Genomic DNA, 55300 nt, shown 5'->3' with positions numbered 1-55300 from the left:
CTTGACGCCGTGAAAGATATAGAAGACGGGGAATGGCTAAAAGCGGCAGCGTATTTAAGTGCAACGTTGATCAGTGGGATCCTGTTGTTCAGTTTAGGATATTTAGTTTTATAAGAAAAAGGTCTTTCCGAAAACCGGAAAGACCTTTTTTTATTTCACAATGATTACAGGTGCCTGTACGCGTTTCGCTACTTTGTGGCTGACGCTGCCAAGCACCATTTCCTGCAAGGCGTTTAAGCCTCGGCTACCGATGAAAACGGCATCGTAGCCGGTTTCATTGGCATGCTTTACAATGGTCGGCCCGGGGGCTCCATGCAGAATTTTGGTTTCAAAGTGGACACCGGCAGAACGGCAAATCTCTTCAAGCGGCTGGAGGTGCTTGCGCCGCTCGAGATGAAGCCCATCCGGCCCTTGGCTTTGAAGGATTTCATTGCGTGCTTTTTCATAGTCGATGACGTAAAGAAGCGTCACATTTGCTCCTGGGTTGGCTTTTGCCATTTTCACCGCTTCTTGCACGGCGCGTTTTGAATGGTCCGAGCCATCAGCGGCTACGAGAATTTTCTTATACATCTAAGAATCCCCCTTTAATGCTGGCCTGCTTTTTTTCCTGAATCTGCATAGGCGGCCAAGGTGTTGACCAATTTTTCGCTGGATGGGTTTAAGCCTGTAATTTCAATCGAACCCACTTTCGGTTGAAGCCGGCCCATGACGCGGTCAATGGCGCCGACGCCGGAATCATCCCAAACGGTCGCATCCGAGAAGTCGATGATGATGCGGTCGGCAGGTTCGATGGCATCGAAGGCTGAAACGAAATCTTGCGAAGAAGCAAAGAATAATTGGCCGTGTACTGTATAAACATTCGATGCTTCGGCATTCAATCCTTTATTCCGGACTTCGACTTTTGAAATTTTAGCCGCAAATAAAATCGCGCTCAGCAGAACGCCGGCGAGTACGCCTTTGGATAAATCGTGTGTATAGACGACCACCACGACGGTCAGCAGCATGACAACTGCATCTGATTTCGGAGCGGTCGCCATGTACTTGAACGAACCCCAATTAAAAGTGCCGATGCACACCATCACCATGATGCCGGCAAGGACGGGCATCGGAATCTGGACGACCCAATTGCCGAGGACGATGATCAGGAAAATCAGGACGACGCCTGCAGTAAAGGTGGAAAGGCGTCCGCGTCCGCCAGATTGGACGTTGATGCCCGACTGGCCGATCATTGCACAGCCCGCCATTCCGCCGAAAAAGCCGGTGACGAAGTTGGCGATGCCTTGCCCACGGGCTTCCTGATTCTTATCGGAATCCGTTTCTGTTGCATCATCCAAAATGGATGCCGTCAATAAGGATTCGAGCAAACCAATGATGGATAAGGCAAGCGCAGTGGGAAAAATGATCTGCAAAGTTTCAAAATTAAACGGAACATCCGGGATGAAGAAAGTGGGCAGGGATTGGTTGATCGTCCCTAAACTGCCGACATTCTGCATATCGATGCCGGTATACATGACGATGGCGGACAATACGAATATGGCGATAAGCGGTGCCGGAATCGCGGTAAAGAAACGCGGCAGGATGTAAACAATGGCCAAAGTGACACCGACAAAAACATACGTAATCAGATTGATGCCGAAAATGAACGGCACTTGCGCCATGAAAATCAAGATAGCGAGCGAATTGACGAAACCGATCATCACAGCACGCGGGATGAACTTCATGAAACGGGCAATTTTCAAAAATCCGAAGATCACTTGCAGCACCCCGGTTAGAATGGTCGCAGCGAGCAGATAGTCAAGGCCGTGGTCCCGGACGAGCGTCACCATCGCAAGGGCCATCGCGCCCGTAGCGGCCGAAATCATCGCGGGGCGCCCGCCGACAAAAGAAATGATGACAGCTATGGAGAACGAAGCATAGAGGCCGACCATCGGATCCACTCCTGCAATAATAGAAAAGGCAATGGCTTCGGGAATTAACGCGAGCGCCACGACAATGCCGGAAAGAATGTCCGCGCGGATATTGCCGAACCATTGCTCTTTATAAGACATAGTTTTCAACTTTCCACTTCCTTTAACGAAATTCGATTAACTTCTGAAAACAATAGCATTCTTTTTAAAACCCGTAAATAGAACTCATTCAAATCCCTGTTTGATTATTATTATCAGAAGATTTATACTGCAAGTAACAAACATAGGAACATTTGAATGAAGGTGGGATCGCGATGAAAGAAATTTGTGAAGTGACAAAAGTCCATCCGGAAGTGGTGGATAATGTTCAGCAATATATGCCCGATTTATCCGAAGTCGTCCATTTGTTTAAAGCACTGGCTGATGAAACCCGTTTGAACATTGCCTATGCTTTAACCATCGAAGAAGAAATGTGCGTCTGCGATATCGCGGCCGTCATCGGTTCTTCGACCGCGACTGCCTCCCATCATCTACGGTATCTGAAGGAACGTGGATTGGCAAAATCCCTCCGCAAAGGGAAACAAGTCTATTATTCATTGTCCGACCGCCATGTTCACCAACTCGTGACCATTGCCCATGAACATGCGAAAGAAGGTGGCGAGCTTGCAAAAGACATACCGTCTTGAAAATTTATCATGCACGAGCTGTGCCGCGAAATTTGAAAAGAATGTTCGGGAGCTTCCCGATATTAAAAATGTCAGTTTGAACTTCGGTGCTTCCAAGCTGACGGTCGATGGCAACGTCTCCATCGAAGCCTTGCAAAAAGCGGGAGCATTTGACCATATCCGGGTTTTTCCGGAAAAAGAAAAAGTGGTGCATATCCCTTTTTATAAACGGCGCCAAACCATTGAAGCGGCCATTTCATTTTTATTGCTGATCATCGGAGCGGTAATTTCTTTCCAGGCTTCTGAAGCACATCCGGCAGCCATCGGATTATTCGGCGCTTCCATTTTAGTCGGAGGCTATCAGCTGTTCTGGACAGGACTTCAAAATTTAACGAAACTGCAATTTGACATGAAGACATTGATGACCATTGCAATTATTGGCGCAGTGATTATCGGCGAATGGCGTGAAGGCGCAGTTGTGGTCTTTTTGTTTGCAGTCAGCGAAGCGCTGGAAGCCTTTTCGATGAACAAAGCCCGCCAGTCGATCCGTGGATTGATGGATTTAGCACCGGCCAGGGCGCTGATCCAGCGGCAAGGCGAAGTTATCGAGCTGGATACGGAAGATGTCCGCATTGGCGATGTGCTCATCGTTAAACCCGGACAAAAAATTGCGATGGACGGAACTGTGCTCCGCGGCACAAGTTCCGTTAATCAGGCAGCGATTACAGGCGAATCCATGCCAGCGAGTAAGAATCCGGGAGACGAAGTGTTTGCCGGGACGTTAAACGGCGAAGGCGCACTGGAAGTCACAGTGACCAAGCGGGTGGAAGACACCACCATCGCCAAAATCATTCATTTAGTCGAAGAAGCGCAGGCGGAAAAAGCGCCTTCCCAAAAATTCGTCGACCGTTTTGCGAAATATTACACGCCGGCTATTATAGCCGTCGCTTTTTTAGTGGCCATCCTCCCAGGGTTCCTGACCGGCAACTGGGAGTTGTGGGTTTACCAAGGGCTTGCCGTGCTTGTAGTTGGCTGTCCTTGTGCTTTAGTTGTGTCGACGCCAGTCGCTATTGTGACAGCTATCGGGAATGCTGCGCGGCAAGGCGTTTTGGTGAAAGGCGGCATCCATTTAGAGGAAACAGGGCATATTAAAGCCATTGCATTTGATAAAACCGGCACGCTGACGAAAGGCTATCCGGAAGTGACGGATGTCTTTGCCCAAGAAATGTATTCCCAGGAAGAAGTCCTGAAAATTGCAGCAGCAGTCGAAACCATGTCGCAGCATCCTTTGGCGCGCGCCATTTTGGACAAAGCGGGCGAACCCTATGGTTCCGAAGGGTTTGGGTCGGTTACCGGAAAAGGCGCCCACGCAGTTGTGAACGGCGTACAGGTCTACGTCGGCAGCTTTAGCTGGGCAGAAGAATACGGCTTTGCCATTCCGCGGGATTACCGTGAGCTTCAGGAATCCGGAAAATCTGTCGTAGCGGTCTTTTCGGAAAAAGAATTAATCGGTGCAGTGGCAATGGCGGATGCCATCCGAAATGAAAGTTCGGAAATCATTCGCGGATTGAAGGCGATGGGCATTGAAAAAACGATTATGCTGACAGGCGACCACCCTGCAACTGCCCGGGCGATTGCAGCCCAAATCGGTGTCACGGACGTCCGTGCTGGATTGATGCCGGAAGACAAGTTAGCTGCCATCAAAGAACTCCAGCAGATCCATGGCCGGGTCGCCATGGTCGGAGACGGAGTCAATGATGCGCCTGCCTTGGCAGCTTCGACGATCGGCATTGCCATGGGCGGCGCCGGAACCGATGCGGCTTTGGAAACAGCGGATATCGCCTTGATGGCTGATGATTTAGAAAAACTTCCCTATACAATTCGACTCAGCCGAAAGACTTTGCGTATAATAAAGGAAAATATTCTTTTTGCATTAGGGTTAAAAATCATTGCTTTGCTTTTAATCATTCCAGGATGGCTGACATTATGGATTGCCATATTCGCAGACATGGGGGCAACGCTTCTCGTAATCCTCAACGCGCTGCGCTTAGTCAAGATTCAAAAGTAAACAAACATGGAGGACAAAGTGTTGAAGCTGACAGAATGGACGATGGAAGAACAGGAACAATTAATCGAATTTATGACAACTAACTCATGGCCGTTTCACGGCATTGAACATCCTGTCCGGGAATTGATCGAGAAGACGATTGAAGAAGGCGGATATAAATCAGACCAAGTGAGAACGTTTTGGATCGAAAACGATGAAGGGCAGCAAGTGGGCGTCGTGAAAATTTTTGACTTGCAGGATGACATCCCGCTGTTTGACTTGCGGATTGCAGATCCATATCGAGGAAAAGGCTATGGCCCGAAGGCGTTGAAGTTGATTGCTGATTTCGTCTTCTCTTTGCCCGAAAAGAAAATACGCCTAGAAGGCAACACGCGGCACGACAATTTCGCGATGCGAAAAGCATTTGAGCGGACCGGTTTTGTCAAAGAAGCCCATATCCGCCAAACATGGTTCTCGCCGCGAGAAAACCGCTATTATGATGCAGTGACTTACGGCATGACACGGGAAGACTGGGAAGCGGGCATTACGACGCCTGTCCACTGGGATGATGCATTGATAGAAGAAAAGAAATCGCAATTCAATCCGGTTCTATTTCAATTTCCGGATGAATTCGAGTCGGAGCGCTTGATCATCCGCAAACCGAAAAGGGAAGATGCGGCGCTCAGCTATGAGGCGGTCATGCGCTCACTTGCTTCATTGCGGCCGTGGATGCCGTTTGCCCAGAAAAAACCGGTGCTTTCGGAAATGGAAGCAAACTTGGTGGAAGCTGAAGCGGATTTTATGCTGCGCAAAGATTTGCGGCTGCATTTCTTCTCGAAAGAAACCGGAGAATTTATTGGCTCTTCAGGCCTTCACCGCATTGATTGGGATGTGCGGAAGTTTGAGATCGGCTATTGGGTCGATAATCGCTTTGAAGGAAAAGGCTATGTAACAGAGGCAGTAGAACGCATTACCCGTTTTGCGTTTGAAGAATTGGAAGCAAACCGGGTTGAGATCCGCTGCGATCCGGACAATGTGCGAAGCCGGGCAGTGGCTGAGCGTTTGAACTTCGAGCTCGAAGGCATTCTCCGCAATGATACGATTTCAAGAGTGAGCAATAAATTGCGCGATACATGCGTTTATGCAAAAATCCGGAAACAATAAAAAAGCTGAGGACATTTGTCCTCAGCTTTTTTTATGGCTTGCATTCCGGCTATAAGCCTTTTCTGCCAGAGATCAAATTAATAACTAAAATGATAGCTGCGATGATAAGAAGGATGTGGATTAATCCACCAGCGACGTCCATTAAAAATCCAACTAACCAAATAACAATAATAACTGCTAAAATAATCCAAAGAATACGTCCCATGTTCCTCACCTAACCTTTCGTTGTCGATAGTAATAACTACCCCGGATTTTCACAGGCCAAACATGCAGAAAATTGAATTACTGCCGGAATGCCGTAAGCTCAGTTGTTTAGCGGGTTGGGGTATAGTAAACTGAAGAGAGTCATGTTAGGGAGGAACGAATCGTGCCTACTCCAAGTATGGAAGACCACATTGAAATCATTTATTCATTAATTGAACAAAAAGGATATGCCCGAGTGTCGGATATTGCAGAAGCGTTGTCAGTTTTGCCGTCATCGGTCACCAAAATGGTGCAAAAACTTGATAAAGATGGGTACTTAATTTATGAGCGCTACCGCGGGCTGATGTTGACGCCGCGCGGGCAAAAACTTGGAAAACGCCTTGTAAAGCGCCATGACCTGCTGGAACAGTTTCTTCGGTTGATCGGTGTGGAAGAAGAACGGATCTACGGCGACGTGGAAGGGATCGAGCATCACTTAAGCTGGAATTCCATTGAGCGGATCGCTGATTTGGTTCAAGTGCTGGAAGAAGATCCGGCGCTGCTCCAAAAACTTGAAAAACTAAAAAATGACCAAAAAGAAAATTAAGTTGAATTGAAGGAGGCTGCATAATGGCATTGCATCCAGGAGAAAAAACCACATTGCGCATCATTGACCGATCAAGTTCCCAGTGGATCTTGACGAATAGTTCAGGTGATGAAGTGTTAATGAACGCATCAGAAATTGAAGAGGGACAAGAAATCGGTGAGGAAATTGAAGTATTCCTTTTCCGCAACCGTCAAGGCGGGGTTTCTGCTACTCCGATGATTCCCCACATTTTGCCGAGCGTATACGGCTGGGCGAAAGTATTGAAAGTATCGAGACGAGAAGGGCTGGTCGTTGACATCGGGACTTCCCGCGAAGTTTACGTACTTCCCGAAGACCTTCCGCAAATCGAAGAACTGTGGCCGCAGCAAGGCGACCATATCTTCATGACCTTGCGTACGGACCGCTATGGCGATTTATACGGACGCCTGGCGACCGAAGAGAAAATCGGCGAATTGTATGTACCGGCTCCAACTTCTGTGTTCAATGAAAACATTCAAGCACGTGCTTACCGTTTGTTGCCAGTCGGCACATTCATGCTTTCTGTGCCTGAAATGTATCGGATTTTCGTCCATGAATCGGAAAGAGAAGAAGAACCGCGTTTAGGCGAAGAAAAAACCGTGCGCATCATCGGCGTAAAAGACGATGCGACATTGAACGGTTCGTTGCTTCCCCGTAAACAGGAACGCCTATCGGATGATGCACAGAAAATTATGGATTTCCTGGATGAGTCCGGCGGGCAAATGCCGTTCACAGATAAATCGACTCCGGATGAAATCCAGGAAATCTTCGGCATGAGCAAAGCGGCATTCAAACGTGCGCTCGGCAGACTGTACAAAGAACGCAAAATCATCCAAGAAGACGGATGGACCAAATTAGTACGTTGACGCAACCTTTTCACACAAAAAGCGTATTAATTTGTGGAAGGGGGCAATAAATAATGAAAAAAATAATTCCTGTACTGTCATCTATATTAGCGTTGTCACTTATGCTGCCAAGCATCAGTTCTGCGAACGTCGGCATCAATGAAAAATTCGGTTTGCCGATCGTCGTCTATGGAGGCAATCTATCCGAAGCAGAAAAAGAAAGCGTAGCGAAAAGCTTGGATGTAGCCAGTGAAGCGGACGTGGAAGAAATCGAAGTGACCGGCCAAGATCTGATTACTTATATTAAAGACGGAGATTCGCGTGCGAATATGTATTCTTCTGCAAAAATCACGCGCAAAGATGCAGGAGAAGGTTTGGTTATCCAAATCGTCACGCCGGATAACATTACGCAAGTCACAACGGAAATGTACGCCAACGCCATGCTGACGGCAGGCATTGAAGATGCATCGGTCGAAGTCGCGGCTCCAAAAGCGGTGACAGGCCATTCGGCGCTTGTTGGCATCTATAAAGCTTACGAAGTGAACGGGGAAGAATTGGATCCAGAACGGACAGATGTGGCTAACGATGAATTGACCGTAGCAACAGAACTCGCTGACAGCGGAGTTGAAGACGCAAAAGTAAGCGAGCTTTTGACAGAGATCAAAAAACAGATCGCTGAACAAAATCCGGCTACCCGTGAAGAAGTGGAGAAAATAGTCGAAGATCAATTGACGAAGCTTCAAATCGAGTTAAGCCCGGAAGACCGCAAATTGTTGACGGATCTGATGGACCGCATCCGTAAACTGGATATCGACTTTTCAAAATGGTCGACCCAATTGGAAGACTTAAGCAAAACCATTGAAGACAAAATCGGAACGATCGTCAATGACGAAGGTTTTTGGCAAAGCGTGAAAAGCTTTTTCCAAAAGCTGGCGGATTCTGTCCGTGGATGGTTTAACTGATTTATCGAAACAGCCAGGCAGTAAATTGCCTGGCTGTTTTTATTTGAGCCAATTCAGTTGCAGGGCAGAAGGAGCGGTGATAGAATAAAATAAATATCTCGAATTCAAGATAATTGAGGAGGAAGAAAAATGAAACTAGAAGGCATTCACCACGTTTCGGCAATTACCGCCAATGCGGATAAGAACCATGATTTCTTTACACGGATTCTAGGCATGCGTTTAGTGAAAAAGAGCGTCAATCAGGATTCAACTTCGTCTTACCATTTGTTTTACGCTGATGCAGTCGGAACGCCTGGAACCGATATGACGTATTTTGATATTCCGATGGCTGGCCGCACGTATCCGGGCGTTTCTTCCATCAGCAACACGGCATTTCGAGTGAAAAGTGAAGCGGCGATTGCCTATTGGATGGAACGTTTTGATCGCTTCGCTGTTCCGCACGGCGAAGTGGAAGAAGTTTTCGGCCGGCCATCGCTGACTTTCCAGGACTTTGAAGGATCCCGGCTAATGCTGGTAGTGGATGACGGAAAAGGAATCGAATACGGCATTCCTTGGACGAAAGCAGATGTTCCGGAAGAGTATGCGATTGTCGGACTGGGCCATGTGCGCTTGACGGTCCGCAAAAATGAAAAAACAGCTGCCGTTTTAAGCGATATACTCGGATTCGAGCAAATCGGCTCTTATCCGTCGAAAATTGAAGGAATGAAAGATATTTTAGTATTTTCAACAGGAAAAGGCGGCCCGGCTGGCGAAGTACACTTAGAAGAACGGACCGATTTGCCGCCTGAACGCCCTGGGAGAGGGAGTGTGCACCACGTTGCTTTCCGTGTAAAAACGTATGAAGAGTACAGCAAATGGAACACATACTTGCGCTCCAATGGATTCATGACTTCAGGTGAAGTGGATCGCTATTATTTTAAAGCCATCTATTTCCGTGAGCCGAACGGCATTCTTTTTGAATTGTCGACGGATGAACCGGGCTTCGCGACCGATGAACCATTGGAAACGATGGGAGAGACGCTTGCATTGCCGCCGTTTCTTGAGCCGAAGCGGGCTGAAATCGAAGCTTCGCTGCGTCCGTTGTCCATCAATCAATAATTAGGGGGAGTAAGATATGGAATTACAGCTAATAGAATTGGGTAATGATGAATTTGCTTACCGCTATGAAGAAGCGGGGATGCTTAAGGCGGAAATTACGTGGACAGAGCTTGCGAATGTCATGGTGATTGAACATACTTTTGTAGATGAATCGATGCGCAACCAAGGCATTGCGAAAAAGCTGCTCGATCGGGCGGCTGATTATGCCCGCGAACATAATTATAAAATGGAGCCGGTCTGTTCCTATGCAGTTGTAGCATTCGACCGCTATAAAGATTACGACGACGTGAAAATTTAAACACACAAAAAGCAATCCTCTTCAGTTTTGAGTGGATTGCTTTTGCTATGTCGCCAATATGTAGTTTTCCATCTTCATCCTCCAGATTATAGGCTTGTCATGAAGAAAACAATCGCAGTTAAAATAGAAGCGCCGCCGATTCCGTACATAAAGTCTGCTTGATTAAAGATTAACTTTTTTTCCATTAATTTCATCTCCTTTAAAATCTTTGTTAATAATTAATTACCCTAGCTACAAAAGCTTAAACAGGTTTTATTCATAATAATCAGGGAAACTGTCTATAAGAAGGCTTTTATTTCGAGCCGGAAGAAAAGTGAGAAAGAGGTGCATCAAATGAATAATGGAGTTGTCAGCAGAGGTGCAGAAAAAACATTAGGTATAATCGGCATTATTTTTAATCTTTTAACCATCGCCCTATTGGCAATCGGTATCCTTAGTTTCGACAATGTGCAAAACACGGCAGAATTCCAGGATTTTGAGCAGGAAGTCTTAAATGACTCCACATTTGCAAGCCCGGAAGACGCACAGCTCTTTTTGGATACTTTCATTTCCAGCTTTAGCATTATCGGATGGGTCCTTGTGGCAGTGCTTGCGATCAGCACCGTTTTAGCGATTCTTGCTATTGCGAACCTGCGGAATAACCGCAATCCGAAAGCTGCGGGAGTGCTTTTCATCATTGCAGGGCTATTCGCAGGCCTGCTTTCCTTGACGTCGATCTTATTCTACATTGCAGCAATTATGTGCTTTGTGCGAAAAGGGACGCGACGAGATGACTATCAGGCGCCGCGCGACGATTTTGGCAGCCAAAATGGCGATGCGAAGCTAAAAGAAGAACAGCGAATCCGTGAAGAAGAACGAATTCGCCAAGAAGAGCGCCTTCGTGAGGAAGAGCAGCGGAGACAAAATGATAATTCGCTTCACAAAGATGACGATACGTATCGTCCGTTATAAACAAAAACACCCGTCCTTTTAAAGGACGGGTGTTTTTAGGTAATAAATATATTTGGCAGTCTGCAGCGGGTAGCCTTCAAAAACCTCCTCGAATTCCTCTACCAATTCAAAGCCATTTCGTTCGTAGAACTTCCGGCCTTTTTCATTTTTGCTTTCCACATAAACGAATAATTGCGAGCCTTCTTTTAAATGGGAAAGTCCGCTCGACAATAATTGTTTGCCGTAGCCATTGCGCTGGAATTCCGGCTTCAAATAAAGTGCAATCAGTTCCGCGTCGCCATCTTCATCCACGCGGGTAAAGTTGGCAAATCCAACAGGTTCCGCATCGTGGAAAGCGAGCAGGACAATGGTTTTCTTCAATCTCATTTCCATCATTGGCGTAGAGTACGATTTATCTAAAAATTGTTTTTGGACAGTTGGAGGAATAATGCCTTCATAAGTATCAACCCAGCTCACGTGTGCGATTTCCTGGACAGATGCAATATCATCAATCGTGCCTGCACGAATCATTTGCTCACCTCTAAAATTCTTTCCGTTATCATATCAAAAAACCATCCAAATAGCCACTAATGTGAAATAATGAAAAGAGACAAGGAGGCGAAGAAATTGGAGTGGAATACCTATCATTTTGATGAACTGACTGCCCGGAAATTATACGAGTTTTTAAAATTGCGGGTGGACGTATTTGTAGTGGAGCAGAATTGCCCTTATCCTGAGCTGGATGATTTGGATCAAGAATCTATCCACCTTGCTTATAGCGAAAATGAAAAAACACTGGCTTATGCCCGGTTGGTTCCGGCAGGAGTAAAGTATGAAATTCCGTCAATCGGGCGGGTTATCGTGCGTGCTGAAGCCAGAAGCCGAGGCCTTGCCAAACAATTGATGGTGCAGGCAATGGAATATATCTTGAACGAATGGCAAGCCAATGAAATTCAATTGCAGGGGCAAGTTTACCTGCAAGAGTTTTACGAATCCTTCGGCTTTCTGCCGATTTCGGAAGCATACGATGAAGACGGGATTCCTCACGTGGATATGAAGTTTACAAACAATAAAATGTAATGCTTTTGACACGTGAATGTTGCATAAATCTAGTAGAATTGGGTAAACAAGTTTTAACAGAGAATAGGAGTGAAGTAAATGGCCAAAAGAAGAGGAATCTTACTGGCAGGTTTAGCTGCTGGAGCGTATGCATACTTCAAGAAACCAGAAAATCGTGAAAAAGCCACTGTAGCTTTTAATAATGCGAAAACGAAGGTGAATTCATTTATGGAGTCTCAAAACTTGGATAAACTAAACAAAACATCGACTGACACAGAAGAACCGGCGAATGAGGGCGGAGAATCAGGCGTCCAATATTACAATGAAGATAAAAAAGCAGATGAAAATTCAAAGCTGTCTCCAAATGATACGAGCGAAGAAAAATCAGAAAACACAAAGACGGTCTCACCCGAGCCGCGCATAGGCACTGATAACATTTAAATGATCTGCCTTGCCTCTAATGATACGCAGGGGAATTCTAGTGCCCGTGTTTCTGCATCGCTGCGCTAGCTTCGAGACATAACAAGAGTTGTTCCAAATTACTTTTGGGACAACTCTTTCCTTTGCTGTATTTTATCTTCCAGCCGCTAATCCATTAAATGCTGCTATGAGGAGCAGCAAACTTCCGCTTAATATAAACCCTTCATTGGCCGACAGTTCCAAAGCTCCGGTGACACTGGAGCCGGCAACCACACCGAATGAAAAGAAGGCATAGAAATAGCCATATGCCCGTCCGCGCGATTGCAAAGTCGTAGAATCGATCAACAGCGAATTGATGGAAGGGAAAAGAAGGGCGAAACCGATGCCGTAGCTAGCCATGACGATATACATAAAGAGCGCCAGTGAAACTGTGCTTAAAAGAAATAGGGAAAGCGCCATACATGAAAAGCCGGCGATCAATGTATAGACTGGTTGTATGCGGTCAAATAAGCGATTGACGGGCAGCAGGAACACCAAAATGGCAGCAATGCCGAAAGTGCTTAACAGCAAGCCGCTCATTTCTGCAGGCAATTGAAGCGCCTCAACTTTAAGGGGGAGCATATAAGCAAGCACCCCTTGTGAAAACATTAAGAAAAAAGCGCCAGCAAATGCCTGGAATAATCCAAGGGTGCGGACGGACTCCATAAATGGCGCTTTAGGGGCTTGGACAGATTCTTTCTTGGGAGCTTCCTTTTTCAGAAGGAAATAGGAAATGGCCCCCAGCAATAGCAGAATCGTGCCGGTAATCCCCATCATTTCCGGGACGCTTGTGCGGCTCGCGTAGATAGCGCCGAAAGCGGGACCGACGATAGCGGCTAATCCGACAAAGGCTCCCGAAACCGCTGCGCCTTTTCCTCGCCGATTCTGTTTGGTCCGATTGGCCAGAAAAGTGAAAGCGGCCGGGACTGCAAAGCCGGCAGCCAGGCCGTGGAAAAAGCGGATGGCCAGCAAACTGTACGGCCCGTCTGCTAAGTGGTAAGAAAACAAGACCACTCCAGTGGAAACCAGGCCAAAAATCAGCACCGTAAAAGGGCCGCGGCGGTCAGCAAATATTCCGGAAATCACATTGCCTGCCACATTGGACAGAGAATACATGCCCACCGCCAGCCCGGCTAAAAAAGGCGTGGCTCCTAAATCGACGGCAAACGGGCTCATGATTGGCAGCTGAGCAAACAAGTCGAAAAAAGCGAAGAAAATGATCAAATAAATGAAAATGCGCATGGCCGTCCTCACTTTCAATATTAGAAGAACAGAGGGATTAACTTCACCCTAAAAAAGGGTAAAGATGAATATGGTTATATCATACCACCGGAGGTAACTAAATGAAAAAAGCGATGTTTATCTTGAATCCATCTTCAGGAAAAGAGAAAGCGGCTCAATACCGTACCCAAGTGGAAGCAACGTTAGTGGACATGGGCTACAGCGTGGATACGAGAACGACGGAAAAGCAGCACGACGCTACGGATTTTGCCAAGGAAGCATGTGAATTGAAATACGATTTTGTCGTGGCGATGGGCGGCGACGGCACCATCAACGAAGCTGTTTCCGGTTTAGCGGAACAAGAGCACCAACCTTTATTTTCCTTAATCCCTCTCGGAACGGTGAATGATTTCGCCCGGGCGCTCGGGATTTCCTTAGATCCTCCTGAAGCCATTGAAGCATTGAAAACAGGGCATGAAAAAAGAGTGGATATTGCAAAAGTAGGCGACCATTATTTCATGAACATCTTAGCGCTCGGCCAAATTGCGGAATCCACTTATGAAGTATCGCCGGAACAAAAAACCCGATTGGGCGCTTTGGCTTACTTTATAGAAGGTGTAAAAGCAATTACTTCGGATGCGGAGCAATATTTTAACATCAAGCATGACCAAGGCGAATGGGAAGGCGAAGCGAAATTGGTGCTTGTGGCTTTGACCAATTCAGTAGGCGGGTTTGAAAAACTGGCGCCCGAAGCCTTGACGGATGATGGGCTGCTGCATGTCTACATTGTAAAAAATGCAGCTTTGCCGGCGTTCATTCGAATCGCGGGGGCTATGCTAAGAGGCAAGCTTGAAAAAGATCCTGCAGTAGAAGTGATCCATACAACGCAAGTCTCTATTGATACAAGCGAGCCGGTTTCATGCAATATTGACGGCGATGAAGGTTCTCAAACACCGTTTACAATCGAAGTTCTTCCGCGTCATATTCGCGCATTAATTCCGCCGGATAACGAATAGAAACAAGGGAGCAAAAGCCAGCCTTTCTTAGGAAAGGTTGGCTTTTAATGGTGATTTTTAAAATATTGGAAATTTATTAGTTTCCAGAGAAACCCTTTTGACAGATATTCGTCATTTGTAGTATAGTTTTAGGGAAAATATTTCCTTTAATAAGGTATTAAAGGTAAAATGGTAATAAACCATATTACATAAAAAATTTAATAAGTTCTACTTTGAGCTATGTTCATCTCGAACGTTTCAGTATATAGTTGAAGTAACTGCTTAAAATCTAGAACTTAGAAAGACGGGGAAAAAATGAATATACTAGCTGCGCCATCGATTCAAGAAACCATTTCCAAGATTTTTATGAATGAAAGTGAAAATCTGAATCAGTATGAGGGAATTGAAAAGTTTTTTGAAATCGAAACACAATTAATTTATGAAATCCACCATCTTGAAAAAGACCGGGCGAAACAAACTTTGCGCCTTTTGATCGATTTGATCGGAATTAAAGCAGGCAAAGATACCATTCGCCAAGTCCGCAATTATTACATAGTCCTTTCATCTGTAATGGCCCGTAAGCTATATGAAATGCGCGTGCCGCCTAAGAAAGCATTTGCTTTCAATACGGCGTGCATTGAATTGGTTGAAAAGCACATGAACGATTCCGAATTTCTTTACGTCGCTGATGAGTTGATCGAGTTCTTTGTGTCGGTTATTTCTGAACGCAAACAACCATCGTTCGGCCATCAAACCGTAAACAAAGTCGTGATGTTCATAAACGATGAAGTGGAACGCGATTTGTCGGTAGAAGACATTGCAAAACATTTCCACATTTCAACAAGCCATCTGTCCCGTATTTTCAGAGAGCACGCCGGCATCACCCTGGTGGAATATTTGAATGTGCGCCGTGTGGAAGAATCTCAATATTATTTGCGCCATTCAGACAAAGGAATTTCAGAGATTTCAAAGCAATTCCATTTCTGCAACCAAAGCTATTTCACTCGGATTTTCAAAAAGTACACGACTGTCACGCCAAAGCAATTCCGCGACAGCCAGCACATCCCATACTTCCGCTACAATTTGCCGAATTCAAATTAAGGAGAATTTTTCTCCTTTTTTTCTTGGAGAAAATGGGGGGGCGCATTCGCTATTCCGTCACACAATGCGATAAAATTTGCTAATTCAGAGTCACGGATTGAATTTTATCAACCATATAGGTATACTTCTTTATAGTTAAAAAAGGTGAAGGTGACTAATTTGAAAAAGAAAATGATATTGCTGTCCTTTCTGGCAATGGCGGTTCTCGTATTAAGCGGATGTTCAGCTGTAGAGAATCAAGAAGGGTTTTTCTATACGGTTTTTGTAAAACCATTTGCTAGTTCGCTGATTTACTTGGGCGACTTGTTTGGTGGAAACTACGGTTTGGCGATTGTGGCAATCACAATCGTGATTCGCTTAGTGCTAATGCCATTTATGCTGCGGACATACAAACGCCAGCAAGGCATGAAAGTCAAAATGGATAAATTGCGTCCGGAAATGGAAGATATCCAAAAACGGTTGAAACAGACAAAAGACAAAGAAGAGCAAATGAAAATCCAGCAGGAGATGATGGGCCTTTACAAAAAGCATGACGTGAACCCATTGAATATGGGCTGCTTGCCAGTCGTCATTCAAATGCCGATCATCATGGGCCTCTATTTTGCGATTCGCTACGCACCGGATTACGTGAAAGACCATGAGTTCCTTTGGTTTACCCTTGGTTCTCCGGATATTTTGATGACCTTGATCGCTGGAGCGGTTTACTTCTTCCAGGCAAGAGTTTCATTATGGACGATGCCGGAACAGCAGCAGCAGCAAATGAAAATCATGGTGTATATTTCACCAATCATGATCATGTTTGTGTCCTATTCGTCAATGGCTGCATTGCCAGTATACTGGGCAGTCGGCGGGATCTTGCTGATCATCCAAACATACATTGGACGCAAATTCTACTCGAACCACCCGGAAGTGGCACTTGAGTCTGTAGAAGATAAAAAATAACAACAAAAAGCCGGCATCTTTTGCCGGCTTTCTTTTTTAGGAGTGAAACAGATGAATTCAAAATGGATACAAGGGATTGCGATGGCGGCATTAAGTGTGGCAGCGCTCGTTTTCCTCATCATGGGCAACTTGGAAATCACCGTATTATTCATGACCTTGCTTTTTGTGCTGACCAATTCGTTCCGCTACCGCCAGATGAAAGCGCAAGGCATGGATCGTGAAGCGAAATGGATGCGCGGAATGGCCATTATTTTTGCCGTGCTTTTTGTAATCGTTTTAATTACCGTAATCGTTTAAGGAAAATGTGAAAAACAGCAGCAGCCTAATTGGCCGCTGCTGTTTTTTTATAGTGGTATTTTTCTTTTTGGCGTTCTTCAAGTAAGGTATCTAAGCGTTCCATCAAGCTCGCGATATCCTTTTGTGAAATTCGTTTCAATATACCCAGCTCCCTGTAACAGTTGATACTCATTTATTCGCAGGTAAATTCGGGATTATGGGGGTAGTTGGTAGGAAATTTAATTTAATATGAAAATCTTTTTCGAGTGAGCAGCACCAATAAGAGGGCCGGACCGGAAAATAGCACCATGCCAAGGAACGAAAGGCCGGGAGAAATTTCGTAAAGAAAACCGCCGATGATGGTCAAGGCCGCAACGCTTAGACTCATGGCAATGGCCGCGTACATTCCTTGTGCGGCGGGAATATGGAGCGGGTCGAGCTTTTGGAAAATGTAGCGGATGAATGCAAAATGCGCGACTCCGAAAGACAAGGCGTGAAAAACCTGGCTGAAGATGAAGACCCAGACTGACGGAAACAGAAAGATTAGTATCCAGCGCAGCGTGGAACCGATGCCGGCAATTAAAAACATGGACGAAACGGACCAATTGGCAAACCAGGCATCCGCTTTTGCGAAAATCAGAATTTCAAAAAGGATGGCTACATTTAAAATGAGGCCGATATAGAAGCTATTGACGCCTACATCCTGCAAATAAATAAATCCGTAATTATAGTAAGCTGCATGGGCTCCTTGCAGCAAAGTGGTGATCAGCAGCATGAGCATAAATGGTTTTGAACGCAGCAATTCTTTCATTGCGTTTCCTGAAGCTGTTTTTCTAGGTTCAGGTTTTGCCTGCAAGGGAATAGGAGAAGTAGCCGATTGGGTAAGAGCCATGAAGAGCAGCCCGGCGAGCATGACCCAGTAAATCGCGCTTTCCTGCCAAACGGCTGTAGCTCCGCCGACAATCAATAAGGCGATGGTATAGCCGACTGAACCATAGGACCGGCTTTTGCCGTAATGGATATGGTCGGTTTTCATCAATACGGTTGCGCCGCTTTCCATCGCCGGCAGCAAATTCGGATAGACGAAGCTGAAAGCGAACGTCAGAATGAATAGCCATAGGTAAGAGTTGGCGGGCATATGTAAGAGCATGAGGACAAAAGATCCGATTGCCAGTCCTTGCATGAGCTTCCCTAACGAAAAGATGCGCGTCATCAGCGGGAAGAAAATCAGGGTGGAAAGGGAACGGGCGAACATGCCGGCACCCATGATGAGGCTTGCACCTGAAACACTGATGCCTTTATCATTGGTCAGCCATCCGGTCCAATAAGGCAGGAAGACACCCCACGTAAAAAAGAAAGCGAAAAAATTAAGCGACAGCCATTTTTGATGGTTCATATTCTTCCCTCATATCTTGTAAAAACTTCTAGTTAAAGTATACCGAATGTTCATTTGTTTAGGGAGAAATTATACGAGAGTAATGGTAGAATAAAAAAGAACTTTAGAGAAAGAAGGAGAACCATGCAATCGCGGTATTCGATGAATCAGAAAAATAAAAAGCCTTTTCTAAAATGGATCCTTATTAGCCTTGGAATTGTAGTGGTTTTAGCCGGAGGGATTTCCGCTTACTGGATGTCTCTCCATAATTGGGATATAGAAGAAAGTTTAGAAGCGTTGTCGCCATCCGAAGCGGCGGTCAAAACAGTTGAACCGAAGGAAGATGTCTCATCACAAGAAGGGGAAGCGCCAATGCCAGAAGAGCCTCAATCTCCTATAGAATCAGAGAAACCGGCTGAGCCGGAATCAGCGGAAAAACCGGAAACTTCACCAGCTGAAGATCCTCCAGCAAGTGAAGAAGGCAAAGCGCCGGAGCAGGAGGAAACGCCTCCTGCGAAAGAGCAGCCGGTAAAAGACGCAACGATATATCAGGATAATTTAAAATTGCCGGCCCAACCGACAATCATCAACAATGTCGTAATTGCCAACAAACAGCACCCGTTGCCGCAATCATACGCACCGGGTGAAAGCAAAGAAGCCAGAGCCGCTTTTGAAGCGATGCGGGCGGAAGCGTTAAAAGCGAAAATCGACTTGACGGCATTCAGTACGTATCGTGATTTTGCACGCCAAAAAGTTTTATACGATGGCTATGTGGCGAAAGACGGCCAGCAAGCGGCTGACCGCTATAGTGCACGGCCTGGATATTCTGAACATCAGACAGGGCTTGCTTTTGATATCGGCGAAACCGGGCAGGAACAGCATTGGGCTTCCGCTACGTTCGGCGACACGAAAGGCGGCAAATGGCTGATGGACAACGCGCATCGCTACGGATTCATTCTCCGCTATCCGGAAGGTGCGGAAAAGATTACCGGCTACATGCATGAATCTTGGCATTATCGCTACGTCGGCAAAGAGATAGCTGCGGATGTCTATGCTAAAGGCGTTACATTGGAAGAATATTTAGGCATATATTGAAAAAGCGTTTCCCTCTTTAATTGGAGGGAAACGCTTTTTTTACTGCTGCTTTTTTTAAAGAGCAGTCTTATAAGATTGGCGATAAAAGCCGGGCAATCGACTCTTTTGTTTTGATCAATTTGGTTCTGGACAGATAGATATCCATGGTCAGTTCCGTAGACAGTTCTATGTCCTGGTGGAATAATTCCGCAAGATCCGAGGAAACTTTTTCATCATAGATGAAGGCGTTGATTTCGAAATTCAATTTAAAGCTCCGGACGTCGATATTAGCCGTTCCAACGGTGGATGCTTTGCCATCGATTACAATCATTTTCGTATGGATAAATCCATTGTCATAAATATAGACCCGCGCGCCCGCCTTCAATAGCTGGCCGGCATAAGAGTAAGTCGCCCAGTAAACGAAAGGATGGTCAGGCTTATTGGGGATCATGACGCGCACATCGATGCCGGATAAGGCAGCAATTCGAATCGCGTCATAGAAACTGGCATCCGGGATGAAATAAGGCGTTTGAATATAAATCGATTCGGTTGCCATATTAATGAGCTTCAGGTAACCGTCTTTAATCTGTTCCCATTCCTCATCGGGGCCGCTTGAGACAATCTGCATCGTGGTCACGCCTTTTTCCGGAATGGCAGGAAAGAAGACTTCATTATATTCGATGTCGTGGCGGGCAGAAGCCTGGTTCCAATCCAAGATGAAGCGGGTTTGAAGCGGGTGGACAGCACTGCCTTCTACACGAAGGTGAGTGTCCCGCCAATAGCCGAATTTCCGGCTCAGGCCGATGTACTCATCCCCGACGTTAAACCCGCCGATATAGCCGACGCGGCCATCAATGACCACAATTTTGCGGTGATTTCGATAATTCAAGCGCGGATTGATAATCGGCAAGACGGAAGGGAAGAAAGTTTCCACTTCTCCACCTGCTTGGATGAATTCTTTGAAATGCCTTTTGCTGAGGCGGCGTGATCCCATGTCGTCATAGAGCAGCCGGACTTTGACGCCTTCTTTCGCCTTCGCAGTCAACGTCTTTAAAAGGCGGGTGCCGAGGCCATCTAAACGGAAGATATAGTACTGCATATGTATATGGTCTTTTGCCTGTTCCATATCGGCAATCAATGCATCGAATTTCTGGCGGCCATCATTAAAGATTTGGACAGCGTTGTCCTGGGTCAATACGGCCCCGTTATTCCGCAAGTGAAGATAAACCAATTCTTTGTATTCGTGCACATTATCATCGCGAAAATGGAAATCGTCCTCATCTAATGCATGCAATTGATGCTTGATCAAACTGTCGATTCCGACTTTTGTCCGGCCTTCCCATTTAAAGAGCGTTTTTTTTCGGAGTTGGCGGCCTAAAAGAAGGTAGACAAAGAATCCGAATATCGGAATGAAGAAAAGAACCAATAGCCACGCCCAAGTGGAAGAAGCATCGCGCCGTTCCAGAAAAACCAGCGCTGCAGCCAGGAAAATATTGAGTATGAGAGTAGCTGCGGTCAAAACACTAATAATGGAAATTGTCATTTTTCTCCCCCGTTTACAGTTGCTTCGCTCCTTTTAGTATAGCCTATTTGGCCGAAAGGAAGAAGGAAAGTGAAGCAGGACAAAAGCATCCCATTCTGCAGTTGCAAACTAAAAAGGCGCATTTGATGAATTCTCAAATGCGCCTTTTGTTCAATTTAGTTGTTCTTCCTGCTTTAACTGTTCTACGATGCCTTCCACTTCTGACCGGGACATTTTCTCTTTTCCGGATTTCAAAGCTTTAAGCGTGCTATGCGCCAAAGCGAGCGGTACTTTACAGAACATCAAAATCCGCTTGTTTTTAATTGCTTTGACGTATTCATTGGCTTGGGCCAAATTGTTATTGGCGTAATTGAACATGTCTTCACGAGTCCAGCCGTCTGGAACAAACGTAACTCCGCGCTCTAAATCTTCATCATAATTGCGCAGCATATTCACCGCTTGGAGGCCGCGGCCAAAAGCGATGGCCAGCTCTGGATCCGTTTCGGTATTGTCGTACCACTTCCATAAATCGGAAAGCATCGTTCCAACAAGGCCGGCCACGTAATACGTATAGTCATCCAGGTCTTCCTTCGTTTCAATGATCCACTTTTTCTCCACCCATTTGGCCATTCCGCCTGCCATGATGGAAGTGGATTCTTTCACTTTTTCCACGATTTCCGGAGGACAGACGCTGATCCAATCGGCTAAGCGCTTTGTAACCGGAGGCAGAAAGTTGTCGTATGGTTTGATCAAAGCTTCGTAAGCAAACCGGTCGAATGGGGCTTTCAACAATTCGCTGGTTGCGGACAAAAGATGGATCTTTACGTCATCGGCCAATTCCGGATGGTCTTCAATTTCATCAATTGCCCGCATGCATAGATAGGCAGAGGCAACGGTCTTTTTCAAATGAGATTCTAAAAAATTGATTGGGATGAAAAAAGTCCGGCTTGTTTCCTTTAACATGACCATGGACTCTTTTTGCAAATTCGCGACTTTACTCATCTCAATTTCCTCCTGTTCATAGGCAAATCTGGTTTTTTTCGTTTTGAAAGACGAAAATATCTTTGGAAATCACGAAACTGCCTTTCCTTTAAATATAAACGAATTGGCTAAAAAAACAAATGATTGCTTAGATAAGCATAAATTATGTATAAAAATAGCCTTCCAAGGCCGTAGAAGCGGCTCGAAGGCTATTCTGAGTGGAAGTGTTTCCAACCTTCCTGAATTCCGCCGGCATACCCTTTAGTGGCGCGGAAAATTAGGGGGTGTTCTTCGCTTTCCAAAAGTTCCGGGAGGGCATTGCCGACAATGACAGAAGGAAAGCCCAAGGTCAGCATCTCCAGATCATTTCCGGAATCTCCAGCTACTAAAAGTTTGGCATCACGGATATTGTACTTATCTAAAATGTATTGCAAGGCTTGTCCCTTGCCGCTTGGCAACGGCACGATATCAACGTCGCGTCCGCCGCTGAAAATCAATTTATAGGGAATTCCCGAGCTTTCCAGCTTCCTCTGAAATTCTTCAACAGGCTCTTTTTCTTCGACGTAATAAGAGCAGCGATTTTCCAGCAAAAGAGGCTGTTTTGTCAGTCCGGAAACGGTGGAAGCAATCTCGTCGATTTCATCAGGCTTCCAATTTTCCAGCATCCGGGCTTCCCAAACTTCGTCTTTTTCAAAATTCTCGCCGATATGAATCGTCGTACCGACATCTGTAACCAAAATATCAGGCACCGGCAAATTCTCGCTTTCAATCAAAGACAAGGCGGAATCATAATACCGGCCAGTAATATAGATGAGCGAGACATCGTAAACTTGTTCTTCATAGAATTTCAGCAATTGCTGAAGGCCTTCGGAGTCACCAACCAGTGTTCCGTCCAGGTCTGTTGCCAATATATGCTTTGCTTCGTGCATTGCTAATCACCTCATACATAGAATCGATGCGGGCGGAAATTGAATCCCAGTCAAAATCTTTTTTGGCAATTCTCACGGCTTGCCGGCTCAAGCGTTCAACCAGCAGCGAATTGACGGATAAGACTTCCATGGCAATTCCCAAGTCGATTTCATTTTTTGTTTCCACAAGCAATCCGGTAATGCCATCCTGCACGACATTTTTCAATCCGCCGACGTCTGACGCAATGACCGGGCTGCCGCAGGCTTGTGCTTCTGCAGCGACCATGCCGAACGATTCGTAATAGCTTGGAACAATCGTAGCTGTTGCAATGTTAAACAACATGGCCAGCTGTTCCTGGGATTGCGGACCAAGAAATTCCACATGGCTTTCAATGCCTTTTACAGCTTCGCGCAGCTTAGGGTCGAGCGGCAAACGTGTTGCAGGGTCAATCGCATCTTGTTCTCCGCCGGCAATCAAAAGGCGAGGCTTGAATTTGGCTTCGCTCTTGTTGACCAATAGCTGAAACGCATTCAGCAGGGTGAAGATTCCCTTAGTTTCTTCCAATCTTCCGGCGAAAACGAAGAGAGGAGCTTCAAAGCCGGATTTTCTTCTGAGATGTGAACGGATTCCATGCACGGTAAATGCCTGGTCCACCCCAATGGGGATCACTCTGATAGGAGAAGGCGATTCAATATGTTCCTGAATCAATTGTTTCTCATTATTGGTAGTGGCAATGACTTGGTCTGCCGTAATTAAAATGGATTTTTCCGCTTTGATGCGACGTGCATCTTTAATGCCCGTCGCTTTCGCTTTTGCCCATCCAAGAGAATGGGAAGTGTGGATAAGCGGAAGGCCGAACTCTTCTTTTAATTTCTTCCCGATTAAACCGGACAGCCAGTAGTGGGTGTGCACCAAATCATAGGAAGAAAGGTCAAGGGCACTTTTCATATCTTTATAGAAATCCGGAAGCATGGTGTACATTTCATCTTTAGAAACGAATCCTTTATGGCCGGCTTCAACACGGATGACGCGGCAGGCAGTTCCGAATTTCTCAATTCTTGGCGCTGAAGCGTCGCACCAATGCGTAACTACATCTATTTGCCAACCTCTTTTTTCAAGAGCAAGGGCTAATTGTTTAACATAATTATTTTGTCCGCCGGCTTGTTTGCCTCCGAGTGTTGCCAAAGGATCGCCGTGGTCTGAAACAAAAAGCGCTCTTTTAATCATTGTGCTCATCTCCATTCGATGTCATATCAGTTTCAAAAAATAAACGGAACTGGACTCTTCCAATACCCGTTTTCTGAAATGTTAAAACATATTTTCATTTTATTTGGCTGAACAGTTTTATTTTCTTTGGCCAGAGAAAACCTCTTAGAAGAGGAATCTTCCAAGAGGCTGGTAGTTTTAAGGATGCAGCGTATCGGCAAACTTCCCGTATTTTGGAACGGCGACATCGGGGAAGTTTTTGGCTAACTCCACGAGCCCTTTGGCCAAAGCGGAGCCTCTCATCGGCTTGCCATGGCCTGTAGCGGCAACAGAAGGGCGGAGGTCAGCAAGCTTTGCGACGGATTCCCAAGCAGCCCGCCAGTCCGGCGTCAAGTATACCGGCGGTCCATAAACGCCTTTCTTCTGGGTCAGAACCCGGTAAAGGGAATCTTGCTTTACAGTGACAAAAGCATCTCCCGCAATCAGGATGCGCCCATGTTCCCGGAAGAGGGAAACGTGGCCTTCTGTATGGCCGGGGGTATGAATCCAGCGCCAGCCAGGCATATCAGGTACTGTGCCGTCTTCCGGCAACTCATGGAGCCGGGTTGAAATATCAATAGCTTTCACAGGGAAGGCTTTTGACATCTTGGCGATCCATCCGCCTTCTGCCTCAAAGTCCGGTTCCGGGTAATCCGTAATTCCTTTCAAATAGGAAAATTCCAAGGGATGGGCATAAACGGGTACATCGTGGGTTTCCAAAATGTCTATCAACCCGCCGACGTGGTCGAAATGGCCATGCGTTAAAATGATGGACTTTAATTTATGGCCGGGACCGAAATGGTTTTCCGCTTCTTTTAAGATGCGCTCTCCAGAAGCGGGCATTCCTGCGTCAACGAGCACCCATTCATTGCTGATTGCAGGATTTCCGATGAAATACACATTCGCCACTTGAATGGTGTAGCAATAAATATCGGGTGCCACTTCAAAACCGGATCCGCTTCTGAATGAAGTCACCGGCAACACTTTTTCCGTGGAAGAACTTTTTTCCATAACAACGCCTCCTTGATTTCTGCTTAACGATTCTTTCTTATCTCTACCCCTATCCCCAAATTTTAAATCCATCTCCAGGCAGAGGCATTTGAGTATGGCTGCCAACTCCAGTAAAATGAAGATAAGAAATTTTAGAGGCTGGGTGTTCAAATGAAGTCAGTAATTATTATCGGCTCCGGAATTTTAGGGGCGTCAACCGCATATGAAGCTGCAAAACGAGGGGCAGAAGTAACATTAATCGATCGAGAAGATCCGGGACAAGCAACTGGTGCGGCAGCAGGAATTGTTTGCCCTTGGATTTCGCAGCGAAGAAATAAAGCATGGTACGGACTTGCGAAAAATGGAGCGGCTTACTACCCTGAACTGATCCAGGCGTTGGAAGCGCTTGGCCAGCAGGAAACAGGCTATAAGCAAGTGGGCATCGTCAGCATCCATGAGGACAGCAAATTGGACAAAATGGAGGAAAAGGCACGGGAACGCCGGGAAGAAGCGCCGGAAATGGGAGAAGTGGAGCGGCTTTCGCCGGAAGAGACGCAACAGCGCTTTCCTTTCGCAACCGGGTCGTATGGTTCCCTTTATGTCAGCGGCGCAGCAAGAGTCGAAGGGCATTCTGTCCGTAATGCATTGATCGGGGCAGCAGTAAAACTGGGAGCGGAAAAAGTCCATGGCCATGCAGAATTGGTTGTAGAAGGAACGAAAGTGGTCGGGGTAAAGGCGGACGGACGTGAATTTTATGCGGACAGCATCGTTTCAACGGGCGGTGCTTGGGCGGCCGAACTTTTCGAACCGCTCGGTCTTCACATGAAAGTGGTGCCGCAAAAAGCGCAAATTCTTCAGCTGCATGCTGAAGGGGCACCGACAGAAGATTGGCCGGTGGCAATGGTGCCTTATGGATTGTACATTGTGCCGTTTTCTGATGGGCGGATCGTTGCCGGTGCGACGCACGAAAACGATGCCGGGTTTGACACGAAGCTAACGGCTGGAGGCATCCATCACATACTCGATAAAACGCTGGATGCCGCTCCGGGATTGGCGGCAGCTGAATGGACAGGAGCCGCGACCGGTTTTCGCCCATCAATCCAAAGTGCCTTGCCGGTCATTGGGCCAGTGCCGGGCCATGCCAATCTGTTTGCAGCGAATGGCTTAGGGTCATCGGGCCTGACAGCAGGGCCTTTCTTAGGCCAACAATTAGCAAAGCTGGCAATAGGGGAACCTTTGGATATTGATTTGAGTCTCTATGGAATAGAAGAGATTTTCGAACGCGAATAGGGGAGGGAATGGCTGTGTACTGGTGCAAAATTGCCCGAAGCGAGGAAGAGTTCCATGCGATTGCCCAATTGAATTATGAAACCTTCGTTGAAGAAATTCCGCAGCATGAAAGAGATGGTTCAGGGATAAGGATAGACCCTTTCCATGCACAAAATACGTATTTAATTGTGTTGGCGGATTCAACGCTTGTGGGAATGATTGCCCTGCGCTCGGAACGCCCTTTTTCATTGGATCGGAAAATCGGTAAAGTAGAGCAGTATTTGCCGGATTCTCGTAACATTTGCGAAATCCGATTGATGGCTGTCCGGAAAGAGCACCGGAATGGCCGCGTGTTTTTCCTGATGGCCCGTGCCCTCTCGGATTATTGCTACGCCGAAGGATTTGATGCGGCCGTTATTTCGGGAACGACGCGGCAATTGAAATTATACGGCCAATTGGGCTTTCAGCCGATTGCCCCTCCTGTAGGAACGGGAGAGGCCGTATTTGTGCCGATGGCGACAACGCGCCGCCGGTACGCAGCCTCTGTCGCTTCGCGGCTCCAGACGGGACGGAAACTATTTTTGCCGGGACCTGTAAAACTAACGGCGCCGCTTGCGGCTCCGTTTGCCGAAGCGCCTGTTTCCCATCGTTCTGCCGCTTTTCAGGCCGTATTTGAAGAAGTGAAAGAAAAGTTGAAAGAGGTGGCCGGCTCCCATCCGTATTTTCTATTCGGCAGCGGGACGCTTGCGAATGAAGCCATGCTTGCGCAAATAAGCCGCCTCGGAAGCCGCGGACTCATTCTGGTGAACGGGGAGTTTGGCAAGCGGCTAAAAGAGCAGGCGGACAGATGGCAACTGAATTTTGACGCCCTGGAACAGGAATGGGGAGCAGAATTTTCAACGAATACGATCGAAGAACAGCTGCAGCGGCAAAATTATGGCTGGCTGTTAATGGCACATGGGGAAACGTCGACTGGAGTGCTCAATGATTTCGAAAGCTTAGCCGCGATTTGCGAACGCCTTCAAGTCAAACTGTGCGTCGACGCCGTCAGCAGTTTTGGTGCAGTGCCGGTATCTTTTAAAAAAGCATGGCTTGCGACAGCGGTCAGCGGAAAAGCGGTCGGAACGAGCAGTGGACTGGCCATCGTTTTTGCCGGGCACAATATTCTGCCGGATCTAAAGCTGCCGGCTTACCTCGATTTGGGCCATTATGGCGATAAAGTGCCGTATACTTTTTCATATGCTTTGCTGAAAAGTTTTTCGCTTGCGCTAGATGCGTACCCGGAGCGGTATGGGCAATTAGCCGAGCGTTTAGAGAAGGTAAAGCGGGATACAGCCGATTGGCCGCTGCTCGGAAAAGGGTTTCCGACTGCTATTACATTTAAAGCGGAGCATCCTTATGAACATTTTGCTCTAGATGCGCATTTATCGGGTTTGGAACTGCATGGGTCGAGTTCTTACCTTCAGGAAAAGAACTTGTTTCAAGTATCCTGCATCCAACCGGATTTTGATGCGGATTGGCAGCAGCTGATGAAATTCCACGAACGTTATATAAAGCAGGGAAACAAAATAAAAGCCTGACCGATTCTTTTTCGGCAGGCTTTTATTTGTGTCAGTTTCCAATTTGGCGGTAGACGTCCAAGATGAATTTTTTGTAGGGAAGTTCCGGCATCGGAAGGATATTTTCTTTAGCGATGCGGGCATGCTCGACTGCGAGTTCATGCTGGCCTTGCTGTTCATAGATCAAAGCCATATATGCATCTTTTTCGTAATTCATCGCCAGGTCATACGGATGGTGAAGGAATTCCCAAATCTTATGGCGCTTCAGCCAGCCGAGCGCTTCTTTACTGCGTCCTTGGCCATACAACGCTTTTCCTTTTTCCAGAAAGAATTGAGAAATTTCATCTTCTTTGTATTTTTCCAGGTTTCGGTCGACAACTGCCTCCGCTTTTTCGTATTCGTGGGTAAAAGAATTTAAATAATGGGCTTCGAGCAGATCCAAGGTAATGGTGATTTTTTCGTCGTCTGAGAACTCGGCAAACAGCCGAAGTTTATGGACGTAATAATCTTTCATCTGCTGGTCATTCTTCAAAATGGCATGAAAGCTCATGACGCGGTAAAGGTCATTCATCTTATAGAAAATTTGATGTTCTTTCGAATACTTCACAGCCTGATTTATAATGCGTACAGCATCTTCATCGTCCCCAATAGCGAAATACAGAATTGCTTCCACAAAATCAAAATCCAGTTTTTTTAACGAATCCAACACCACATCCCGCGCTTCAAACGATTTCCGCGATTCCTGGATCATGGCTAACGATTCATGGTAGCGATGTTCGTTGAATTTAAGGGTAGAGCGGAACATGTGGATATCCGCACTGTTGTTCATCAGATGAAGCCCTTCGTACATTTCTTCCGCTTTGGAAAGAGGGGCTTGCCAGCCTTCTTTCTTAGCGTAGTATAGGCTCCGGCTGTAAAGTTCCAGAAGCCGGGCAGATTCGTAGCGGTATGGCAGGGAAGCCACATAAGGTTCGATTTTTTCAGCTATATGAATAAATCCTTCAGTGAAATTTCCAGCCTCAATTCGATACATTTTCTCGACTTCCTGCAAAAGCTCACGCAATTCACTGGTCGGAATTTCTGCCAATAGCTCATTTTTATCTATATCTAATCGCTCGGCTATATAAGATAAGCTTTCCATGGAAGGATTGGCTTTGCTGTTTTCGATCAAACTCAGCATTCCTTTAGTCAGGCCGCTGCCGGCAAGTGCCTCTAAGGTCAACCCTTTTTCCTTGCGCAGTTTCCGGATGCGTTCACCTAAAGTTTCCAATTGATTCACCTCTTTTTAATATTAGTTTAATTATATTAAACTTTTTCTTGCGATGCTAGTTTTGGCGTGTTATATTTTGTTTAATTAAATTAAACTTTTTTTCAAAGGGGATGAAAAAATGTCAGAAGCAGCAAAAATCAAACGGGCGGGCTACCATCTTTACACTTTTACCATCAGTAAGTTAATTTCCACATTCGGCAGCAGTGTCTATGCTTTTGGGATCAGTTTGTATGTCTTGGCGCTCACTGGGTCGGCCGCGAATTTTGCGGTCAATTTGATCTGCAGTATTTTGCCGCGTTCTTTGCTCGGGCCGCTCGCAGGATATGCCGCAGACAATTATTCCAAGAAGAAATTGATCATCTTGTCTCAGCTTGGCGGAATAGCAGCGGTAAGCGGATTATTGATTTATAGCTTGGCATTTGGCCTTTCGCTGCCAGCCATTTATACCGCAACAGCGTTGGTATCGGTATTTTCAATGTTCAATGGCGTGACGTTCTCCGCTTCGATTGCGAACTTGATCGATCCGGACCGCATCCAAAAAGCGATGGGGTTCAACCAATCGGCTGTTTCCATTGCAGCCATCGGAGGGCCGGTCATTGGCGGAATGCTCTTTGGGTTTGTATCGATGAATGTCTTTCTCCTCATTGAAATCGCAGCTTACGCTGTTGCGCTGGTGCTCGAAGCTACGATGAATTTCAGGCTATTTACAAAAGCGGCTCCAAAAACAGAAAACGGCGAAAAGCAATCCATCATCCAGGGAATGAAGGAAGGCGTCGCATATATGCGCACCAACCGCGTCATTATGGTCATCGTCTCGACAGCCATCGGGCTGAACTTCTTCTTCTCTGCCATGATGATCGGCTTGCCGTTCATTGCGGTTCAGCAATTGAAAGTGGAAGCGACCCATTTCGGCATCATTGAATCAATGGTGGCGGTCGGCATGCTTCTAGCGTCCATTTACTTCTCGATCCGAAAAGAAGTCAAGTTTCCGCTGTTGTTTTCAAAAAGAGCCATTTTAGTAATGGCGGTGCTTTTGGCTGCCTTGGCCTTCCCGTTAGTCCTTCACATGTCCTATAAAGTGAGCGTCGCTTATTTCATTATATTGATGCTGTCGTTCGGCTTATCGAATGTCTGTGTGAATACGCCAATCGGAGTCATGATGCAAAAAGATGTGGATGAAGAATACCGCGGCCGCGTATTCGGCATACTGGAATCGATGGCGATGGCGATGATGCCGCTCGGTTATTTACTGTTCGGCTTATTGTATGATTTGGTGCCGGCCCAATATGTAGTGTGGGGAAGCAGCATTTGTTTGGTCATCTTAACGGCCTATATGATGAGAGCGAGCATACTGAAAGAAGCTTATCCGGAGCTTGGCGGCAATGTGCCGGCGAAACCGGTCCTTTAAAAGTAAAGCCGCACTTCCGGTTTGATTCCGGGAGTGCGGCTTTTTGGCTGGTTTTCATGTTTAGAGAAGAAAGGAACGGGAAAAGTCTAGAACATGAAATCAATCTGAAAGGGTGACGTTAGAATGGAAAAAGACAAACCAGAAAATTTACCCGCACAAGAGCAGGAACGGCAACCGGGATTTGAATCGGAAATGACGCCGGAACCGGACTTTACCGGAAACCTTGCTGGGAAAGCGCAGCGCCTTCCTGGAAAAACGGCATTGATAACAGGAGGCGACAGCGGCATCGGCCGGGCCATTGCCGTGGCTTTTGCAAAAGAAGGGGCGGACGTCGCCATTGCCTACCTGGATGAACATGAAGATGCGGAAGAAACCAAAAAGCACGTGGAGCAAGAAGGGAAGCGCTGCTTATTGATTTCGGGCGACATCGGAGATGAAGCTTTTTGTAAGGAAGCGGTGCAAAAAGTAATTTCCGAATTCGGAAAGTTGGATGTGTTGGTTAACAATGCCGGCGAGCAGCATCTTCAAAACTCGCTGAAAGATATCACGGCGGAACAATTGGAGCGGACTTTCCGGACCAACGTCTTCGGGATGTTCCATTTGACGAAAGCGGCACTCGACCATTTGAAGCCGGGAAGTTCAATCATCAATACGACGTCCATTACCGCTTATCAAGGAATGCCGACGTTGATCGACTACTCATCGACAAAAGGTGCGATTCTTTCATTTACGCGCGCCCTTTCAGGATCGCTCGCAGAGGAAGGAATCCGGGTAAACGCAGTAGCGCCAGGACCGATTTGGACGCCGCTGATTCCAGCCTCATTCCCGGCGGATCAAGTAGAAGAGTTCGGCAAAAACACGCCGCTCGGCCGTGCAGGGCAGCCGGATGAATTGGCGCCTGGCTATGTTTACTTGGCATCCGACGATTCTTCTTATGTCACAGGGCAAGTTATCCACATCAACGGCGGCACCCCTCTTTAAAATAAAGGACAAAAAAGCAAGCGCCTCATGAAGAGGTGCTTGCTTTTTCAGCGTGTCGAAAAACTGGTTGAATTGCAGCAGCTGCTCCTGCGCAAGCTCGTCGCAAAGCCATTGGCCTCGCGAGCTTCAGTTACTGGTTTTTTAAAGTTTTAGCCGAGCCGCGGTAAAGCACGATCAGCAAAATGCTGAGCAGCGCCAAAGATGCGGATAAGTAATACACGGAACCGGATTGGATCGTCAAGAGCCAGGTGAAAAAGAGCGGACCAATGATGCGCCCCATATTGTCCATGGAGTAAGTCATGCCGGCTGCCGTTCCGTATTTTCCGCCGGATTCTTTGGAGGTGAGCGAAACAAGGACGGTTCTGGCTAATGCGTTGCCGGCTGTGAACACGCTTAGTGCGACGCCTGCAAAGAGTAGGCTATCGGTGAATGGCAGCATCAATAAGCCGATCGCCGTCACAATTTGCGCCCCGATGATCCATTTGGTTTCAGTGCCATCTTTGACTCGGCGCACGACGCCGCCTTGAATCGCTGCATCCACAAATCCGCTCGCCATGAACAGATAGCCGAGCTGCAGCGGAGTGATTTCAATCTGGTCAATCTGGAACAATTGAAACGTCGATTCCAGTCCTGCCAATAAAAAGGTGACCGCAAATGAAAAGAGGAACAGATAGCGGATCCGGTATTGCCAAAGAAGACTGCCGCCTTTCGGCAAAAGTTTCCGCTTTACAGCTTCGCCTTGGCGAACCGGCTCTTTTAATACAAGGCTTGCATAGACCATCAACAGCAGCACCAAAACAGCGGAAGCGGTGAAAGGAAGCGACAAGGAAACGGCTCCGAGCACACCGCCGATTGCAGGCCCGAAGATAAAGCCGAGCCCGATCGACATGCCGAGCAGCCCCATGTATTTATTGCGTTCTTCGTCTGTTGTAATATCTGCCACATAGCCGGTGACGGCCGTATATAGGGCACCGGAAAACAATCCGCCGATGACCCGCGAGGCATAAAGCAACACGAGGTGATCAAGAAACAGCGAGAAAAGGAAAAAGCTCAGGCCAAAGCCGGCCAAGCCGGCTAAGATCAGTTTTTTTCGGCCAGTCTGGTCAGACAACCGCCCCCATAACGGTGCGGTGAAAAAAGAAGAGAGGGCATAAATGGTGATCAGGCCGCCGACATGGATATCGGAATAGCCTTGCTGTACGACGACTTCAGGCAGTACGGGAATAATGATGCCGAATCCCAAATAGACGAAAAATTGCACGGACATCAGTAAAAGAATGGTTTTCTTCATTGATAAAATTCCTGCTTTCTAAAATAAAGGCTTTGGTGCCATTTTACCTTTGTTTTCACCGGGCGACAAACGAATTTCCAAAGAGTTGAAAGTGGAACAACTAAGTTGTTCCGGAGATGGATAAATGCTGCAAATGAAAGAAACGGATTTCTTCACAATTTATTTACTTTGTCATCAAAATGATAAGTTTAAAAACTTGAAATGATGGTATTATAACAGAGACACAGAAAAGTCAAACATTATGTGATTTAAACGAAACTAGGCAACTTGGCTAACGTCTTAATAAATAACTAAAACATAAAGAGGTGATCTGGATGGCGAAAAAAGTAGAAGTTCGCAAAATCGTTTCAAATTTATCGAAACTGGGAATCCAAGCAAAAATCACAAAACCGCGTGTAGAACTCTTTAGAGCATTAGCATTGCCGCAAACCCAATCGCAAACATAAAAACTCCGGCGCAGGGCGTCGGAGTTTTTATGTGGAGAATAGGTTGGTATTTCGTTATTCGGCTTCTTTCTCGTTGCCGAACATATAAGTTTTGTGGTGGAATTTCATACTGAAAACAATGCCGAGAGCGAGCATATTCCCGATCAGCGAGCTCCCTCCGTAGCTAATGAACGGAAGCGGAATTCCTGTAATCGGCAAAATCTGGATGGTCATGCCGATGTTTTGGAATACGTGGAACGTAATCATGGCGATGATGCCGGCGCATACATAAGTGCTGAATGTATCTTTCAGTTCCAGCGTAATTTTGGTCAAATGATAAATCAGCATAAAGAACAAAATAATGACGGCACTGGCGCCGATAAAACCAAAGTCTTCCGAAATGACCGTGAAGATGAAATCGGTGTGGTTTTCGGGCACATATACTTCACGCCCCTGGAATCCTTTGCCGAAAACTTCGCCGGAACCGATGGCGTTCATGGCAGCAATCAAATTATAGCCGTCCGTATCTGCATACTCATACGGATCGAGCCACGTGTAAATCCGGGCAAGTGCATAAGGCTTGATGCCCAGAGCATTGGAAAGGAAGTCCTGCATGTAGACGGCCATCCATAAAAGAGTTCCTCCAATGACCGCTACTCCGCCAAAACTTGGCAAGATGATTTTCCAAGAGATGCCTGCGACGACGATTAAAGCGAGCGTAATCGCGATAAATACAAGCGCAGTCCCAAGATCGGGCTGGGTCATGATAAAGGCCAGCGGAATAAACAGCATGACGCCGATTTTTCCAAGAAGGACAAAATCCGTCTTCAAGGTTTTCAAGGGATTTTTTTCGTGATGTGCGGAAATCATTTTGGCCATGGCGAGTATATAGAAGGTTTTCATGAATTCAGCGGGCTGAAGGTTGACGACGGGTGTATGGAACCAGGCTTGCGCCCCGTTGACCGGTTCCGCAATTTGCCCTGGGCCGCTTGGAGAAATCATCAAGACAAACAACAGGAAAATCCCGAAGCCGTAAAGGTAGTAAGCCATTTTTTTATATTGATCTGAATCAAAATACATAAGCACAGAAATCATGCCGATTGAAACTACGTAAAAAACTGCTTGCCGCGGGACAAAGTTGGTCGGATATATTCCAGCGGTTTGCGCGGAAGATATCGCCATTAAACTGACGACGAAAAATAGGAATAATATGAAAGCTAACGGCCAATCAATGCGATCGGCGAAGCTTTTATTCGTTTGCATGAGCGTTCACCTGTACTTTTTTATTATTATAAGCCGGATTACATTATAACGTATTCCCTTCGAATATGCCTATACCAAAAGTAATGACGCAAATAGAGCTAGGATGTTTCATATTTCGGTGGAATGGTCGTATAATAGTTGAGGAGAATGGAGTGGGGAATATGGTGAAAAAACCGTTAAACGCGGATTATTATATACAGCACTTATATATTTATTTAAATGACGCGGATCAATTCGCTCTTTTCAGCGGACTCACCTTTGCTCATTTTATCGATGCGATGAAAATGCCGAAAAATCTTTTATTATTAAAGCATACTTATGACGATGCTTCGTTTAATATGCATACTTATATGGAGTTTGTCGCAGAGGAAGAATATGCGCAGCTTCGGAAAGCTTGGCTGAATAAGAAAAGCGAGTTTTGCTGGATCGACTTTAAAAGTGAGAGGCAGTTAAATTCATTGACGCCGCAAGAACAGGCGGAGCTTCTCTACATTGGCCACAAAAAAGAAACGGTGCGCCCGCCTTTTTATTCGACGCTGCAAAACGAATTTGTTTATCTGTCCAGCGAAGAAGAGCAGACGACGAAGATTTACTTCCGCCATTTGGAGAGGCTGAACGAATTGGTGGGGAATTATTTTACCCAAGTGATTCGCAGAGAAACGTCAGGGCAGAACTTCTGGCGCCGCAAAACGCGTGATTTGGTGCCGGAATTGCCGAGGGAAATTCTGGAGTCGCTGAAACGTGACTACCGTGAAGGCGCTTTGATTTCTTTGGCCGATCCTGAAAAAACGAAAAATACAATCGAATTGCACATTCGGTCCGTAGAGGAAATTTCGTTTCTGGATGAATTTTGGTCGGACATCAAACACTACACGAAGCAGGACGTCACCCGGAAGATTGTATTTGACCGCAAAACGAAGCAATGGAAATAACGCTCGGAAACGAGGGTTATTTTTTTTGAAGAAGCTTAAGGTATCGTGCCGCGGAAAGAGAAAGGAATGAGTGAAAAAATATGGCGTGGATCTATTTGATGATTGCCGGATTGACAGAAGTCGTCTGGGCAATTGGATTGAAGTTTGCGGATGGCTTTACCAACGTCGGGCCATCGATCGTTACTTTATTGTTTATCGTCGTCAGCTTTCTATTGTTTGCAAAAGCGATGGCTGCTATTCCAATTGGGACGGCTTATGCCGTTTTCACAGGAATTGGGGCAGCTGGCACGGCTGTACTCGGGATTTCGCTGTTTGGCGAAAACGCCAGCTTTGAAAAAATCGCTTTTTTAGGGCTGCTGATTTTCGGGATTATTGGATTGAAAGTCGTGGACGGGAAAGAAGCGGCAGGTGAAGGAGGCGATTCTGAATGGCGTGGCTGATTTTGGTGATCGCCGGATTGTTTGAAGTGGCGTTTGTCACAACGATGAAATTATCCGATGGCTTTAAAGTGAAAAAGTTTACGGCGCTGACTATTTTGAGTGGAGCGCTCAGCTTCTATCTACTGTCCCTGGCGCTGACGGAAATTGCAGTCGGCACCGGCTATGCGGTATGGACCGGAATTGGCGCAGCAGGCAGTGTAGTGGTCGGCATGCTGTTTTTTAAAGAAAGCCGGCAGCCGGCAAAATTATTTTTCTTGGCATGCATCATCGCAGGGGTAACTGGCTTGAAAATCTTTGGCGGTTAACAGAAAAAAATTTTCGTCTTCCGTTGTTCGTGATAAACTAGTCATTATGCAAAAAGAATTTAACAAATGCACAAGCCAAAATTTCAGGCTTACATACTAGCGGAGGTTTTTCAGAATGAAAAAACGAATCGGTTTATTATATGGAGGCAAGTCAGCGGAACACGAAGTCTCGCTATCCACTGCACAAGCCGTTACCCAAGCATTGAACTTCGAGAAATACGAAGTTTTCCCAATTTACATTACACATGAAGGCGAATGGAAAAAAGGCGCGATGCTTGAAAGGCCTGTCCAAAGCATTGAACAGCTTCAATTGAGTGAAGAGACTTCTTCTCCAAATGACATTTCCGGGTTTCTGCCAAGTGAACAAGAAGAAAGTCTGGAAGTTATTATCCCGCTTCTTCACGGGCCAAACGGCGAAGACGGTACGGTACAAGGGCTGCTGGAAGTTTTGAATCTGCCGTATGTGGGGAATGGAGTACTTGCTTCATCAGCGGGTATGGATAAAGTAGTCATGAAGCAATTATTTGAAATTGCTGGCTTGAAACAAACGCCTTATGTTTATTTTATTCGCAGAGATTGGGCAGCTGATTCGAATTATTGGGTAAACAAAGTCGAGAGCGAATTGCAATGGCCGGTATTTGTAAAACCGGCGAATCTCGGATCCAGCGTCGGCATCAGCCGGGCAGAGAACACGGAGGAATTGATGGCGGCTGTTGAAGAGGCCTTGAAGTTCGACCGCAAAATCGTCGTGGAGCAAGGCGTTGTGGCAAGAGAAATCGAAATCGGCGTTCTCGGAAACGATGTGCCTGAATGTTCGGTTGCCGGAGAAATCAAGCCGCTGAAAGCGTTCTATGATTACCAGGCGAAGTACAAAGACGGCAATACGGCAATGATCATCCCGGCGGAACTGGACGCGGAAGTGTACGAAGAATTGGTGATTGCTGCTAAGAAAGCTTTCAAAATTCTGGATTGTTCCGGGCTTGTCCGTGCGGATTTCTTTGTTACTGCTGAAAATGACCTATTGATCAATGAAGTCAACACGATGCCAGGATTTACGCCTTACAGCATGTTCCCGCTTTTGTGGGAAAATACAGGATTGCCTTATCCGGAGCTGATTGAACGCCTGATCGAACTTGCGGTCAAACGCCATGAGGAAAAGCAATTACTACAAGTTAAAATAGATTGAGTGGAGAAGCCGAATGAAAAAAAAGATTGAACAAATTGCGAAATGGCTTGGGACGAAGACGAGTTTTAAAGGCATCGAGGTGACAGGTGCCTCGATCAATACAAGAACGCTGAAGCCGGGTGATCTATTCATCCCATTCCGCGGCGAAAACGTCAACGGACATAAATATGTAGAACAGGCATTTGAAGCGGGAGCCGCTGCGGCCTTATGGCAGCGCGATGAACCCAACCCGCCTGAAAACCTTCCGCTATTGATGGTAGATGACTGTGAAGCTGCCTTGCAGGAAATGGCCAGAGCTTACCGCGATGAACTATCGGTCACTGTTATCGGCATCACCGGCTCAAACGGGAAAACGTCAACAAAAGATTTAGTGGCGAGTGTCTTGAAACCGTATTTCAAAGTCCAAAAAACCCAAGGCAATTACAACAATGAAATCGGTTTGCCGCTGACGATTCTGTCGTTGGATGAAGATACAAAGTTCGCTGTCCTGGAAATGGGCATGAGCGGATTTGGGCAGATTGAGTTCTTATCGGAACTTGCACGCCCGGATTATGCCATCATCACCAATATTGGCGAAGCGCATATGCAGGATCTCGGATCAAGAGAAGGCATTGCGCAGGCGAAATTTGAAATTACAGCCGGACTTGAAAGCCACGGCAAGCTTTTCTATGATGGCGATGAACCGTTATTGCTTCCGTTCGTGGAAAACTTTCCGCAGGCCGTGTCTTTCGGGTTTGACGACAATAACGAATTGACTGTAACGGATATCAAAGCGACTGAGAACGGCAGCAGTTTCCTGGTCAGCGGAATTATTGATGCGGCTTTCACCATTCCGGTACTGGGCGAGCATCAAGTGAAGAATACGTTGTCTGCGATCCTGGTAGCACTCGAAGCTGGTCTCTCAGAAGAAGACATCCGCAAATCCCTCAAAGATGCAGCGCTCACAGACATGCGCATGCAGATCATCAAAACGGAACAAGGCGCTACGTTTATCAACGATGCTTACAACGCCGCACCGTCATCGATGAATGCCGCTTTGAATTTCATCCGCGAAACGACGATGAAAGACGATAAATGGGTGGTCCTCGGCGACATGCTGGAGCTTGGAGAAAATGAACAAGCTTACCACGAAGCCTTAGCAAAAAATATTACGGAAGATATTGCCGGAGTTTGCTTATACGGACCGCGTATGAAATGGCTCTATGATAAAATGGCCCCTTCGTTTAAAGGGGAGCTTTTATGGAGCGAAGACGATTACGCACCTATCGTTTCACTGCTTAAAGAAAAAATCACGCCGGATTCCATCATCTTGGTCAAAGGATCACGCGGCATGGCCTTGGAACATATTATCGAGCCTTTTACCGGGCAATAAGAAACTCTGCTGGGCAGGGAGCTTTTCTCGCCCAGCAGAGTTTCTGTTTATCTTGAAATGAAAGCGGGGAGCAGTTTTGAAGACAGGCGTATTGTGCATCCACGGCTTTACAGGCGGCCCTTTTGAAGTGCAGCCCTTTGCCGATTATATAAAAAAGCATACAGACTGGACAGTGGAAGTGCCGACATTGCCGGGGCATGGCGAAAAACTCAACTTGAAGAAGATGACAGCGGAGCACTGGATGATGGAAGCGGAGCTCGCGATGCGGAAGTTGAAGAAAAAAGTCGACCGCGTCATCATTGTCGGTTTTTCAATGGGCGGCTTGATTGCCATGTATTTATCGCTGCGCTACAAAGTGGAGCGCCTTGTTTTATTGAGCGCCGCTGCCAAATACATTAGCGCCGCCCAAATGCTGAAAGAAGTCAAAGAAGCGGCAGCCGATGCCATCAATGGGCGTCTCGCACAAAATCCGCTGTTCCATCTCTATGAGTATAAATTGACGCATACCCCTGTCAGTTCCGCTGTTGAATTTCTGCGGGTGGTTAAAATGGTTGAACCTTATTATAAAACGATCAAAATTCCGGTGTGCATTGTCCAAGGCAAAAAAGATGGCATTGTTCCGGCTTCTGCTGCAGACTTTATTTACGAAAATATCGGCTCTCTTGATAAACGCATCATCCACTCTGATTCCGGTAAGCATTTGATCTGCTACAGCGATGATTGCGAAGACTGGTTTAGTGAAGTGCTGTTTTTCATGAAACAAGAAGAGTAAACTGATTATTGGAACCTTTGCGTATTGATTGCAAGGAAGAGTAAATCGTGCTATTCTATTGAAAGCAATGGATACATTTTTGAGACACTCTTCCCTGTGAAGAGTATTTTTTTGAGCAAAACGGTTTGTTCTACTTACAGGGCATGAAAAAACCCGCCGACAGACCGCTCGGCAACGCCCGAGCTTTTTCTGTTCACACATCCCCTCTGACTTAAAACTACAGAGTATGATTTTCGACGTGAAACTTCCTCATAAAGGCTCGACTTTGTCACGATTTCATCTAAAATGTACACCATTTGTAAATAAGATGAAGACAAAAGGAGATTGAAAAAATTTGGTAAAATTTTCAGAGTTAAATATTAGCGAAACATCTTTAAAATCCGTAAAACGTATGGGGTTTGAAGAAGCAACACCAATCCAAGAAGGCACGATCCGTCTGGGTATGGAAGGCAAGGACATTATCGGCCAAGCGCAAACAGGTACTGGTAAAACAACTGCATTCGGTATTCCGTTGATCGAAAAAATCGACACTAAAGACGGCAATGTCCAAGGGTTAGTAATTGCGCCAACTCGCGAATTAGCAATACAGGTTTCAGAAGAGCTATACAGACTGGGCCAAGATAAACATGTGCGCATTCTTTCAGTTTACGGAGGCCAAGAAATCGGCCGCCAAATCCGTGCACTTAAGAACCGCCCACAAATCATCGTCGGTACACCAGGGCGCTTACTGGACCACATCAACCGCCGTACGCTTAAATTGGATAATGTAAACACATTGGTCCTTGACGAAGCGGACGAAATGTTGAACATGGGCTTCATTGAAGACATCCAAACAATCATGGCAAGTGTTCCTGAAGAACGCCAAACCTTGTTGTTCTCTGCAACAATGCCGGATCCGATCCGCCGCATTGCAGAAAAATTCATGAAGACACCGGAAATCGTTAAAATCAAATCAAAAGAAATGACTGTTGAGAACATTGAGCAGTTCTTCGTTAAATCGGTAGAGCGCGAGAAATTCGACATCCTTTCACGTCTTTTGAACGTTCACCAGCCGGAACTTGCCATCATCTTCGGACGCACAAAACGCCGGGTTGATGAATTGGCGAAAGCGTTGAACATCCGCGGCTATGTAGCTGAAGGAATTCACGGCGACCTTAGCCAAGCAAAACGCATGTCTGTTTTGAAGCAATTCAAATCAAACAAAATCGATATCCTTGTAGCAACTGACGTAGCTGCTCGCGGACTTGATATCTCAGGCGTATCACACGTATACAACTTCGATATTCCACAAGACCCTGAAAGCTATGTTCACCGTATCGGCCGTACTGGCCGTGCAGGCAAAAAAGGTGTCGCAGTCACATTCGTAACTCCGCGTGAAATGGGCTACTTAGGCATCGTTGAACGCACAACGAAAAAGAAAATGCAGGCATTGATTCCACCAACTGCTGATGAGGCTGTTCTTGGCCAAAAACGCGTGGCGATGGAACAATTGCAAGAAATGACTGAGAAAAACAACTTGGGCGACTACCGTACATTTGCGGCAGAAATGCTTGAGAAGTTCGATGCAGTTGATTTGATTGCAGCTGCACTTAAAACAATGACGAAAGAGCCGGAAGACATTCCAGTTCAAATTTCTGAAGAGCGTCCACTGCCATCACGTGGAGGCGGCGGCTACAAAGGCAAAGGCGGACGCAGCGGCGGTGGCTATAAAGGCAACCGTTCATCTGGTTCAGGCCGTCCATCATCAAGCCGTTCATCTTCAGGTGCTGGCCGTCGACGTGAAGGCGGAAGCGGTTCAGGGCGTCCAGGACGCACACGTCGCCACGAATCTTAAGATTTTAAAATAGAAGGCGGATTCGGAAACAGGAAACTGTTGCCGCATCCGCCTTTTTTGCTTATTCATTTTAAGCTACAATAGAATGAAACATTTACCGCTTTGAATCGTATTAAGAGTTATTATATAGAAACGGGGAGAAGCAAATGGATACACAACCAAAAAACCAAATTTCTGTAAAAGGGCTTAAAGTCTGGCGCTTGTACGGAATGATTGAAACCTTGGTCATTGCTTTGCTTGCGATCGGAGCAGGTGTGCTTACATACTTTTTTGAATGGCCGTCTTGGCTTTATGCAATTTACATAGCGGTTCCTGTGCTTTTCGGCTTCCTCTTTATTTATCTGTTTCCGAAAATCCGTTGGCAGCGCTGGCGCTACGAAGTGCGGGAGCAGGAAATTGAATTGCAGCATGGCCTTTTTATCATCAAGCGTACGCTAGTTCCGATGGTGCGTGTGCAGCACGTCGATACGGAACAAGGACCGATTTTACGGAAATATAATCTAGCAGAGATCTCCATTTCGACAGCGGCGACCACTCATACCATTCCGGCTTTGATCACAGAGGAAGCGGATGATTTGAGAGCCCGCATCTCTGTGCTTGCAAGGGTGGCGGAAGATGATGTCTGAAACCTACTATAAACTGCATCCGATTTCAGCCCTGATCAATTTTTTAAAAAGCTTAAAAGAATTGCTGATTCCTTTTCTCGTCATTTTTGGCGTGAATTTATTTAGAGACGGCGGCATCAGCGGCATGTTTTCCAATGGCTGGCAAGGCTTGATCCCACTGATTGTGGGCGGGGTAGTCCTGGTGTTTACTTTGGTCGGCGGAATCATTAAATGGAGGCGGTTCGTCTATTGGTTTGAAGATGGCGAACTTCGCATTGAATATGGCTTGTTCGTCAAGAAAAAACGATACATTCCATTTGACCGCATCCAAAGCCTGAATTATACAGAAGGCATCTTCCACCGTCCTCTTGGGCTTGTCAAGGTGAAGGTTGAGACTGCGGGATCGGGCAAAACAGGGGAAGCGGAAGCGGAATTGACCGCCATTTCCCGGGAGGACGCGGACCGGATCGAAGAAAAGATGGAAGAAGCAAAACGCGGATTCTACAGAAGAGAAGCCCTTATAGCGGAAAGCGACGTTGAGGGCGAAGCGGCAGTTCCGGAACCTGAAGTGGCTGAGAAAAAGGTGCTCCGCACACATTACCGCATGACCATGAAAGAATTGCTGATTTTGGCGACAACTTCAGGGGGGATTGGGGTGGTCTTGTCGGCAGTAGCTGTGTTCTTTTCCCAGTTCTCAGAGTTAATCCCTTATGATGCGATTTATGAAGAAGTCATGATCTTCCTGCGTTTCGGCTATTTGATTGTGGCACTGGCCATTTTTATGGGACTGCTCGCTGCATGGGCCATTTCGGTCATTTTGACCATTTTGGCCAATTATCAATTCACGATCCAGACAGACGATGACCATATTTACTTGACTCGCGGATTATTGGAGAAAAAGAAAGTATCCGTGCCGTTTAAACGGATACAGGGCATCAAGATTTCCCAGAACCCTTTGCGGGAATGGTTCGGTTATGCCACGGTAACTGTAGAAAGTGCGGGAGGATCGATAGGGGACAAAGACGAAAAGATAAGGCTTTTTCCTTTAGCTAAAAAAGAAACGATCCTGCCGATTTTAAATGAGCTGTTCCCTGAAATGGAATGGCGGCCGGAAATGGTCAAAGCTCCAAAGCGAAGTGTCCATTTCTTCTATCGGCTAGATTTTATTTGGATGTTCCCGGTGATCGGATCATTGGGCTATTTCTTTTACCCATATGGGCTTCTGTCTCTTATCATTGTGCCATTAACCGTTGGCCTAGGAGTCTGGCAGCACCGGACGGCCGGCTATTCCTTGACGGAGCGGCAATTGACGATGGAATTTAGAGGTGTCAGCAAGCATACATTCTTCATGATGAAAAAGAGAATCCAAGCAGTGGAAATTTCGAGCAGTTATTTTCAGCGGCGGAAAGGCTTGGCTTCCGCTCAGGCGACGATCATGTCAGGGCTGCTCGGAGCTGCAGCCCGCGTCGAGCATATGGAACGGGAAGATGCGAGCCGCATCCTTGCCTGGTATGAACCTTCCAACCAAAAGGCCGAAGAACATGAAAAAAGTCAGCCGGAATTATCCGGCTGACCTTATTTTTTTGTTTTCCAGCTGACAATCCGTTTTGGATGGAAATAGCTCATGCCGATTATGAAACCGGTGATCATTCCGGCAATATGCGCAGTCGCATTCACGTTAGGCGTCAAAAACGTCATAATGATGCTGATCACAATAATTGGGAGTATAATTTGTCTCAGCTGCGGCAATGAGCGCCGGCCGTAGTAAAGCAGCGCGCCGTATGCGCCGAAAATCCCAAAGATGGCACCGCTTGCTCCTACGTGGAGATAATCCAACGGCTGAATGAAATAAGTAGCTACTGTGCCAAATAAGCCGGCCGATAAGTAAATTGTGATAAACCGGACTTTTCCAGTCAATCTCTCCAGTTCAGGCCCGAATAGGAAGAGCGAGAACATATTGAAAAGCAGGTGCATCAACCCGCCGTGCAAGAACATCGGCGTAAGGAATCGCCACCATTCACCGGCTTCGATCAGGAGATTGGAACCTACTCCATAATAATAGAGAAGATTGCCGATGCCAGGAATCCAAGTCAGAACATGGACGATGAGATTCAAGGCAATTAAAGTGGAAACTACAGGATAAAGACGCAAGTATTGCGAAAAACTTTCAGTACGTAAAAACATTTGGTCACCTCAATTTCATAAATCCATTATACCTTTTTCAGGTTTACTATTGAAAGGAGAACGTCTATGATAAATGGAATCGGCCTGGATATCGTGGAGCTTCACCGCATCCGCACGTTGGATGAACGGTCAAGCAAATTCCGCCGGCGCATTCTGACCCAGCGGGAAATGAGCGAATACGAACAATTGTCGGCAGTCCGGAAAACGGAATTTCTGGCAGGGCGTTTTGCTGCGAAAGAAGCCTTTGCAAAAGCGAACGGCACTGGGATCGGCAGCGCCTGTTCATTTCAGGAAATTGAAATCCGCAAAGATGAAAAAGGAAAGCCAAGCATTTATTTTCAGCAGCAAGAAATCGGGCTTGTATCCATAACCCATACAAAAGAATATGCAGCAGCACAAGTTCTTTTGCAATCCTAAAGTAAGTGGTGATGACAAATGGTAAACTACCGTCCAACAAAAGCAATCATCGATTTGGCGGCAATTGAAAAAAATCTCGAAGTGTTCAAGAAACAGGCAGGGAAAGCGGAAGTTATTGCCGTAGTAAAAGCAGATGCCTATGGCCATGGAGTTGTAGAAGTCTCCCGGCGTGCAATTGCTTCAGGCATCCGTTTTCTTGCAGTGGCTACGCCGGACGAAGCGTTGTTTCTGCGGCAGCAGGGCATCGACACTCGTTTGCTTGTTCTCGGAGCTACGCCCGAAGCTTTTTTTCCGGTGGCGCAGCAGGAAGAAATTACGCTAGCGGCCATCTCGCTTGCTTGGCTTGATATGGCGTCAAAAGCAGCCAATCCCGAACTCCCGCCTTTGAAAATTCATTTGAAAATCGACAGCGGCATGAGAAGAGTCGGCGTATTTCCGGAAGATGCAGAACAGGCCATCAATTTTATCCGCCAAAACCACTTCTCATTTGACGGCTTATTTACGCACTTTGCAACAGCCGATGAAGAAAGCGGAGAGCTGTTTCAACAGCAAGTAAAAGAAATGAGAGCAGTGATTGCATCGGTATCCGATCCTTCCGTGATGATCCATGTATCAAACAGCGCTGCGGCGATCATGCATCCGGACCTTGCTTATGACGGCGTCCGCATCGGGATTTCTTTATATGGCATCGCTCCTTCTGCCTATGTGGAAAACCAGATGGCCATCGGATTAACGCCCGCGATGAGTTTGGAGACTGAAATCGTCCATGTAAAAAAAGTGAAAGCCGGCGAAGCGTTAAGCTACGGTGCGACCTACCGTGCCAAAGAAGATGAGTGGATCGCTACCTTGCCGATCGGCTATGCGGACGGCATGCTGCGCGGGCTGCAAGGGCAGGAAGTTCTTGTTCGCGGCATGCGGATGCCAGTCGTGGGGCGGATATGCATGGATCAATGCATGGTCAAACTGACTGAAGAATTCCCTATCGGAGAAAAAGTGACGTTGATCGGCAAGCAAGGGAATGAGCAGATCCGCATGGAAGAATGGGCGGAAAAATTGGATACGATCCCATACGAAGTCCCATGCATTTTAACGAAAAGAGTGCCTCGGGTTTATTGTTAAATAATGTTAGCCCTTTTATCACCTTTTCAACAGAGCGGTTCGATGTTAAGATGGAGGGGTGAGAAATAGAGAGAACGGTATGTTGGAGGTGTCGGCTGTGTACGGGAAGTCAAAGACAAAAGAAGTGGTTGTGAAACTGCCGAAGCAAATGATCTCAGAATTGACTGCTCATTCAGATGAACAAATTCAAGAACGCGGTGACTATGTTTATGTTTCGACCCAAAGGGTAACCAAGAACATATACGATTCACATCATATTCGGGAAGCAATGATCAAAGGCTACGTGGAGATGTCACAAATCAATCTTTCAATCGCTTGTGAATGTTCTCATGCAGAATACGAAGCGGAGCACACGACCGTGCGACTCGTAAGCGGGGGTTGACAATTTGATTGTAAAACGTGGTGACGTTTTTTTTGCAGAACTATCGCCAGTTGTCGGGTCCGAACAAGGCGGGACCCGTCCGGTGCTAGTGATTCAAAACGATATAGGAAATCGCTTTAGTCCCACTGTCATCATCGCGGCGATTACGGCACAGATTCAAAAAGCGAAATTACCGACTCACGTTGAAATCAACGCTAAGAAATATGGCTTTGAGCGTGACTCTGTTATCTTGCTTGAACAATTGCGCACGATTGATAAGTCGCGGCTGACAGATAAGATTACACAGCTGGATGAAACCTTGATGGAAAAAGTGGATGAAGCTTTGGAAATCAGTGTGGGTCTTGTGAAGTTTTAAGCATACATACTCCAAAAAAAGCTCGAAGCTTCTATGCTCCGGGCTTTTTTTCATGTACTTTACCGCTTTTCCGCAAGCAACTGACAAAATAGATGTGAAAAAACATATTTTCCGATACAATAAAAGATAAGCTATTTTAAATACAAATAGAAAGACAACTGTTATATAGAGCAATAGGGAGGGTTTTTCAAAAAAATGAATAGACAAATGGCGGGATATATCCAGGATAATTTCAACGAGATTATCTCAAGTTGGCAGGAACTTATGAAAAATGAGAAGAACGAACGTTCTTTTCAAGTGATGCCGACGGATTTAATGAACCAGACCAGCAAAGAATTTGCTGATCTGATGGTTTCAAATTTGTTGGAAAGCCATCAAGCCTATGAAAATCGCTTGAATGATTTTGCGGAGAAAGTGGTCCGTCTCGGCTGGTCGATGACATTTGTAACAAAAGCGATCACTCATTTTTCAGAAGTGGTATTCGATGGCATGGAAAATGCGGGAATCATCAATGAAAACAATTTCCGGGCTTTCTCGAAAGAATTTACGAATTGGATCAATCCAATCCGGGACAGCACGATCGATACATATTCGAAAACGTGGGAGCGGACAGTCAGTCTGCAGAAAATTGCTTTGCAGGAGTTATCAGCCTCATTGATACCTGTTTTTGATAAAGTGTCTGTTATGCCTCTGGTCGGAACGATTGATACGGAGCGGGCAAAACTGATTATGGAGAATTTGCTTGAAGGTGTAGTCAAACATCGTGCGGAAGTTGTGCTGCTGGATATTACAGGAGTGCCGGTTGTCGATACGATGGTCGCACACCATATTATTCAAGCGGCTGATGCAGTCCGTCTTGTCGGAGCGAAGTGCATGCTAGTCGGAATCCGTCCGGAAATCGCACAGACAATCGTGACGCTTGGGATTAATCTAAATGAATTCACCACTACCAGTACTTTGCAGCGCGGAGTAGAGCAGGCGATGGCATGGACAAATCGTAAAATAGTGGAGGTTGATGAACAATGAATTTTCGAATTCCAATTTTAAAGCTTAGAGATACATTAATTGTTTCGATCCAATGGGAGCTTGATGATCAGACAGCCATTCAATTTCAGGAAGATTTATTGACGAAATTGCACGAAACTAGCGCTCGTGGAGTAGTCATCGATTTGACATCCATCGATTTTATCGATTCATTTATCGCAAAAGTCTTAGGGGACGTCATTAGCATGTCAAGCCTAATGGGAGCGCGAGTGGTTATTACCGGTATCCAACCAGCAGTTGCTATCACTTTAATCGAGTTAGGAATTCGACTAGAAGATGTTATGACAGCACTGGATCTAGAAAATGGTTTGGATAAACTTCAACTGGAATTGGAGGCTTAAGAATGAGCAACCAGTCTTCGGTGGAAATTTTAACGGAATGGGATATTGTCGCTGCAAGACAACTTGGGCGCAATGTGGCAAAAGAACTTGGCTTCGGAACTGTCGATCAAGCGCGGATCACGACAGCCATCAGCGAACTTGCCCGCAATATCTACTTGTATGCTGGACAAGGAAGAATTGAAATCCAGCAATTAACAGAGAACGGCCTGAAAGGGATTTTAATTATCGCCGCCGACCAAGGACCGGGGATTCCGGATATCAGAAAAGTGATGGAAGATGGTTTCTCAACGTCGGGAGGGCTTGGTGCCGGGCTGCCGGGTGTCAAACGTTTAATGGATGAGTTCAGAATCGAAACGATTCCAGGCGAAGGGACAGATATAAGAGCAACAAAATGGCTTCGATAGGAGGAGCGCATAATGGTTCAAAAGATTGAAAATCAATACAAAGAAATTTTAAACCAATATATGCAAAGACAGTCGGAGCAGAATCTCTACGTTGGCCAGAATTTTAGCCGTCAATTGATTTCTGAGAACATTTCGCCAGAAGAAGTAATCAGTGTGCACAAAGCGGCCATGCAGGAAATATACGGGGAATTGCCAGAGTTTGTATGGCATTCCTTTGATTTTCTGATTGAAATGATGATTAACTATGGATTAGCGCTTCAAGAAAGGCAAAGTCTTTTGCAGCGGCAAGAAGAACTGCGAGTGGAAATGGATTTAGCCGCCAATGTGCAGGAAACTTTGTTGAAAACACCGATGCCTGCTTTAGCGGGGCTTGATATCGGTCTGCTTTCAATTCCGGCACGCAAGATGAACGGCGATTACATATACTTCATCAGTGATTCGGAAGGCCATGCGGGAATTGCAGTTGCAGATGTTATTGGCAAAGGTTTGCCGGCTGCACTTTGTATGTCCATGGTGAAATTTGGGATGGATAGCTTGAATAATTCTCCGGCAGATCCAAAAGAAGTGCTCGGGGTCATCAACCGGGTAGTCGAAAAGAGCATTGACGATTCTATGTTCGTTTCCATGTTCTACGGGAAATACGATTCGAATGACTCGACGCTTACCTATGGTTCAGCTGGGCATGAGCCGGCTATCTTATACCGTGCAAAATCGAATAGCTTTGAAGAATTGTATGCCAAAGGGCTCTTGCTGGGTGTTTCCCCGGCAGCTTCATACGAACAGCATACCGTCCAATTGGAAAAAGATGATCTGGTGATCATGATGACTGATGGGGTAACGGAAGGCCGGACGGATGAAGGGTTTATCGAACGGGAAGTCATTTTCGAATTGATTGACCAGAAAAAAGATGAACCTGCCCAGAGGATTGTGCAATTTGTCTACGATGAACTCGAACGCATGCAAAATGCAGAATTAAGGGATGATTTCACGCTAGTCATCTATAAAAAAGTCTAATCAGGTTTACGTGAAGAGTCATTGGGGTAAATACACTTACGATGGCTTTTTTAAATGCCTGTGAATTAAAGAAAAACGGGGTGTCAAAAAAGATGAATATTCAAGTTAACTTAGAAGAAATAGATAATAACCTGACTGGCTTTATCCGCGGCGAAATCGATGCGCATACAGCGCCAGTATTACGGGAGAAATTAGAAGCATATCAAAACCAAGATGGATTGAAAGCAGTGTTGGATCTTTCCGACGTTGATTATATGGATAGTACGGGGCTTGGAGTTTTTGTAGCATTTTATAAATCTGTGAATGCTAAAGGCGGACACGTTAAGCTAAAAGGGCTCTCATCTCGGCTAAAACGGCTATTCGATATTACGGGGCTAGGCGAAATCATGGATATCGAATCCGCTGGAAAAGGTGGTAATTAATATGCGTCCTTTCGATTATGTTGAAATGAGAGTGCCGGCGAAATCTCAATATGTCGGCGTGGCACGACTGACCATCTCTGGTTTGGCAAGCCGCATCGGCTTTTCGTTTGACGATATTGAAGATTTGAAGATCGCTTCAAGCGAAGCAGTAACAAATGCTGTTCAACATGCTTATACTGAAGGTGAAGAAGGCGAAGTAGTCATTGGCTGCGCTTTGTACAGCGATAAAATCGAAATCATGGTGGCAGACCATGGACAAAGTTTCGATTTTGAAGAAACAAAGGCGAAAGTTGGCCCTTACCATGATCAAGAAGAAGGCGCGTTTCTCCGTGAAGGAGGTCTTGGCCTGTACTTGATCGAAACCTTAATGGATGAAGTAAAAGTCCATCATCAAGAAGGCGTTACGGTCTTCATGACAAAGTATGTTGGAGGAGAGCAGGTGGAAGAGGATGTCGAAACGATCTCATCCTAATCAGCCGACCAAAGAGCAGGTGCTTGAATGGATCGAGGCTTATCAGAAGACGGAAGATGAAGAAGCCCAAACAAATCTTGTTTTGAATTACAAACGTTTAGTCGAATCAATTGCACGTAAATATTCAAATGGAAAATCTTACCACGAAGACATTGCACAAGTGGGAATGCTGGGCCTTTTGGGAGCCATCCGGCGCTATGATCCTTCATTCGGCAGAAGCTTTGAAGCCTTTGCAGTACCGACAATCATCGGTGAAATCAAACGGTTCCTGCGCGACAAGACGTGGGCTATCCATGTGCCCCGCCGTATCAAGGAATTAGGGCCGCGCATCAAATCAACGGTAGAAGTGCTGACCCGGGAACTTCAGCGTTCCCCGCAAGTTTGGGAAATTGCAGAATACTTGGACGTAGATGAAGATGACGTGCTAGAAGCGATGGAGATGGGGAAAAGCTATCAGGCCTTATCCATGGACCATTCGCTCGAAGCCGATTCCGATGGCAGCACCGTCACGTTATTTGACGTGGTTGGACAAGAGGATGATGGCTATGAAAAAGTGGATCAGCGCATGCTTGTAGCAAATGCGATGAATGTGCTTTCAGAACGGGAAAAGCAGATCATCCAATACACCTACATAGAGCAGCTGAGCCAAAAAGAAGCTGGAGACAAGTTAGGAATTTCGCAAATGCACGTTTCCCGATTGCAGCGAAAAGCCATTAAGAAGCTGCAGGAAGCGATTTTAGCAGCTGGTGGAGTTTCCTAGTGGAGAAAATTCAGCATAGTTTCGTAGAGGCCTGTATCTTCAATGAAGCAAAAAAAGGGAATTATGAGTCCGGAGACAGCTATCATACTGTATTGACGGATGATTATTTCATTTGCTCCATAGCCGATGGATTGGGGAATGGCCCGGTGGCGCGTGAATCGTCACAAGTCATTCCGCAAATTTTAAAAGAATATCACCATGAAACGATTGATGAGCTTATGCAGCGATTCAATAAATTAATGGTGCAAAAACGCGGGGCAGCTGTCGCGATATTCAAAGTCGATTTTAAGAAAAAGACGTTGGAATATAGCTGTGTGGGAAATATCCGTTTTTACCTTTACCGAAAAGGTACAAATGAGATGATTTATCCGTTGCCGGTCATGGGATATCTATCCGGCCGCCCGCAAAAATTGCGTACCCAGCTCTACACTTATGTAGAAGATGATTTATTCTTGATTCATTCAGATGGAGTCGAGTTAAGAAACCCAAAAGCGATGATGCGCCAAGCCGGGATTCCGGAGCGCCTTTACTACGATATTTTGCGGTCAATCGAAACTGGAGATGACGCAACGTTTATAGCAGGAAGCCTACTCAAATGAGGAGGCTTCTTTTTTCTGTGTTAAAATAGAGAAGGGCATTAGCCGCAGATAAGCGGATGAAACCAGCAGAATGGACGGCTTTTTACGAAATGAAAGGAAGTGTCTGGAATGGAAATGCAGCAAATCCATGCAATGATTGCAAAAGAAACAGGGGTACGCCCGAATCAGGTAGCCCAAGTCATCGACTTAATCGAAGACGGCAATACCGTGCCGTTTATCGCACGGTACCGAAAAGAAGCGACAGGGTCACTCGACGAAGTACAGATTAAAGCGATCGATGACCGCTATACATATATCCAAAACCTGGAGCAGCGGAAAGTTGAAGTCATCCGTTCGATTACGGAGCAAGAGAAAATGACTGAGGAATTGGAGAAAGCGATCCAGCAAGCGACGGTTCTTCAGCGTGTAGAAGATTTATACCGCCCTTTCAAACAAAAGCGCCGTACAAAAGCGACAATTGCAAAAGAAAAAGGGCTGCAGCCGTTAGCGGATTGGCTCATGACTTTTTCCCGCGAAGATGTGATGAAGAAGGCGAAGGAATTTGTCAGCGAAGAAGCGGGAGTGGCGACAGCAGAAGAAGCAATCCAAGGCGCGCAAGACATTTTGGCGGAGTTATTTGCAGATGATGCGGATATCCGCGAAAAAGTCCGCTACATGACGAGAAAAGATGGGAAGATTTCGACCGCTGCTAAAAAGAACCATGAAGACGAGAAGCAAGTTTTTGAAATGTACTATGAATACGAAGAAGCCATTCAAAAAATTGTGCCGCATCGGATTTTGGCGATTAACCGCGGAGAAAAAGAAGAGGTGCTGCGAGTAGCAATCAACCCGCCTGTTGACCGGATCCTCACGTTGATGAAAAACAAATGGATCGAAACGTCTGGTCCTTCGACGGAAGTGGTAGGAGCTGCAATTGAAGACAGCTACAAACGGTTGATCCAGCCCTCTGTGGAACGGGAAATCCGCACCGAGTTGAATGAAAAGGGAGAAACGCAGGCCATTCATATTTTCGCTGAAAACTTGCGGAATTTATTGCTGCAGCCGCCGATGAAAAATAAAATGGTGCTTGGCGTCGATCCAGCCTACCGCACAGGCTGCAAACTGGCTGTCATTGATGAAACCGGTAAGCTTCTTGAAGTTGCCGTAATTTATCCGCATGCGCCAAAAAATGATCAAGCGGGAGCAAAAAAGACGATGCAGCGTTTAGTTTCAAAGTACCCAATTGAAATTATGGCCATCGGGAATGGTACGGCTTCACGCGAAACGGAGCAATTCGTAGCAGATTTCATCGCGGAAACTGGAGCGGACATTTCCTACGTGATCGTCAATGAAGCGGGAGCGAGCGTTTATTCGGCATCCGATATTGCCCGTGCAGAATTTCCGGACCTTCAAGTAGAAGAAAGAAGTGCGGCGTCCATTGCACGCCGCCTCCAAGATCCTTTGTCGGAACTGGTGAAGATCGATCCGAAAGCTGTGGGGGTCGGCCAATACCAGCATGACGTGTCGCAAAAGAAATTGGCAGATCAATTGACTTTTGTAGTGGAGACGGCAGTTAACCAAGTTGGAGTAAACGTCAACTCAGCTTCTTCGTCTTTATTGCAGTATGTCGCAGGGCTGAGCAAAACCGTGGCGGAAAATGTCATTAAAATGCGTGATGAAAACGGACGGTTCCAATCGCGTGCGCAATTGAAGAAGATTCCACGCTTGGGTGCGAAAACTTATGAACAGGCAATCGGCTTCCTGCGGATCCCTGAAGGGAAAAATCCGCTGGATGCGACGGGAATCCACCCGGAAAGCTATAGCATTGCCGAAAAACTTTTGGAACTGGTTGGCGAAGACAAGAAATCAGTCGGGAATCCAGGAATATCTGAGAAATTGGAAAAACTCCAATTACATGAGCTCAGTGAAAAATGGGGAGTCGGCGAAATCACGTTGAAAGATATTTTGGATGCGTTGAAGAAGCCAAACCGCGATCCGCGTGATGAATTCCCGCAGCCATTATTGAAAAATGATATTTTGAAAATGGAAGATCTGCTTCCGGGCATGGAAGTTCAAGGGACAGTTCGGAATGTTGTAGACTTCGGTGCTTTTGTTGATATCGGCGTGAAGCAAGACGGCCTGGTCCATATTTCGAAATTGAAAAAAGGATTCGTGAAGCATCCGCTCGATGTCGTTGCAGTCGGCGACATTGTGACCGCCTGGGTGGATAAAGTTGAAAAAGACAAGGGGCGCATTGCTTTGACGATGTTGCCGCCAGCGAAACAAACTGAACAAGGTTAAGAAATGCTCATGTACAAACAGCCGCTTCCTGTTAAAATGGAGGCGGCTGTTTTATTTGAATAAGCGAAATAGGGGAGTTACAATGACCAACAACGAATTGACAGAACTGATTAAAGAAATCTCGAACAGCGTCTTTCAAAAACCATTTCTCCATGAAGGAAGTTTTAATGCGCGATTAAGAACGACAGGCGGACGGTATTTGCTGAGATCCCACAACATCGAAATCAATCCGAAATCTTATGAAACATTCGGCTTCGCAGAATTGGAAGGAATCATCAAACACGAACTTTGCCATTATCATTTACATATAGAAGGAAAAGGATACAAGCATCGCGATGCAGATTTTAGAGAATTGCTGCAGCAAACCGGAGCGCCGCGTTTTTGTTCAACCATTCAACGCCCGAAAGCCGCTCGCTCAAGCAAGCGCTATGTATACGAGTGCATTTCATGCAATGCGAATTACGTTCGGAAAATTCGGATGAATGTCGAAAGATACCGCTGCGGCAGATGTTCTGGAAAGCTTTCTCTGAAATAATAAAAGAAATGAAAAAAAGTGTTGACGATTCTTGTAGACCTCTTTATAATAAGAAAAGTCGACAAGTACTTAAACAGTTCTTGCAACACTATTCCGAAGTAGCTCAGTGGTAGAGCACCGCACTGTTAATGCGATGGTCGTAGGTTCGAGTCCTACCTTCGGAGCCATTGAGGCCCCTTGGTCAAGCGGTTAAGACACCGCCCTTTCACGGCGGTAACACGGGTTCGAATCCCGTAGGGGTCACCATTCATTTTGAGATAGCTTACATAGAATGTTATTGTGAAATACATACTTAATGAGAAGTTTTGAAAGATGAATTTTAATGAAGAATGAAATATTATTGTCGCGGGGTAGAGCGACGAGCCGTACGAAGACGGCGAAGTAACACCGAAGCAGGCGCAGCCGATGCAGGTGTCATCTGAGATAAGCAACGAGTAAGAAAAATCTTCGTATATATTATTGTCGCGGGGTAGAGCAGTTCGGTAGCTCGTCGGGCTCATAACCCGGAGGTCGCAGGTTCAAATCCTGCCCCCGCAACCAAATGGTCCCGTGGTGTAGCGGTTAACATGCCTGCCTGTCACGCAGGAGATCGCCGGTTCGATCCCGGTCGGGACCGCCATTTTTATTGGGGTATAGCCAAGCGGTAAGGCAACGGGTTTTGATCCCGTCATGCCCTGGTTCGAATCCAGGTACCCCAGCCATTTTAATCAACCGAATCAATCCAAATGAGATTATTATCTACGGCGAATTAGTTAAGAAAAAAGTTATTGACTTCAAGTTGGTAATGTATTATAATAGAATTTGTCCCTAAAATAATTTTAGGCGGTCGTGGCGGAATGGCAGACGCGCTAGGTTGAGGGCCTAGTGGGAGAAATCCCGTGGAAGTTCGACTCTTCTCGGCCGCACCATATCGCATTGCGCCCGTAGCTCAATTGGATAGAGTACTTGACTACGAATCAAGCGGTTAGAGGTTCGAGTCCTCTCGGGCGCGCCATACTTTCTTGATTAAAAAAATACGATATGCGGGTGTAGTTTAGTGGTAAAACCTCAGCCTTCCAAGCTGATGATGAGGGTTCGATTCCCTTCACCCGCTCCATAATTTTAAAACATGAACCTTGAAAACTGAACAGCAAAACGTCAACAAAAGACGTCACGAGCGCTTCGGCGCGAGAACGGCTTTTGCGAGG

The 55300-nt window shown here is 46.2% G+C and carries 60 protein-coding genes and 8 tRNA genes (1 of these 68 cut by a window edge); 53 read left to right on the top strand and 15 right to left on the bottom strand.

Going from position 1 to position 55300, the window contains the following annotated elements:
- Nucleotides 1-114, top strand: the 3' portion of a protein-coding gene (locus MTR82_RS13005) for a fluoride efflux transporter FluC (RefSeq protein WP_246809408.1). It extends 216 nt beyond the left edge of the window; only the last 114 of its 330 coding nucleotides appear in the window; the start codon falls outside the window, past its left edge; it ends in the stop codon at nt 112-114.
- Nucleotides 115-150: 36 nt separating this feature from the next.
- On the opposite strand, the gene MTR82_RS13000 is transcribed toward MTR82_RS13005, so the two are convergent.
- Nucleotides 151-570, bottom strand: a complete 420-nt coding sequence (locus MTR82_RS13000; protein ID WP_246809407.1) for a universal stress protein — start codon at nt 568-570, stop codon at nt 151-153.
- Between the two features lie 14 nt (nt 571-584).
- Complete coding sequence (locus MTR82_RS12995; protein ID WP_246809652.1) at nt 585-2048, bottom strand: SulP family inorganic anion transporter; 1464 nt, start codon at nt 2046-2048, stop codon at nt 585-587.
- A 173-nt stretch (nt 2049-2221) separates the two neighbouring features.
- On the opposite strand from MTR82_RS12995, the gene MTR82_RS12990 reads away from it, so the two are divergent.
- Genes MTR82_RS12990 through MTR82_RS12980 form a run of 3 tightly spaced genes read left to right on the top strand, consistent with a single transcriptional unit; the run spans nt 2222 to nt 5783 of the window.
- Entirely contained in the window at nt 2222-2593 is a 372-nt protein-coding gene (locus MTR82_RS12990; RefSeq protein WP_052653203.1) for an ArsR/SmtB family transcription factor, read from the top strand.
- Nucleotides 2550-4640, top strand: coding sequence for a heavy metal translocating P-type ATPase (locus MTR82_RS12985; protein ID WP_246809651.1), 2091 nt, complete (start codon nt 2550-2552; stop codon nt 4638-4640). Before MTR82_RS12990 ends, MTR82_RS12985 begins: the two co-directional genes overlap by 44 nt.
- A gap of 21 nt (nt 4641-4661) precedes the next feature.
- Nucleotides 4662-5783, top strand: a complete 1122-nt coding sequence (locus MTR82_RS12980; protein ID WP_052653201.1) for a GNAT family N-acetyltransferase — start codon at nt 4662-4664, stop codon at nt 5781-5783.
- A gap of 49 nt (nt 5784-5832) precedes the next feature.
- On the opposite strand, the gene MTR82_RS12975 is transcribed toward MTR82_RS12980, so the two are convergent.
- Nucleotides 5833-5988: a lmo0937 family membrane protein gene (locus tag MTR82_RS12975; protein WP_110925662.1), complete on the bottom strand. Its 156-nt coding sequence runs from the start codon at nt 5986-5988 to the stop codon at nt 5833-5835.
- A 162-nt stretch (nt 5989-6150) separates the two neighbouring features.
- Here MTR82_RS12975 and mntR point away from each other — a divergent pair, with 162 nt between their 5' ends.
- From mntR to MTR82_RS12945, 6 genes are all read left to right on the top strand, one after another.
- Nucleotides 6151-6573: a transcriptional regulator MntR gene (gene mntR, locus MTR82_RS12970; protein WP_052653199.1), complete on the top strand. Its 423-nt coding sequence runs from the start codon at nt 6151-6153 to the stop codon at nt 6571-6573.
- A 23-nt stretch (nt 6574-6596) separates the two neighbouring features.
- Nucleotides 6597-7457: a CvfB family protein gene (locus tag MTR82_RS12965; protein WP_052653197.1), complete on the top strand. Its 861-nt coding sequence runs from the start codon at nt 6597-6599 to the stop codon at nt 7455-7457.
- Between the two features lie 53 nt (nt 7458-7510).
- On the top strand, nt 7511-8398 hold the full coding sequence (locus MTR82_RS12960) for a DUF1002 domain-containing protein (protein ID WP_246809406.1): 888 nt from the start codon (nt 7511-7513) through the stop codon (nt 8396-8398).
- Nucleotides 8399-8527: 129 nt separating this feature from the next.
- Nucleotides 8528-9496 carry a ring-cleaving dioxygenase gene (locus tag MTR82_RS12955; protein WP_246809405.1) on the top strand — a complete coding sequence of 323 codons (969 nt, stop codon included), beginning with the start codon at nt 8528-8530 and terminating at the stop codon, nt 9494-9496.
- A gap of 16 nt (nt 9497-9512) precedes the next feature.
- Nucleotides 9513-9794 (top strand): GNAT family N-acetyltransferase, encoded by a 282-nt coding sequence (locus MTR82_RS12950; protein WP_052653191.1) that lies wholly within the window; start codon nt 9513-9515, stop codon nt 9792-9794.
- Between the two features lie 333 nt (nt 9795-10127).
- A complete protein-coding gene (locus MTR82_RS12945; RefSeq protein ID WP_246809404.1) occupies nt 10128-10745 on the top strand; it encodes a DUF4064 domain-containing protein in 618 nt (205 codons plus the stop codon).
- An 18-nt stretch (nt 10746-10763) separates the two neighbouring features.
- Here the strand turns inward: MTR82_RS12945 and MTR82_RS12940 are convergent, their stop codons facing one another.
- On the bottom strand, nt 10764-11255 hold the full coding sequence (locus MTR82_RS12940; RefSeq protein WP_052653187.1) for a GNAT family N-acetyltransferase: 492 nt from the start codon (nt 11253-11255) through the stop codon (nt 10764-10766).
- A gap of 96 nt (nt 11256-11351) precedes the next feature.
- Here MTR82_RS12940 and MTR82_RS12935 point away from each other — a divergent pair, with 96 nt between their 5' ends.
- Both MTR82_RS12935 and MTR82_RS12930 read left to right on the top strand, forming a co-directional pair.
- Nucleotides 11352-11804, top strand: coding sequence for a GNAT family N-acetyltransferase (locus tag MTR82_RS12935; RefSeq protein WP_246809403.1), 453 nt, complete (start codon nt 11352-11354; stop codon nt 11802-11804).
- A 78-nt stretch (nt 11805-11882) separates the two neighbouring features.
- Nucleotides 11883-12224, top strand: coding sequence for a hypothetical protein (locus MTR82_RS12930; protein WP_052653183.1), 342 nt, complete (start codon nt 11883-11885; stop codon nt 12222-12224).
- 132 nt (nt 12225-12356) lie between these two features.
- Here the strand turns inward: MTR82_RS12930 and MTR82_RS12925 are convergent, their stop codons facing one another.
- Nucleotides 12357-13484, bottom strand: a complete 1128-nt coding sequence (locus MTR82_RS12925) for an MFS transporter (RefSeq protein ID WP_246809402.1) — start codon at nt 13482-13484, stop codon at nt 12357-12359.
- Between the two features lie 101 nt (nt 13485-13585).
- On the opposite strand from MTR82_RS12925, the gene MTR82_RS12920 reads away from it, so the two are divergent.
- The 4 genes from MTR82_RS12920 to MTR82_RS12905 all read left to right on the top strand — a co-directional run bounded on the left by MTR82_RS12920 (nt 13586) and on the right by MTR82_RS12905 (nt 16798).
- Nucleotides 13586-14479: a diacylglycerol/lipid kinase family protein gene (locus MTR82_RS12920; RefSeq protein ID WP_052653179.1), complete on the top strand. Its 894-nt coding sequence runs from the start codon at nt 13586-13588 to the stop codon at nt 14477-14479.
- A 294-nt stretch (nt 14480-14773) separates the two neighbouring features.
- Nucleotides 14774-15559 carry a helix-turn-helix domain-containing protein gene (locus MTR82_RS12915; protein WP_052653177.1) on the top strand — a complete coding sequence of 262 codons (786 nt, stop codon included), beginning with the start codon at nt 14774-14776 and terminating at the stop codon, nt 15557-15559.
- 159 nt (nt 15560-15718) lie between these two features.
- Nucleotides 15719-16501 carry a membrane protein insertase YidC gene (gene yidC, locus MTR82_RS12910; protein WP_052653175.1) on the top strand — a complete coding sequence of 261 codons (783 nt, stop codon included), beginning with the start codon at nt 15719-15721 and terminating at the stop codon, nt 16499-16501.
- A 51-nt stretch (nt 16502-16552) separates the two neighbouring features.
- A complete protein-coding gene (locus MTR82_RS12905; RefSeq protein ID WP_052653173.1) occupies nt 16553-16798 on the top strand; it encodes a hypothetical protein in 246 nt (81 codons plus the stop codon).
- Between the two features lie 223 nt (nt 16799-17021).
- Here MTR82_RS12905 and MTR82_RS12900 read toward each other — a convergent pair whose 3' ends face one another.
- Nucleotides 17022-18173, bottom strand: coding sequence for a 3-phenylpropionate MFS transporter (locus MTR82_RS12900; protein WP_246809401.1), 1152 nt, complete (start codon nt 18171-18173; stop codon nt 17022-17024).
- 123 nt (nt 18174-18296) lie between these two features.
- On the opposite strand from MTR82_RS12900, the gene MTR82_RS12895 reads away from it, so the two are divergent.
- Nucleotides 18297-19247, top strand: a complete 951-nt coding sequence (locus MTR82_RS12895; protein ID WP_246809400.1) for a M15 family metallopeptidase — start codon at nt 18297-18299, stop codon at nt 19245-19247.
- A 67-nt stretch (nt 19248-19314) separates the two neighbouring features.
- Here MTR82_RS12895 and cls read toward each other — a convergent pair whose 3' ends face one another.
- From cls to MTR82_RS12870, 5 genes are all read right to left on the bottom strand, one after another.
- Nucleotides 19315-20769 carry a cardiolipin synthase gene (gene cls / locus MTR82_RS12890; protein ID WP_052653167.1) on the bottom strand — a complete coding sequence of 485 codons (1455 nt, stop codon included), beginning with the start codon at nt 20767-20769 and terminating at the stop codon, nt 19315-19317.
- Between the two features lie 150 nt (nt 20770-20919).
- Complete coding sequence (locus MTR82_RS12885) at nt 20920-21750, bottom strand: squalene/phytoene synthase family protein (protein WP_246809399.1); 831 nt, start codon at nt 21748-21750, stop codon at nt 20920-20922.
- Between the two features lie 188 nt (nt 21751-21938).
- On the bottom strand, nt 21939-22658 hold the full coding sequence (locus MTR82_RS12880) for an HAD-IIB family hydrolase (protein ID WP_052653165.1): 720 nt from the start codon (nt 22656-22658) through the stop codon (nt 21939-21941).
- Complete coding sequence (locus MTR82_RS12875; RefSeq protein ID WP_246809398.1) at nt 22603-23865, bottom strand: glycosyltransferase; 1263 nt, start codon at nt 23863-23865, stop codon at nt 22603-22605. Before MTR82_RS12875 ends, MTR82_RS12880 begins: the two co-directional genes overlap by 56 nt.
- 177 nt (nt 23866-24042) lie before the next feature.
- Nucleotides 24043-24894 (bottom strand): MBL fold metallo-hydrolase, encoded by an 852-nt coding sequence (locus MTR82_RS12870; protein WP_246809397.1) that lies wholly within the window; start codon nt 24892-24894, stop codon nt 24043-24045.
- 150 nt (nt 24895-25044) lie between these two features.
- On the opposite strand from MTR82_RS12870, the gene MTR82_RS12865 reads away from it, so the two are divergent.
- Both MTR82_RS12865 and MTR82_RS12860 read left to right on the top strand, forming a co-directional pair.
- On the top strand, nt 25045-26163 hold the full coding sequence (locus MTR82_RS12865) for an NAD(P)/FAD-dependent oxidoreductase (protein ID WP_246809396.1): 1119 nt from the start codon (nt 25045-25047) through the stop codon (nt 26161-26163).
- Nucleotides 26164-26171: 8 nt separating this feature from the next.
- Nucleotides 26172-27722: an aminotransferase class V-fold PLP-dependent enzyme gene (locus tag MTR82_RS12860; protein ID WP_425024023.1), complete on the top strand. Its 1551-nt coding sequence runs from the start codon at nt 26172-26174 to the stop codon at nt 27720-27722.
- A 31-nt stretch (nt 27723-27753) separates the two neighbouring features.
- Here MTR82_RS12860 and MTR82_RS12855 read toward each other — a convergent pair whose 3' ends face one another.
- Nucleotides 27754-28971, bottom strand: coding sequence for a helix-turn-helix domain-containing protein (locus MTR82_RS12855; protein ID WP_246809394.1), 1218 nt, complete (start codon nt 28969-28971; stop codon nt 27754-27756).
- Nucleotides 28972-29089: 118 nt separating this feature from the next.
- Between MTR82_RS12855 and MTR82_RS12850 the strand changes: the two genes are divergently transcribed.
- On the top strand, nt 29090-30379 hold the full coding sequence (locus MTR82_RS12850; RefSeq protein ID WP_246809393.1) for an MFS transporter: 1290 nt from the start codon (nt 29090-29092) through the stop codon (nt 30377-30379).
- Between the two features lie 123 nt (nt 30380-30502).
- Nucleotides 30503-31360 (top strand): SDR family oxidoreductase, encoded by an 858-nt coding sequence (locus MTR82_RS12845; RefSeq protein WP_052653151.1) that lies wholly within the window; start codon nt 30503-30505, stop codon nt 31358-31360.
- A 130-nt stretch (nt 31361-31490) separates the two neighbouring features.
- On the opposite strand, the gene MTR82_RS12840 is transcribed toward MTR82_RS12845, so the two are convergent.
- On the bottom strand, nt 31491-32651 hold the full coding sequence (locus MTR82_RS12840; RefSeq protein WP_246809392.1) for an MFS transporter: 1161 nt from the start codon (nt 32649-32651) through the stop codon (nt 31491-31493).
- 314 nt (nt 32652-32965) lie between these two features.
- Between MTR82_RS12840 and MTR82_RS17100 the strand changes: the two genes are divergently transcribed.
- Nucleotides 32966-33097 (top strand): Lmo0850 family protein, encoded by a 132-nt coding sequence (locus MTR82_RS17100; protein ID WP_251477275.1) that lies wholly within the window; start codon nt 32966-32968, stop codon nt 33095-33097.
- A gap of 54 nt (nt 33098-33151) precedes the next feature.
- Here the strand turns inward: MTR82_RS17100 and MTR82_RS12835 are convergent, their stop codons facing one another.
- Complete coding sequence (locus tag MTR82_RS12835; RefSeq protein ID WP_052653147.1) at nt 33152-34339, bottom strand: FtsW/RodA/SpoVE family cell cycle protein; 1188 nt, start codon at nt 34337-34339, stop codon at nt 33152-33154.
- 161 nt (nt 34340-34500) lie between these two features.
- Between MTR82_RS12835 and MTR82_RS12830 the strand changes: the two genes are divergently transcribed.
- The 9 genes from MTR82_RS12830 (at nt 34501) to MTR82_RS12790 (ending at nt 43358) form a co-directional block, all read left to right on the top strand.
- Nucleotides 34501-35271 (top strand): hypothetical protein, encoded by a 771-nt coding sequence (locus tag MTR82_RS12830; protein WP_052653145.1) that lies wholly within the window; start codon nt 34501-34503, stop codon nt 35269-35271.
- A gap of 80 nt (nt 35272-35351) precedes the next feature.
- Nucleotides 35352-35711: a DMT family transporter gene (locus MTR82_RS12825; protein WP_052653143.1), complete on the top strand. Its 360-nt coding sequence runs from the start codon at nt 35352-35354 to the stop codon at nt 35709-35711.
- Nucleotides 35699-36016: a DMT family transporter gene (locus MTR82_RS12820; RefSeq protein WP_246809391.1), complete on the top strand. Its 318-nt coding sequence runs from the start codon at nt 35699-35701 to the stop codon at nt 36014-36016. Before MTR82_RS12825 ends, MTR82_RS12820 begins: the two co-directional genes overlap by 13 nt.
- Before the next feature lie 115 nt (nt 36017-36131).
- Entirely contained in the window at nt 36132-37202 is a 1071-nt protein-coding gene (locus tag MTR82_RS12815; RefSeq protein WP_246809390.1) for a D-alanine--D-alanine ligase, read from the top strand.
- Between the two features lie 13 nt (nt 37203-37215).
- Nucleotides 37216-38574, top strand: coding sequence for a UDP-N-acetylmuramoyl-tripeptide--D-alanyl-D-alanine ligase (locus MTR82_RS12810; RefSeq protein ID WP_052653137.1), 1359 nt, complete (start codon nt 37216-37218; stop codon nt 38572-38574).
- A gap of 76 nt (nt 38575-38650) precedes the next feature.
- Entirely contained in the window at nt 38651-39346 is a 696-nt protein-coding gene (locus MTR82_RS12805) for an alpha/beta hydrolase (protein ID WP_246809389.1), read from the top strand.
- A gap of 334 nt (nt 39347-39680) precedes the next feature.
- The gene (gene cshA / locus MTR82_RS12800) at nt 39681-41180 is read left to right on the top strand and encodes a degradosome RNA helicase CshA (RefSeq protein WP_110925661.1); all 1500 of its coding nucleotides are present in this window, start codon (nt 39681-39683) and stop codon (nt 41178-41180) included.
- A 146-nt stretch (nt 41181-41326) separates the two neighbouring features.
- On the top strand, nt 41327-41806 hold the full coding sequence (locus tag MTR82_RS12795; protein ID WP_246809388.1) for a PH domain-containing protein: 480 nt from the start codon (nt 41327-41329) through the stop codon (nt 41804-41806).
- Nucleotides 41799-43358, top strand: coding sequence for a PH domain-containing protein (locus MTR82_RS12790; RefSeq protein ID WP_246809387.1), 1560 nt, complete (start codon nt 41799-41801; stop codon nt 43356-43358). The genes MTR82_RS12795 and MTR82_RS12790 overlap by 8 nt, the downstream gene beginning before the upstream one ends.
- Before the next feature lie 2 nt (nt 43359-43360).
- On the opposite strand, the gene MTR82_RS12785 is transcribed toward MTR82_RS12790, so the two are convergent.
- Nucleotides 43361-43969, bottom strand: a complete 609-nt coding sequence (locus tag MTR82_RS12785) for a rhomboid family intramembrane serine protease (protein ID WP_246809386.1) — start codon at nt 43967-43969, stop codon at nt 43361-43363.
- Nucleotides 43970-44035: 66 nt separating this feature from the next.
- On the opposite strand from MTR82_RS12785, the gene acpS reads away from it, so the two are divergent.
- The 22 genes from acpS (at nt 44036) to MTR82_RS12675 (ending at nt 55209) form a co-directional block, all read left to right on the top strand.
- Nucleotides 44036-44386: a holo-ACP synthase gene (gene acpS / locus MTR82_RS12780; RefSeq protein WP_246809385.1), complete on the top strand. Its 351-nt coding sequence runs from the start codon at nt 44036-44038 to the stop codon at nt 44384-44386.
- An 18-nt stretch (nt 44387-44404) separates the two neighbouring features.
- A complete protein-coding gene (alr, locus tag MTR82_RS12775) occupies nt 44405-45505 on the top strand; it encodes an alanine racemase (protein ID WP_246809384.1) in 1101 nt (366 codons plus the stop codon).
- 97 nt (nt 45506-45602) lie between these two features.
- On the top strand, nt 45603-45887 hold the full coding sequence (locus MTR82_RS12770; protein ID WP_110925660.1) for a transcriptional regulator: 285 nt from the start codon (nt 45603-45605) through the stop codon (nt 45885-45887).
- 4 nt (nt 45888-45891) lie between these two features.
- Nucleotides 45892-46242, top strand: a complete 351-nt coding sequence (locus MTR82_RS12765) for a type II toxin-antitoxin system PemK/MazF family toxin (RefSeq protein ID WP_052653123.1) — start codon at nt 45892-45894, stop codon at nt 46240-46242.
- 195 nt (nt 46243-46437) lie between these two features.
- Nucleotides 46438-47268 carry an RsbT co-antagonist protein RsbRA gene (locus MTR82_RS12760; RefSeq protein WP_235198188.1) on the top strand — a complete coding sequence of 277 codons (831 nt, stop codon included), beginning with the start codon at nt 46438-46440 and terminating at the stop codon, nt 47266-47268.
- Nucleotides 47265-47627 carry an STAS domain-containing protein gene (locus MTR82_RS12755; protein WP_036807366.1) on the top strand — a complete coding sequence of 121 codons (363 nt, stop codon included), beginning with the start codon at nt 47265-47267 and terminating at the stop codon, nt 47625-47627. Before MTR82_RS12760 ends, MTR82_RS12755 begins: the two co-directional genes overlap by 4 nt.
- A 2-nt stretch (nt 47628-47629) precedes the next feature.
- Nucleotides 47630-48031 (top strand): anti-sigma regulatory factor, encoded by a 402-nt coding sequence (locus tag MTR82_RS12750; protein ID WP_235198189.1) that lies wholly within the window; start codon nt 47630-47632, stop codon nt 48029-48031.
- Nucleotides 48032-48043: 12 nt separating this feature from the next.
- Nucleotides 48044-49045 carry a PP2C family protein-serine/threonine phosphatase gene (locus MTR82_RS12745; protein ID WP_246809383.1) on the top strand — a complete coding sequence of 334 codons (1002 nt, stop codon included), beginning with the start codon at nt 48044-48046 and terminating at the stop codon, nt 49043-49045.
- A 92-nt stretch (nt 49046-49137) separates the two neighbouring features.
- Entirely contained in the window at nt 49138-49467 is a 330-nt protein-coding gene (locus tag MTR82_RS12740) for an anti-sigma factor antagonist (RefSeq protein ID WP_246809650.1), read from the top strand.
- Between the two features lies 1 nt (nt 49468).
- Nucleotides 49469-49939, top strand: a complete 471-nt coding sequence (rsbW, locus tag MTR82_RS12735) for an anti-sigma B factor RsbW (protein ID WP_052653113.1) — start codon at nt 49469-49471, stop codon at nt 49937-49939.
- A complete protein-coding gene (gene sigB / locus MTR82_RS12730) occupies nt 49917-50699 on the top strand; it encodes an RNA polymerase sigma factor SigB (protein ID WP_052653111.1) in 783 nt (260 codons plus the stop codon). The genes rsbW and sigB overlap by 23 nt, the downstream gene beginning before the upstream one ends.
- On the top strand, nt 50699-51298 hold the full coding sequence (locus tag MTR82_RS12725; protein WP_052653109.1) for a PP2C family serine/threonine-protein phosphatase: 600 nt from the start codon (nt 50699-50701) through the stop codon (nt 51296-51298). The genes sigB and MTR82_RS12725 overlap by 1 nt, the downstream gene beginning before the upstream one ends.
- A gap of 108 nt (nt 51299-51406) precedes the next feature.
- The gene (locus tag MTR82_RS12720) at nt 51407-53578 is read left to right on the top strand and encodes a Tex family protein (protein WP_279577084.1); all 2172 of its coding nucleotides are present in this window, start codon (nt 51407-51409) and stop codon (nt 53576-53578) included.
- Between the two features lie 82 nt (nt 53579-53660).
- Nucleotides 53661-54113 (top strand): SprT family protein, encoded by a 453-nt coding sequence (locus tag MTR82_RS12715; protein ID WP_246809382.1) that lies wholly within the window; start codon nt 53661-53663, stop codon nt 54111-54113.
- Nucleotides 54114-54205: 92 nt separating this feature from the next.
- Nucleotides 54206-54280, top strand: a tRNA-Asn gene (locus MTR82_RS12710).
- Nucleotides 54281-54284: 4 nt separating this feature from the next.
- Nucleotides 54285-54359: transfer RNA gene (locus tag MTR82_RS12705), tRNA-Glu, on the top strand.
- A 217-nt stretch (nt 54360-54576) separates the two neighbouring features.
- A tRNA-Met gene (locus MTR82_RS12700) sits at nt 54577-54653 on the top strand.
- 3 nt (nt 54654-54656) lie between these two features.
- Nucleotides 54657-54732 (top strand) — tRNA-Asp (locus MTR82_RS12695).
- Between the two features lie 7 nt (nt 54733-54739).
- A tRNA-Gln gene (locus MTR82_RS12690) sits at nt 54740-54814 on the top strand.
- Nucleotides 54815-54935: 121 nt separating this feature from the next.
- Nucleotides 54936-55021: transfer RNA gene (locus MTR82_RS12685), tRNA-Leu, on the top strand.
- A gap of 9 nt (nt 55022-55030) precedes the next feature.
- Nucleotides 55031-55107: transfer RNA gene (locus tag MTR82_RS12680), tRNA-Arg, on the top strand.
- A 28-nt stretch (nt 55108-55135) separates the two neighbouring features.
- Nucleotides 55136-55209, top strand: a tRNA-Gly gene (locus MTR82_RS12675).
- Nucleotides 55210-55300: the final 91 nt, after the last annotated feature.

The organism is Planococcus ruber, assembly GCF_022819085.1.
GTDB lineage: Bacteria > Bacillota > Bacilli > Bacillales_A > Planococcaceae > Planococcus > Planococcus ruber.
The sequence above is the reverse complement of the archived record's forward strand: the minus strand, read 5'-3'. Positions and strand labels throughout refer to the sequence as shown.

What these genes read in the sequence shown, in the direction of transcription:
- MTR82_RS12785 (WP_246809386.1), bottom strand. Translation starts at nt 43,969, where the DNA reads ATGTTTTTACGTACTGAAAGTTTTTCGCAATACTTGCGTCTTTATCCT.
- MTR82_RS12820 (WP_246809391.1), top strand. Translation starts at nt 35,699, where the DNA reads ATGGCGTGGCTGATTTTGGTGATCGCCGGATTGTTTGAAGTGGCGTTT.
- MTR82_RS12850 (WP_246809393.1), top strand. Translation starts at nt 29,090, where the DNA reads ATGTCAGAAGCAGCAAAAATCAAACGGGCGGGCTACCATCTTTACACT.
- MTR82_RS12720 (WP_279577084.1), top strand. Translation starts at nt 51,407, where the DNA reads ATGGAAATGCAGCAAATCCATGCAATGATTGCAAAAGAAACAGGGGTA.
- MTR82_RS12715 (WP_246809382.1), top strand. Translation starts at nt 53,661, where the DNA reads ATGACCAACAACGAATTGACAGAACTGATTAAAGAAATCTCGAACAGC.
- MTR82_RS12930 (WP_052653183.1), top strand. Translation starts at nt 11,883, where the DNA reads ATGGCCAAAAGAAGAGGAATCTTACTGGCAGGTTTAGCTGCTGGAGCG.
- MTR82_RS12925 (WP_246809402.1), bottom strand. Translation starts at nt 13,484, where the DNA reads ATGCGCATTTTCATTTATTTGATCATTTTCTTCGCTTTTTTCGACTTG.
- MTR82_RS12745 (WP_246809383.1), top strand. Translation starts at nt 48,044, where the DNA reads ATGGTTCAAAAGATTGAAAATCAATACAAAGAAATTTTAAACCAATAT.
- MTR82_RS17100 (WP_251477275.1), top strand. Translation starts at nt 32,966, where the DNA reads ATGGCGAAAAAAGTAGAAGTTCGCAAAATCGTTTCAAATTTATCGAAA.
- MTR82_RS12790 (WP_246809387.1), top strand. Translation starts at nt 41,799, where the DNA reads ATGTCTGAAACCTACTATAAACTGCATCCGATTTCAGCCCTGATCAAT.
- MTR82_RS12895 (WP_246809400.1), top strand. Translation starts at nt 18,297, where the DNA reads ATGCAATCGCGGTATTCGATGAATCAGAAAAATAAAAAGCCTTTTCTA.
- MTR82_RS12860 (WP_425024023.1), top strand. Translation starts at nt 26,172, where the DNA reads ATGGCTGTGTACTGGTGCAAAATTGCCCGAAGCGAGGAAGAGTTCCAT.
- MTR82_RS12750 (WP_235198189.1), top strand. Translation starts at nt 47,630, where the DNA reads ATGAGCAACCAGTCTTCGGTGGAAATTTTAACGGAATGGGATATTGTC.
- MTR82_RS12945 (WP_246809404.1), top strand. Translation starts at nt 10,128, where the DNA reads ATGAATAATGGAGTTGTCAGCAGAGGTGCAGAAAAAACATTAGGTATA.
- MTR82_RS12825 (WP_052653143.1), top strand. Translation starts at nt 35,352, where the DNA reads ATGGCGTGGATCTATTTGATGATTGCCGGATTGACAGAAGTCGTCTGG.
- MTR82_RS12875 (WP_246809398.1), bottom strand. Translation starts at nt 23,865, where the DNA reads ATGATTAAAAGAGCGCTTTTTGTTTCAGACCACGGCGATCCTTTGGCA.
- MTR82_RS12835 (WP_052653147.1), bottom strand. Translation starts at nt 34,339, where the DNA reads ATGCAAACGAATAAAAGCTTCGCCGATCGCATTGATTGGCCGTTAGCT.
- acpS (WP_246809385.1), top strand. Translation starts at nt 44,036, where the DNA reads ATGATAAATGGAATCGGCCTGGATATCGTGGAGCTTCACCGCATCCGC.
- MTR82_RS12845 (WP_052653151.1), top strand. Translation starts at nt 30,503, where the DNA reads ATGGAAAAAGACAAACCAGAAAATTTACCCGCACAAGAGCAGGAACGG.
- MTR82_RS12965 (WP_052653197.1), top strand. Translation starts at nt 6,597, where the DNA reads ATGGCATTGCATCCAGGAGAAAAAACCACATTGCGCATCATTGACCGA.
- MTR82_RS12995 (WP_246809652.1), bottom strand. Translation starts at nt 2,048, where the DNA reads ATGTCTTATAAAGAGCAATGGTTCGGCAATATCCGCGCGGACATTCTT.
- MTR82_RS12950 (WP_052653191.1), top strand. Translation starts at nt 9,513, where the DNA reads ATGGAATTACAGCTAATAGAATTGGGTAATGATGAATTTGCTTACCGC.
- MTR82_RS12985 (WP_246809651.1), top strand. Translation starts at nt 2,550, where the DNA reads ATGCGAAAGAAGGTGGCGAGCTTGCAAAAGACATACCGTCTTGAAAAT.
- MTR82_RS12900 (WP_246809401.1), bottom strand. Translation starts at nt 18,173, where the DNA reads ATGAACCATCAAAAATGGCTGTCGCTTAATTTTTTCGCTTTCTTTTTT.
- MTR82_RS12865 (WP_246809396.1), top strand. Translation starts at nt 25,045, where the DNA reads ATGAAGTCAGTAATTATTATCGGCTCCGGAATTTTAGGGGCGTCAACC.
- MTR82_RS12760 (WP_235198188.1), top strand. Translation starts at nt 46,438, where the DNA reads ATGAATAGACAAATGGCGGGATATATCCAGGATAATTTCAACGAGATT.
- MTR82_RS12870 (WP_246809397.1), bottom strand. Translation starts at nt 24,894, where the DNA reads ATGGAAAAAAGTTCTTCCACGGAAAAAGTGTTGCCGGTGACTTCATTC.
- MTR82_RS12815 (WP_246809390.1), top strand. Translation starts at nt 36,132, where the DNA reads ATGAAAAAACGAATCGGTTTATTATATGGAGGCAAGTCAGCGGAACAC.
- MTR82_RS12810 (WP_052653137.1), top strand. Translation starts at nt 37,216, where the DNA reads ATGAAAAAAAAGATTGAACAAATTGCGAAATGGCTTGGGACGAAGACG.
- MTR82_RS13000 (WP_246809407.1), bottom strand. Translation starts at nt 570, where the DNA reads ATGTATAAGAAAATTCTCGTAGCCGCTGATGGCTCGGACCATTCAAAA.
- MTR82_RS12960 (WP_246809406.1), top strand. Translation starts at nt 7,511, where the DNA reads ATGAAAAAAATAATTCCTGTACTGTCATCTATATTAGCGTTGTCACTT.
- MTR82_RS12940 (WP_052653187.1), bottom strand. Translation starts at nt 11,255, where the DNA reads ATGATTCGTGCAGGCACGATTGATGATATTGCATCTGTCCAGGAAATC.
- MTR82_RS12755 (WP_036807366.1), top strand. Translation starts at nt 47,265, where the DNA reads ATGAATTTTCGAATTCCAATTTTAAAGCTTAGAGATACATTAATTGTT.
- MTR82_RS12905 (WP_052653173.1), top strand. Translation starts at nt 16,553, where the DNA reads ATGAATTCAAAATGGATACAAGGGATTGCGATGGCGGCATTAAGTGTG.
- MTR82_RS12880 (WP_052653165.1), bottom strand. Translation starts at nt 22,658, where the DNA reads ATGCACGAAGCAAAGCATATATTGGCAACAGACCTGGACGGAACACTG.
- MTR82_RS12830 (WP_052653145.1), top strand. Translation starts at nt 34,501, where the DNA reads ATGGTGAAAAAACCGTTAAACGCGGATTATTATATACAGCACTTATAT.
- MTR82_RS12740 (WP_246809650.1), top strand. Translation starts at nt 49,138, where the DNA reads ATGAATATTCAAGTTAACTTAGAAGAAATAGATAATAACCTGACTGGC.
- MTR82_RS12955 (WP_246809405.1), top strand. Translation starts at nt 8,528, where the DNA reads ATGAAACTAGAAGGCATTCACCACGTTTCGGCAATTACCGCCAATGCG.
- MTR82_RS12915 (WP_052653177.1), top strand. Translation starts at nt 14,774, where the DNA reads ATGAATATACTAGCTGCGCCATCGATTCAAGAAACCATTTCCAAGATT.
- MTR82_RS12885 (WP_246809399.1), bottom strand. Translation starts at nt 21,750, where the DNA reads ATGAGTAAAGTCGCGAATTTGCAAAAAGAGTCCATGGTCATGTTAAAG.
- cls (WP_052653167.1), bottom strand. Translation starts at nt 20,769, where the DNA reads ATGACAATTTCCATTATTAGTGTTTTGACCGCAGCTACTCTCATACTC.
- MTR82_RS12920 (WP_052653179.1), top strand. Translation starts at nt 13,586, where the DNA reads ATGAAAAAAGCGATGTTTATCTTGAATCCATCTTCAGGAAAAGAGAAA.
- MTR82_RS12795 (WP_246809388.1), top strand. Translation starts at nt 41,327, where the DNA reads ATGGATACACAACCAAAAAACCAAATTTCTGTAAAAGGGCTTAAAGTC.
- sigB (WP_052653111.1), top strand. Translation starts at nt 49,917, where the DNA reads ATGTCGAAACGATCTCATCCTAATCAGCCGACCAAAGAGCAGGTGCTT.
- alr (WP_246809384.1), top strand. Translation starts at nt 44,405, where the DNA reads ATGGTAAACTACCGTCCAACAAAAGCAATCATCGATTTGGCGGCAATT.
- rsbW (WP_052653113.1), top strand. Translation starts at nt 49,469, where the DNA reads ATGCGTCCTTTCGATTATGTTGAAATGAGAGTGCCGGCGAAATCTCAA.
- MTR82_RS12990 (WP_052653203.1), top strand. Translation starts at nt 2,222, where the DNA reads ATGAAAGAAATTTGTGAAGTGACAAAAGTCCATCCGGAAGTGGTGGAT.
- MTR82_RS12975 (WP_110925662.1), bottom strand. Translation starts at nt 5,988, where the DNA reads ATGGGACGTATTCTTTGGATTATTTTAGCAGTTATTATTGTTATTTGG.
- MTR82_RS12840 (WP_246809392.1), bottom strand. Translation starts at nt 32,651, where the DNA reads ATGAAGAAAACCATTCTTTTACTGATGTCCGTGCAATTTTTCGTCTAT.